This is a genomic window from Kitasatospora sp. NPDC088160, assembly GCF_044741445.1.
Taxonomy (GTDB): Bacteria; Actinomycetota; Actinomycetes; order Streptomycetales; family Streptomycetaceae; genus Kitasatospora.
The window spans coordinates 1-55289 of record NZ_JBIUSS010000041.1 but is presented as its reverse complement, the minus strand read 5'-3'; the positions used below and the strand labels follow the sequence as shown (position 1 = coordinate 55289).

The 55289-nt window shown below is 73.1% G+C and carries 55 protein-coding genes (1 of these 55 running past the window's edge); 37 read left to right on the top strand and 18 right to left on the bottom strand.

All coding sequences use genetic code 11. The features are described from left to right. Positions 1–298: the 5' portion of an NlpC/P60 family protein gene (locus ACIOGZ_RS39940; protein ID WP_400989533.1), read on the bottom strand. It extends 920 nt beyond the left edge of the window; only the first 298 of its 1218 coding nucleotides appear in the window; it begins with the start codon at positions 296–298; its stop codon lies beyond the left edge, outside the window. A gap of 248 nt (positions 299–546) precedes the next feature. Between ACIOGZ_RS39940 and ACIOGZ_RS39935 the strand changes: the two genes are divergently transcribed. From ACIOGZ_RS39935 to ACIOGZ_RS39910, 6 genes are all read left to right on the top strand, one after another. Beyond that, complete coding sequence (locus tag ACIOGZ_RS39935; RefSeq protein ID WP_350885142.1) at positions 547–897, top strand: hypothetical protein; 351 nt, start codon at positions 547–549, stop codon at positions 895–897. Between the two features lie 168 nt (positions 898–1065). Further along, positions 1066–1881: a hypothetical protein gene (locus ACIOGZ_RS39930; RefSeq protein ID WP_400989529.1), complete on the top strand. Its 816-nt coding sequence runs from the start codon at positions 1066–1068 to the stop codon at positions 1879–1881. Between the two features lie 61 nt (positions 1882–1942). Beyond that, positions 1943–3169, top strand: coding sequence for a hypothetical protein (locus ACIOGZ_RS39925; protein ID WP_400989528.1), 1227 nt, complete (start codon positions 1943–1945; stop codon positions 3167–3169). Positions 3170–3176: 7 nt separating this feature from the next. After that, a complete protein-coding gene (locus ACIOGZ_RS39920; protein WP_350885148.1) occupies positions 3177–4751 on the top strand; it encodes an SCO6880 family protein in 1575 nt (524 codons plus the stop codon). 54 nt (positions 4752–4805) lie between these two features. Continuing rightward, positions 4806–6155 carry an ATP-binding protein gene (locus tag ACIOGZ_RS39915; RefSeq protein WP_363586551.1) on the top strand — a complete coding sequence of 450 codons (1350 nt, stop codon included), beginning with the start codon at positions 4806–4808 and terminating at the stop codon, positions 6153–6155. A 225-nt stretch (positions 6156–6380) separates the two neighbouring features. Continuing rightward, on the top strand, positions 6381–8180 hold the full coding sequence (locus ACIOGZ_RS39910) for a bifunctional metallophosphatase/5'-nucleotidase (protein WP_363624999.1): 1800 nt from the start codon (positions 6381–6383) through the stop codon (positions 8178–8180). 74 nt (positions 8181–8254) lie between these two features. Here the strand turns inward: ACIOGZ_RS39910 and ACIOGZ_RS39905 are convergent, their stop codons facing one another. From ACIOGZ_RS39905 to ACIOGZ_RS39885, 5 genes are all read right to left on the bottom strand, one after another. Next, positions 8255–9742 carry a sensor histidine kinase gene (locus tag ACIOGZ_RS39905; RefSeq protein WP_400989527.1) on the bottom strand — a complete coding sequence of 496 codons (1488 nt, stop codon included), beginning with the start codon at positions 9740–9742 and terminating at the stop codon, positions 8255–8257. After that, on the bottom strand, positions 9739–10509 hold the full coding sequence (locus ACIOGZ_RS39900; RefSeq protein WP_363586554.1) for a response regulator transcription factor: 771 nt from the start codon (positions 10507–10509) through the stop codon (positions 9739–9741). Before ACIOGZ_RS39900 ends, ACIOGZ_RS39905 begins: the two co-directional genes overlap by 4 nt. 63 nt (positions 10510–10572) lie before the next feature. After that, entirely contained in the window at positions 10573–11709 is a 1137-nt protein-coding gene (locus tag ACIOGZ_RS39895; RefSeq protein WP_400989525.1) for a S1C family serine protease, read from the bottom strand. Between the two features lie 125 nt (positions 11710–11834). After that, a complete protein-coding gene (locus tag ACIOGZ_RS39890; RefSeq protein WP_363632082.1) occupies positions 11835–12896 on the bottom strand; it encodes a LacI family DNA-binding transcriptional regulator in 1062 nt (353 codons plus the stop codon). A gap of 126 nt (positions 12897–13022) precedes the next feature. Then, on the bottom strand, positions 13023–13754 hold the full coding sequence (locus ACIOGZ_RS39885; RefSeq protein WP_350885162.1) for a response regulator transcription factor: 732 nt from the start codon (positions 13752–13754) through the stop codon (positions 13023–13025). A 679-nt stretch (positions 13755–14433) separates the two neighbouring features. Here ACIOGZ_RS39885 and ACIOGZ_RS39880 point away from each other — a divergent pair. The 7 genes from ACIOGZ_RS39880 (at position 14434) to ACIOGZ_RS39850 (ending at position 19183) form a co-directional block, all read left to right on the top strand. After that, the gene (locus ACIOGZ_RS39880) at positions 14434–14727 is read left to right on the top strand and encodes a MoaD/ThiS family protein (protein WP_363586557.1); all 294 of its coding nucleotides are present in this window, start codon (positions 14434–14436) and stop codon (positions 14725–14727) included. Between the two features lie 5 nt (positions 14728–14732). Further along, positions 14733–16109, top strand: a complete 1377-nt coding sequence (locus ACIOGZ_RS39875) for a hypothetical protein (RefSeq protein WP_363632083.1) — start codon at positions 14733–14735, stop codon at positions 16107–16109. 180 nt (positions 16110–16289) lie between these two features. After that, a complete protein-coding gene (locus ACIOGZ_RS39870; RefSeq protein WP_400989524.1) occupies positions 16290–17015 on the top strand; it encodes a DUF2993 domain-containing protein in 726 nt (241 codons plus the stop codon). A 299-nt stretch (positions 17016–17314) separates the two neighbouring features. Then, positions 17315–17395 (top strand): Ms5788A family Cys-rich leader peptide, encoded by an 81-nt coding sequence (locus ACIOGZ_RS39865; protein WP_350517234.1) that lies wholly within the window; start codon positions 17315–17317, stop codon positions 17393–17395. 231 nt (positions 17396–17626) lie between these two features. Further along, positions 17627–18463: a sulfurtransferase gene (locus ACIOGZ_RS39860; protein WP_063351213.1), complete on the top strand. Its 837-nt coding sequence runs from the start codon at positions 17627–17629 to the stop codon at positions 18461–18463. A gap of 38 nt (positions 18464–18501) precedes the next feature. Next, entirely contained in the window at positions 18502–18792 is a 291-nt protein-coding gene (locus ACIOGZ_RS39855; RefSeq protein ID WP_030059605.1) for a DUF1416 domain-containing protein, read from the top strand. Positions 18793–18910: 118 nt separating this feature from the next. Then, on the top strand, positions 18911–19183 hold the full coding sequence (locus ACIOGZ_RS39850) for a DUF3099 domain-containing protein (protein WP_350885170.1): 273 nt from the start codon (positions 18911–18913) through the stop codon (positions 19181–19183). A gap of 3 nt (positions 19184–19186) precedes the next feature. On the opposite strand, the gene ACIOGZ_RS39845 is transcribed toward ACIOGZ_RS39850, so the two are convergent. Further along, positions 19187–19549, bottom strand: a complete 363-nt coding sequence (locus tag ACIOGZ_RS39845) for a DsrE family protein (protein WP_063348267.1) — start codon at positions 19547–19549, stop codon at positions 19187–19189. Between the two features lie 348 nt (positions 19550–19897). Here ACIOGZ_RS39845 and ACIOGZ_RS39840 point away from each other — a divergent pair, with 348 nt between their 5' ends. The 3 genes from ACIOGZ_RS39840 to ACIOGZ_RS39830 all read left to right on the top strand — a co-directional run bounded on the left by ACIOGZ_RS39840 (position 19898) and on the right by ACIOGZ_RS39830 (position 22044). Next, on the top strand, positions 19898–20500 hold the full coding sequence (locus ACIOGZ_RS39840; protein WP_350885173.1) for an FABP family protein: 603 nt from the start codon (positions 19898–19900) through the stop codon (positions 20498–20500). Positions 20501–20606: 106 nt separating this feature from the next. After that, positions 20607–21071, top strand: a complete 465-nt coding sequence (locus ACIOGZ_RS39835) for a transcriptional repressor (RefSeq protein ID WP_363586561.1) — start codon at positions 20607–20609, stop codon at positions 21069–21071. Between the two features lie 10 nt (positions 21072–21081). Further along, entirely contained in the window at positions 21082–22044 is a 963-nt protein-coding gene (locus ACIOGZ_RS39830) for a glycine cleavage T C-terminal barrel domain-containing protein (protein WP_363586562.1), read from the top strand. Between the two features lie 19 nt (positions 22045–22063). Here ACIOGZ_RS39830 and dtd read toward each other — a convergent pair whose 3' ends face one another. Further along, positions 22064–22504: a D-aminoacyl-tRNA deacylase gene (gene dtd, locus ACIOGZ_RS39825; protein ID WP_363586563.1), complete on the bottom strand. Its 441-nt coding sequence runs from the start codon at positions 22502–22504 to the stop codon at positions 22064–22066. 523 nt (positions 22505–23027) lie between these two features. Between dtd and ACIOGZ_RS39820 the strand changes: the two genes are divergently transcribed. The 3 genes from ACIOGZ_RS39820 (at position 23028) to ACIOGZ_RS39810 (ending at position 25077) form a co-directional block, all read left to right on the top strand. Beyond that, positions 23028–23648, top strand: a complete 621-nt coding sequence (locus ACIOGZ_RS39820) for an ABC transporter substrate-binding protein (protein ID WP_363632086.1) — start codon at positions 23028–23030, stop codon at positions 23646–23648. Positions 23649–23722: 74 nt separating this feature from the next. Then, the gene (locus ACIOGZ_RS39815) at positions 23723–24685 is read left to right on the top strand and encodes an asparaginase (RefSeq protein ID WP_363586565.1); all 963 of its coding nucleotides are present in this window, start codon (positions 23723–23725) and stop codon (positions 24683–24685) included. A 182-nt stretch (positions 24686–24867) separates the two neighbouring features. Next, positions 24868–25077 (top strand): dodecin, encoded by a 210-nt coding sequence (locus ACIOGZ_RS39810; RefSeq protein ID WP_063348261.1) that lies wholly within the window; start codon positions 24868–24870, stop codon positions 25075–25077. Between the two features lie 61 nt (positions 25078–25138). Here ACIOGZ_RS39810 and ACIOGZ_RS39805 read toward each other — a convergent pair whose 3' ends face one another. Genes ACIOGZ_RS39805 through ACIOGZ_RS39795 form a run of 3 tightly spaced genes read right to left on the bottom strand, consistent with a single transcriptional unit; the run spans position 25139 to position 28034 of the window. Continuing rightward, positions 25139–25954 carry a heme ABC transporter ATP-binding protein gene (locus ACIOGZ_RS39805; protein WP_363586566.1) on the bottom strand — a complete coding sequence of 272 codons (816 nt, stop codon included), beginning with the start codon at positions 25952–25954 and terminating at the stop codon, positions 25139–25141. Next, positions 25951–27012 carry an iron ABC transporter permease gene (locus ACIOGZ_RS39800; protein ID WP_363586567.1) on the bottom strand — a complete coding sequence of 354 codons (1062 nt, stop codon included), beginning with the start codon at positions 27010–27012 and terminating at the stop codon, positions 25951–25953. Before ACIOGZ_RS39800 ends, ACIOGZ_RS39805 begins: the two co-directional genes overlap by 4 nt. Further along, on the bottom strand, positions 27009–28034 hold the full coding sequence (locus ACIOGZ_RS39795) for a hemin ABC transporter substrate-binding protein (protein WP_400808916.1): 1026 nt from the start codon (positions 28032–28034) through the stop codon (positions 27009–27011). The genes ACIOGZ_RS39800 and ACIOGZ_RS39795 overlap by 4 nt, the downstream gene beginning before the upstream one ends. A gap of 185 nt (positions 28035–28219) precedes the next feature. Between ACIOGZ_RS39795 and ACIOGZ_RS39790 the strand changes: the two genes are divergently transcribed. Next, on the top strand, positions 28220–29770 hold the full coding sequence (locus tag ACIOGZ_RS39790) for an HtaA domain-containing protein (RefSeq protein WP_400989522.1): 1551 nt from the start codon (positions 28220–28222) through the stop codon (positions 29768–29770). A gap of 57 nt (positions 29771–29827) precedes the next feature. Next, on the top strand, positions 29828–31462 hold the full coding sequence (locus ACIOGZ_RS39785) for an HtaA domain-containing protein (RefSeq protein ID WP_400989520.1): 1635 nt from the start codon (positions 29828–29830) through the stop codon (positions 31460–31462). Between the two features lie 94 nt (positions 31463–31556). On the opposite strand, the gene ACIOGZ_RS39780 is transcribed toward ACIOGZ_RS39785, so the two are convergent. Then, a complete protein-coding gene (locus tag ACIOGZ_RS39780) occupies positions 31557–32225 on the bottom strand; it encodes a heme oxygenase (biliverdin-producing) (protein WP_400989519.1) in 669 nt (222 codons plus the stop codon). 215 nt (positions 32226–32440) lie between these two features. After that, complete coding sequence (locus tag ACIOGZ_RS39775) at positions 32441–32932, bottom strand: inorganic diphosphatase (RefSeq protein WP_063348256.1); 492 nt, start codon at positions 32930–32932, stop codon at positions 32441–32443. Between the two features lie 76 nt (positions 32933–33008). Here ACIOGZ_RS39775 and dacB point away from each other — a divergent pair, with 76 nt between their 5' ends. The 6 genes from dacB to folE all read left to right on the top strand — a co-directional run bounded on the left by dacB (position 33009) and on the right by folE (position 40954). Then, the gene (dacB, locus tag ACIOGZ_RS39770; RefSeq protein WP_363632091.1) at positions 33009–34640 is read left to right on the top strand and encodes a D-alanyl-D-alanine carboxypeptidase/D-alanyl-D-alanine-endopeptidase; all 1632 of its coding nucleotides are present in this window, start codon (positions 33009–33011) and stop codon (positions 34638–34640) included. A 102-nt stretch (positions 34641–34742) separates the two neighbouring features. Continuing rightward, on the top strand, positions 34743–35918 hold the full coding sequence (locus ACIOGZ_RS39765) for a zinc-dependent metalloprotease (protein WP_363586574.1): 1176 nt from the start codon (positions 34743–34745) through the stop codon (positions 35916–35918). Positions 35919–36208: 290 nt separating this feature from the next. Beyond that, on the top strand, positions 36209–37336 hold the full coding sequence (gene tilS / locus ACIOGZ_RS39760) for a tRNA lysidine(34) synthetase TilS (protein ID WP_363586575.1): 1128 nt from the start codon (positions 36209–36211) through the stop codon (positions 37334–37336). 70 nt (positions 37337–37406) lie between these two features. Next, positions 37407–37961 (top strand): hypoxanthine phosphoribosyltransferase, encoded by a 555-nt coding sequence (gene hpt, locus ACIOGZ_RS39755; RefSeq protein ID WP_063348252.1) that lies wholly within the window; start codon positions 37407–37409, stop codon positions 37959–37961. A 228-nt stretch (positions 37962–38189) separates the two neighbouring features. Then, positions 38190–40244, top strand: a complete 2055-nt coding sequence (gene ftsH / locus ACIOGZ_RS39750) for an ATP-dependent zinc metalloprotease FtsH (protein ID WP_363586576.1) — start codon at positions 38190–38192, stop codon at positions 40242–40244. A gap of 104 nt (positions 40245–40348) precedes the next feature. After that, positions 40349–40954, top strand: a complete 606-nt coding sequence (folE, locus tag ACIOGZ_RS39745) for a GTP cyclohydrolase I FolE (protein ID WP_063348250.1) — start codon at positions 40349–40351, stop codon at positions 40952–40954. Between the two features lie 63 nt (positions 40955–41017). Here the strand turns inward: folE and ACIOGZ_RS39740 are convergent, their stop codons facing one another. Further along, positions 41018–42172, bottom strand: coding sequence for an alpha/beta hydrolase-fold protein (locus ACIOGZ_RS39740; RefSeq protein ID WP_363632092.1), 1155 nt, complete (start codon positions 42170–42172; stop codon positions 41018–41020). A gap of 376 nt (positions 42173–42548) precedes the next feature. Between ACIOGZ_RS39740 and ACIOGZ_RS39735 the strand changes: the two genes are divergently transcribed. The 7 genes from ACIOGZ_RS39735 to ACIOGZ_RS39705 all read left to right on the top strand — a co-directional run bounded on the left by ACIOGZ_RS39735 (position 42549) and on the right by ACIOGZ_RS39705 (position 49083). Further along, the gene (locus tag ACIOGZ_RS39735) at positions 42549–44387 is read left to right on the top strand and encodes a phosphatidylglycerol lysyltransferase domain-containing protein (protein WP_363632094.1); all 1839 of its coding nucleotides are present in this window, start codon (positions 42549–42551) and stop codon (positions 44385–44387) included. Between the two features lie 68 nt (positions 44388–44455). Next, positions 44456–45343: a dihydropteroate synthase gene (folP, locus tag ACIOGZ_RS39730; RefSeq protein ID WP_350885208.1), complete on the top strand. Its 888-nt coding sequence runs from the start codon at positions 44456–44458 to the stop codon at positions 45341–45343. Then, positions 45340–45837 carry a nuclear transport factor 2 family protein gene (locus tag ACIOGZ_RS39725; RefSeq protein WP_063348246.1) on the top strand — a complete coding sequence of 166 codons (498 nt, stop codon included), beginning with the start codon at positions 45340–45342 and terminating at the stop codon, positions 45835–45837. Before folP ends, ACIOGZ_RS39725 begins: the two co-directional genes overlap by 4 nt. A 247-nt stretch (positions 45838–46084) precedes the next feature. Continuing rightward, positions 46085–46444, top strand: coding sequence for a dihydroneopterin aldolase (gene folB / locus ACIOGZ_RS39720; protein ID WP_063351209.1), 360 nt, complete (start codon positions 46085–46087; stop codon positions 46442–46444). Between the two features lie 40 nt (positions 46445–46484). Next, the gene (folK, locus tag ACIOGZ_RS39715) at positions 46485–47084 is read left to right on the top strand and encodes a 2-amino-4-hydroxy-6-hydroxymethyldihydropteridine diphosphokinase (protein ID WP_363586580.1); all 600 of its coding nucleotides are present in this window, start codon (positions 46485–46487) and stop codon (positions 47082–47084) included. 188 nt (positions 47085–47272) lie between these two features. Beyond that, the gene (locus ACIOGZ_RS39710) at positions 47273–47761 is read left to right on the top strand and encodes a DUF3180 domain-containing protein (RefSeq protein WP_363586581.1); all 489 of its coding nucleotides are present in this window, start codon (positions 47273–47275) and stop codon (positions 47759–47761) included. A gap of 122 nt (positions 47762–47883) precedes the next feature. Further along, a complete protein-coding gene (locus ACIOGZ_RS39705; protein WP_400989517.1) occupies positions 47884–49083 on the top strand; it encodes a hypothetical protein in 1200 nt (399 codons plus the stop codon). A gap of 168 nt (positions 49084–49251) precedes the next feature. Here the strand turns inward: ACIOGZ_RS39705 and ACIOGZ_RS39700 are convergent, their stop codons facing one another. Both ACIOGZ_RS39700 and ACIOGZ_RS39695 read right to left on the bottom strand, forming a co-directional pair. After that, positions 49252–49827: a TerD family protein gene (locus ACIOGZ_RS39700; protein ID WP_350885215.1), complete on the bottom strand. Its 576-nt coding sequence runs from the start codon at positions 49825–49827 to the stop codon at positions 49252–49254. A 124-nt stretch (positions 49828–49951) separates the two neighbouring features. Continuing rightward, complete coding sequence (locus tag ACIOGZ_RS39695; RefSeq protein ID WP_400335640.1) at positions 49952–50449, bottom strand: hypothetical protein; 498 nt, start codon at positions 50447–50449, stop codon at positions 49952–49954. A gap of 92 nt (positions 50450–50541) precedes the next feature. Between ACIOGZ_RS39695 and arfB the strand changes: the two genes are divergently transcribed. Continuing rightward, positions 50542–50976: an alternative ribosome rescue aminoacyl-tRNA hydrolase ArfB gene (arfB, locus tag ACIOGZ_RS39690; RefSeq protein ID WP_363586583.1), complete on the top strand. Its 435-nt coding sequence runs from the start codon at positions 50542–50544 to the stop codon at positions 50974–50976. A gap of 10 nt (positions 50977–50986) precedes the next feature. Here the strand turns inward: arfB and ACIOGZ_RS39685 are convergent, their stop codons facing one another. Beyond that, entirely contained in the window at positions 50987–51514 is a 528-nt protein-coding gene (locus ACIOGZ_RS39685) for a flavin reductase family protein (protein ID WP_350885220.1), read from the bottom strand. Between the two features lie 373 nt (positions 51515–51887). Here ACIOGZ_RS39685 and ACIOGZ_RS39680 point away from each other — a divergent pair, with 373 nt between their 5' ends. Beyond that, positions 51888–53678, top strand: a complete 1791-nt coding sequence (locus ACIOGZ_RS39680) for a diguanylate cyclase domain-containing protein (protein ID WP_363632098.1) — start codon at positions 51888–51890, stop codon at positions 53676–53678. A gap of 142 nt (positions 53679–53820) precedes the next feature. Then, positions 53821–54810 carry a hypothetical protein gene (locus tag ACIOGZ_RS39675; RefSeq protein ID WP_400989515.1) on the top strand — a complete coding sequence of 330 codons (990 nt, stop codon included), beginning with the start codon at positions 53821–53823 and terminating at the stop codon, positions 54808–54810. 98 nt (positions 54811–54908) lie between these two features. Here the strand turns inward: ACIOGZ_RS39675 and ACIOGZ_RS39670 are convergent. Continuing rightward, the coding region (locus ACIOGZ_RS39670) for an amidohydrolase family protein (protein WP_380380888.1) at positions 54909–55289 on the bottom strand (381 nt) is incomplete at its 5' end.

Genomic DNA, 55289 nt, shown 5'->3' with positions numbered 1-55289 from the left:
GCATGAACTGCGCCATTCCCTGTGCCCCGACGCCCGATTGGGCCTTCGGATCGAAACCGCTTTCCTGGTAGAGCTGTGCCGCGAGCATCGGCGGCGAGATCTCCGGGCAGAGCGCGCCCCACTGCTGGATCGGCGCCTGGAACGCCGCCGGGACCGTCCCCGGCGAGAGTGCGGCGCGATTCGCCGACTGCTGCGGCGTCCCACTCGCCGCGAACGTCCCCGCCGTCACCAAACCGAGCAACCCGAACGTCACAACTCCCGCAGCGGCGGCGGCCGTACCGGCCTTCCGGAGTACCATTAGCACCATCCCGACGAATCGTCAGTCGAAGTGTTCCGGAAGGCGTTGCTCACCGCAATCATCAGAGATACAAAGAGTGAGCGCTATCCTTCGTACGGTGGACATCCTCGCGTACGTGCCCGGTGCCTCACGACCAATCCGCGAGAAGTAGCCAAGTCGACATCAGATCTGGCCAAGAATAGGTACCGACCCTTCGCGCGGGCGGGGTCAGGGCCCTTGAATTTGCCTGATCGGGCGGTGAGATGGAAATGAACCTGAGCAGCGTGCACACGAACGCGATCGGCCACCTGGCCGAGGACCCTCCAAAGAAGCCGAATATCGACACCATCATCGGCGGGATCGCCCCGGACTGGGGCCCGTTCGCGACCCTCGGGTCGGAGGCCAGGGTGATGGTCGAGGTCATCATGGCCGTCGCCATCCTCATCTGCCTCGGCATCGCCGTCTGGGGGGCGGCCAAACAGCGGATCGGTGCGACCGCGATGCGCGACAGCTTCGGCGCCGAACAGGGCAAGGGGCTGATCGTCGCCGGTCTGACCGGCGTGTTCATCATTGGATCACTCGGCACTCTGTTCACCATTGTCTACGGCATGGCGATCTGACGATCGGACAGCAGTAGCCAGGCCCGCCCGCCCCGGGGCCAGGTCCCCGTCCGGACCGCCCCGAGCCCACCCGCCAGCAGTCCACCCCCCGTTCCCACCCTCCGTCCGCGCCCGCCCCCGGCGGAGGGCCCCCGGAGCCCCCCGGCTCCCCGCACCAGGAGGGCCGCCGTGCCGTTGTCCGACGACCAGCCGCACACCCGTACGCGGCTGCCGGTCGGCGAACAGCCCTCCTCCCAGCCGACCCCGCGTCAGGCCCGACCGCTCCGCACCCTGCTGACCGTCCTCGTCGTCGTCACCCTGCTCGTCGTGGCCATCGCCATCGCCAACCGCGACAAACCCGACCCCGGCACCACCGGCCGCTCCGCCGACCACGCCGCCCCCACCGCGCCCGCCGGCGCCGGCCCCGCCCCCAGCGGCGACCAGCCCGTCGGCACCACCACCAACGGCATCGGATCCGGCTACCCGCACACCGACCAGGGCGCCCAGTCCGCCGCCGCCAACTACGCGGTGGCGATCGGCTCCGCCGACATGTTCCGCGCCGACAGCCGCCACGCCATCGTCGCCACCATCGCCGACCCGGGCGCGGTCTCCGGCCTGCAGAGCCGCCTGGACCAGGGGTTCGGCGGTGACACCGCCGCCCGTTACGGCCTCGACGCCCAGGGCCGCGCGCCCAAGGGCCTCACGTTCGTCAGCCGCACCGTCCCGGTCGGGGCCAAGTCGACCGGCTACAGCGACGGCGACGCCAAGGTCGAGGTCTGGTGCACCGGCCTCACCGGCCTCGCAGGCGAACACTCGGTCCAGCCCGTGACGACGAACTGGTTCACCCTCACGCTCTCGCTCCACTGGACGGGCAGCGACTGGAAGCTCACCGACTTCACCAGCAAGCAGGGCCCCGCGCCGATGCCGGGGGACCAGCAGGCCGCCACCGCCGACGAGATCACCGGCGCCGTCCAGCAGTTCGGGGGGTTCCGCTATGCCCGTTGACCAGACCTCACACCGTTCCACCGCACGCCGAGCGGGCACGCTGGCGGGGGCGTTCGCCGCCTTGCAGGTCGCGGCGCTGCTGGCGGCCCAGCGGGTGTTCGCCGAGCCGTCACCGACGGCCACGCCGACGCCGACCACGACGCCGAGCGCCAACTGCCCTGACCTGCCGATCTCCGGCAACGGCATCCTCTGCGTGGACAAGCCGGGCGTCGGCTCGCTCCCGGGCAGTGGGACCGTCGGGAGTGTGACCGATCCGTTGGGGTCGTTGGCCAAGGGGTGTGCCCAGGCGGCGGCTTGGGTGGTGCGGAAGCTGTCGAGCGCGATCGACGGGACGACGCAGGTGGACTTCACCAATGCGTCGTTCCTGCAGCAGTACGCGGTGGTGTTCGCCGTGTCGACGGTGATCACGCTGGTGCTGTGGCTGCTGGCGGTGACGAAGCGGGCGGTGCGGGGGGCGCCGTTGGCGACGGCGTTCACGGAGGCGATCGGCTTCCTGTGGCTGACCGTCGTGGCGTCCGCGTTCACGCCGCTGATCCTCTACACCGTGGTGAGCGTGACGGACGGGCTGACCAAGGCGATCGCGGTGGGGACGAAGTCGGACACCGGGTCGTACCTGGGCGCGTTCGCCGACACCCTGGAGAAGGGTGACATGGGCGGCGGCCCGCTGATCCTGATCATCGTGTCGCTGGTGGCGGTGCTGGCGGCGGCGGTGCTCTGGATCGAGCTGTTGATCCGGGCGGCGATGCTGTACGTGGGCGCGCTGCTGGGTACGGCGGTGTACGCGGGGTTGGTGGACAAGCAGCTGTGGAAGCACGTGCGCCGGTGGGCGGGGGTGATGGTGGCGGTGGACCTGGCGAAGCCGATCATCGTGGTCATCCTGGGCCTGGCGGGTGCGGTGGCGACGGGTGCCGGGGCCAGCGACGACTTCGCGCGGGTGCTGTCGGGGCTGGCGATCCTGTTCCTGTCGATCTTCGCGAGTGCCGCGGTGTACCGCTTCGTGCCGGGCTTCGGCGACGAGATCATGAACATGCGCCATGCCCGGGCGAGCGCGGTGTCGGCCGGATCGGCGATGATCAACGGCACCGCGAACCTGATGAAGCAGGGCATCACCACCCACGGTGACCGCGGGCCGGTCGGTGCGGGTGGCGGCGGCGGGGGTGCGGGCGGCGGTTCCGTCGCGCCGGGCATCGCCGCGCACGCCGGGCGGACGCCGGCGCCACCACCGCAGGCCGGGCCGCCGCAGACCTCGGTTCCGATCCGCGACAGCAACTCAGCGAAGGGAGGGTGACGGGTAAGTGAGCAGTGAACCGCTCGGCCAGTACGGAGCCCAGTACGCCCAGCCGTACGTGCACCAGCGCCGCACCTACCTGATCGGCAAGGCCCGCCCGAACGCGCCGATCGGCCGCAACCGGGAGTCCGGCGAGATCGTCCTGATCATCTTCGGGGCGTTCCTCGGCATGCTCTGGGGCCTGCTGATGCCGATCCTGCCGCTGCGGATCGGCGGCCTGATCGGCCTGCCGATGGTGGCCATCGCGGCGGTGTACGTGCCGTACCGCAGGCGGACGTTCTACAAGTGGGCGGAGATCAACCGCACCTACCGCCGGACGGTGCGGAGCGGCCGGTCGGTGTGGCGCTCGGACGTGATGGACGCCGGGACCCGGATGGACGGCCGCGAGGTGGAGGTCGGCCCGCCGCCCGGGGTGGGGCGGCTGCGCTGGCTGACCGCGCCGTTCGGGCCGGACGAGGTTGGGGTGCTGATGCACCTGGAGCGGCGGACGGTGACGGCCGCGATCGAGATCGAGGGCCCGGGTGTAGGCCTGCGCGACTCGGAGGACCAGGAGGCGCTGGTCGACCGGTTCGGCACGCTGCTGAAGCACGTCGCCAACGGGGACGGCTTCGTGACCCGGTTGCAGATCCTGGCCCGGACGCTGCCGGCCGACCCGGACGCGCACGCCAAGGACGTCGAGCGGCGCGGGGACCACGACGCGCCGCGCTGGCTGCAGGACTCGTACGACCAGTTGCAGTCGATGGTGTCGACCTCCTCGGAGCAGCACCGGGCGTACCTGGTCGCGTGCATGCACTACACCCGCGACCTGGCGGCCGAGGCGCACGCGATGGGCCGTACGGCGACCGGTCGGCGGGCCCGGGACGACGAGGGGCTGGCGGCCGTGATGGCGCGCGAGCTCACCGACATCTGCGCCCGGCTGGCGGAGGCGGACATCCGGGTGCGCCAGCCGTTGGGGCAGGCCCGGCTCTCCTCGCTGCTGCACTCGATGTACGACCCGGACCACCCGATCGACCACATCCAGGCGATGTCCCGGCGCAACGCCTGGCCGGCCGAACTGGACGCGACCAACCCGCAGTACCTGGAGGCGAAGACCCGCGAGTCGGCGACCCGGGAGCCGTGGTGCCACGCCACCGCGTGGATCAAGGAGTGGCCGCTGACCCCGGTGGGGGTCAACTTCCTGGCGCCGCTGCTGGTGCACACCCCGGACGTGATCCGGACGGTCGCGGTGACGATGGACCTGGAGCCCACCGACGTCGCGATCGAGCGGATGCTGACCGAGAAGACCAACGACGAGGCGGAGGCCAGCCGCGCGGCCAAGATGAACCGGACGGTCGACCCGCGCGACCTGGCCCACACCGGCCGGGTGGACCAGCGCGGCGACGACCTGGCCTCCGGCGCGGCCGGCGTGAACCTGGTCGGCTACATCACGGTGTCCTCGCGCAACCCCGACGCGCTGGCCCGGGACAAGCGCACCATCCGGGCCTCGGCCGGCAAGAGCTACCTCAAGCTGGAGTGGTGCGACCGCGAGCACCACCGGGCCTTCGTCAACACCCTGCCGTTCGCGACCGGCATCCGCCGCTGACACCCGGTCCGCACCGCTCCACCACCGCCCGTCGACCAGACCAGGAGGCCGTACATGGCGCTCGGCAACCTCTCCGAGGCGTTCACCAGCCTGATGTTCGGCAAGGTGGAGACCACCCGGCTGCCGGTGCGCACCTCCACCGGCCAGGCGCAGGCGGTCTACCTGCCCACCGCCGCGCCGGGGCTGGGCGACTCGGGCGTGATCATCGGCCGTGAGGTGTACAGCGGCAAGGGGTACGTCTACGACCCCTTCCAGCTGTACGGGCAGCAGCTGCCGGCCCCGCACTGGCTGGTGCTCGGCGAGTCCGGCAACGGCAAGTCGGCGCTGGAGAAGACGTACGTGCTGCGGCAGTTGAGGTTCCGCGACCGGCAGGTCGTGGTGCTCGACGCGCAGGGCGAGGACGGCGTCGGTGAGTGGAACCTGATCGCCAACGCGCTGGGCATAAAGTCGATCCGGCTCGACCCGATGGCCGCCCGGGACGGCGGGGTGAAGCTCAACCCGCTGGATCCGGCGATCACCCAGACCGGCCAGCTGTCGCTGCTGCGCACCATCGTCGAGGTGGCGATGGGGCGGGGTCTGGAGGAGCGGGCCGGGTTCGCGCTGAAGGCCGCGCACGCCCATGTGGTGGCGACGGTGACGGACCGCCAGCCGGTGCTCGACGACATCATCGACACCCTGCGCAGCCCCGAGCTGTCCTCGGTGGAGTCGCTGGGCGTGGCGGTGGACGAGGTGCAGTCCTGGGGCCTGGACGTGGCGCTGGTGCTGGACCGGCTGGTCGACGGCGACCTGCGCGGCATGTTCGACGGGTCGACCACCGACGGCATCGACCTGGACGCGCCGCTGATCGTCTTCGACCTCTCGCACATCGACCGGAACTCGATCGCGATGCCGATCCTGATGGCGATCGTCGGCGTGTGGCTGGAGCACACCTGGATCCGGCCGGACCGGAAGAAGCGCATCTTCCTGGTCGAGGAGGCCTGGCACATCATCAACAGCCCGTTCGTGGCACAGCTGTTCCAGCGGCTGCTGAAGTTCGGCCGCCGGCTCGGGCTCTCCTTCGTCGCGGTGGTGCACCACCTGTCGGACGTGGTGGACGGCGCGGCGGCCAAGGAGGCGTCGGCGATCCTGAAGATGGCCTCCACCCGGACGATCTACATGCAGAAGGCGGAGGAGGCGCGGGCCACCGGCCGGGTGCTGGGCCTGCCGCGCTGGGCGGTGGAGATCATCCCCACCCTGTCGCCGGGCATCGCGGTCTGGGACGTCAACGGCAACGTCCAGGTGGTCAAGCACATCATCACCGAGGCCGAGCGGCCGCTGGTGTACACCGACCGTGCGATGACCGAGGACGCGGTGGCCGAACGGGACCGGGCCGAGCGGCAGTTGGCGGCCGAGCCGGGAGTCTGAGCGGCCGGCGGGGGTCCGGGCGGCTCTGCAGGGCGGCGCCGGGAGGCTCGGACGGGGGCAGCGGCCCTGGTCGGACGGCGACGGTTCGTCAGGAGGTAATCCTCTCGTTACGTTCGACATCCTGACAGCTACGCGCGTTGACTCTAGGCTTCACAGGCGCAACACATCGCTCAGACGCCCGGTCCAGTCCACAGCGGGCGCTCCTCCAAGGTGCAGGGGACCCTCATGCTCACCGTCAGATCCCGACGCGCGGCGCTCGCCGTCGTCGCCGCCGCAGGTCTGTTCGGCACGGTGGCCGTGCCGACGGCCGCGCAGGCCGCCGACGCCAACGCCAAGCGTCACAAGACCGTCAACCTCCAACTGCTGGCGATCAACGACTTCCACGGCAACCTGGAGCCCCCGGCCGGCTCGTCCGGCACCATCCGGGAGATCGACCCGGCCACCGGCAAGGAGGTCTCGACCCCGGCCGGTGGCATCGAGTACCTGGCCACCGAGCTGCGCAAGGCGCGGATCCCGGCCGACGACTCGATCACCGTCGCGGCCGGCGACATCATCGGCGCCAGCCCGCTCACCTCGGCGCTCTTCCACGACGAGCCGACCATCGAGGCGATGGACAAGCTCGGCCTGGACGTCACCTCGGTCGGCAACCACGAGTTCGACGAGGGCGCGCAGGAACTGCGGCGCATGCAGGACGGCGGCTGCCACCCGGTCGACGGCTGCTACGAGCCCGGCCGCACGTTCAAGGGCGCCAACTTCAACTACCTGTCGGCCAACGTCACCGACGAGAAGACCGGCAAGCCGCTGCTGGCCCCCTACTGGGTGACCAAGTCCCAGGGCGTGAAGGTCGGCTTCATCGGCGTCACCCTGGAGGGCACGCCGAACATCGTGACCGCCGAGGGCGTCAAGGGCCTGAAGTTCGCCAACGAGGTCACCACGATCAACAAGTACGCCGCCGAGCTCAAGGCCAAGGGCGTCAACTCGATCGTCGCGCTGATCCACGAGGGCGGCTACCCGGCCAGCAGCGTCTACAACTACGACTGCGGCCCGGCCGGCCAGGGCATCTCCGGTCCGATCGTCGATATCTCCAAGAAGCTCGACCCGTCGATCGGCGCCATCGTCACCGGCCACACCCACAACGCGTACGCCTGCACCATCCCCGACCCCAACGGCGTCCCGCGCTCGGTCACCAGCGCCGCCTCCTTCGGCCGGCTGTACACCGAGATCGACATGAAGCTGGACAAGACCACCGGCGAGATCGTGCGCCCGACGGTCAAGGCCGAGAACCACGTGGTGCGCCGCACCGTCGAGAAGGCGCCCGACATGACGGCGCTGGTCGACCACTACTCCAAGCTGGCCGCCCCGATCGCCAACCGGCCGATCGGCTACATCGCCTCGGACATCAACGGCCGCGGCAACAGCGACCTGGAGAAGCCGCTCGGCGACCTGATCGCCGACGCGCAGGTGGAGGGGCTCGCCCCGGCCGCCAAGGGCGGGGCGCAGATCGCCTTCATGAACCCCGGCGGCATCCGCGCCGACCTGGTCTACAAGGCCTCCGGCGCCGAGGGCGACGGCGTGGTGACCTACGGCGAGGCGTTCACCGTCCAGCCGTTCACCAACATGATGCAGGTCAAGACACTGACCGGCGCCCAGCTGGTGCAGCTGCTCCAGCAGCAGGTCAGCGGCTCCAACGAGGCCGCGCCGAAGATCCTCCAGGCGTCCTCGGGCCTGCGCTACACCCTGGACATGCGCAAGACCGGTGCGGACCGGGTGGTCGTCGACTCGATCCGGCTGAACGGCGCTCCGATCGACCCGGCCGCCAAGTACCGGGTCGCGGCCAACGAGTTCCTGGCCGGCGGCGGCGACGGCTTCCCGGCCTTCGCTGCCGGCACCGACAAGCTCGTCGGCGCCTCCGACCTGGACGTCTTCGCGGCCTACCTGGGCGCCCACAGCTCGGCGGCCTCGCCGCTGAAGGCCCCGGCGCAGGACCGGATCAAGGTCATCGGCCCGGGCGTCGACATCGACTGACCGTGAGCCGGTACGGGACGGGCGGGGCGCTGTCGGGGTGCCCCGCCCGTCCTGCGTTGTCCGCGGGTCCCGCCCTATTCGGGGGTGGGGCCGCCGGGCAGCCGGACGGTCGCCAGCGCGCCCGGTCCGCCGTCCCCGGCCGGGCCCAGCGACACCTCGCCGCCCGCCTCCCGGACGCTCTGCGCGACGATCGACAGGCCCAGGCCGGAGCCGGGCAGCTGCCGCGAGGACGGCGAACGCCAGAACCGGTCGAACACGTACTGCAGTTCCTCCGGCGGAATGCCGGGGCCGTGGTCGCGGACGGTCAACACGCCCTGCTGGAGCCGGACTTCGATGGTGCCGCCGGGCGGGCTGTACTTGACCGCGTTGTCCAGCAGGTTGATCACCGCGCGTTCGAGCCCGGGGGCGTCGCCGTGCACGAACCAGGGGTCGGTCGCGGTCTCGAAGACCAGCCCCGGGCCGCGCAGCTTCGCCCGCTCGACCGCCCGTCCGGCGATCTCGTGCAGGGCCACCACGGTGGGGTTGTGGACCGGCTTGGGGGAGTCCGGGCGGGACAGCTGGAGCAGGTCCCCGATCAGGACGGTGAGCTCCTGCATCTGCGCCTTCATGTTGCCCAGCAGCTTGGTCTTGGTCGCGGCGGGCAGCGGGCGGCCCGTGTCGTTGCTGCGGATCAGCAGGTCGACGTTGGTGCGCAGCGAGGTGAGCGGGGTGCGCAGCTCGTGCCCGGCGTCGGCGATCAGCCGGGTCTGCCGCTCGCGGGAGTTGGCGAGGGCGGTGCTCATCGAGTTGAAGGAGGTGGAGAGCCGGGCGATCTCGTCGTTCCCCTGGACGGGGATGGTGGTGCCGACCTCCTCGGTGCGGGCGATGTGCTCGACGGCGTCGGTGAGTTGGTCGACGGGCTTGAGCGCGGACCGGGCGACCACGCGGCCGGCGATGGCGGCGAGGATGATCCCGCCGAGGGCCACGCCGCCGAGGAGGAGGGCGAGCCGCTGGAGGGAGTCCTCGATGGGCTGGGAGGGGGTCGCGACCATGACGACGACGGGCACCTGGAAGCTGTGGTTGAGGGTCAGCCGGACGATCGCGGGGTCACCGTTGGTGTACCTGCCGTCCCGGATGATCGACTGGCCCGGCTTGAGCCGGAATCCGGCGGCGTCCTCCGACGTGGTCGCGATGGCCTTGGTCGCCCCGGGGGGCAGGCAGACGCCCCCGGCCCGGAGGAACTGGGTGTCCCGGGGGACGGCCCCGCTGATGTCCGGGATGCCGACGCCGCGCTGGTTCTCCAGCGCGGCTTCCGGGGTGGCGTAGCAGGTCAGGGGGTACTTCCCGATCGGTGCTGCGGGAGCACCCGCCAGGTCCGCCCGGACCTGGTCGTACAGCTGCTTCTCCACGATGAACCAGCAGGCCAGCGCCGACAGGGCGATGGCCACCGCGACCGCGGCCGCGCTCAGGAAGGTGAGGCGGCTGCGGAGGGAGCGGGAGCGGAGCCAGTGGGTGAGGCGCCGGCGGCGGGGGGCGCCGGGTGGAGCCAGTGGCGGGGGCGGGTAGGGCGTGGGGGAGGTCACGTGGTGGCGCCGGCGGCCGGGCGCAGGGCGTAGCCGACGCCGCGTACGGTCTGGATGAGGCGGGGCATGCCGCCCTGCTCGGTCTTGCGGCGCAGGTACATCACGTAGACGTCCAGGGAGTTGGAGGAGGGTTCGAAGTCGAAGCCCCAGACGGCCTTGAGGATCTGTTCGCGGGTGAGGACCTGGCGGGGGTGGGAGAGGAACATCTCCAGCAGCATGAACTCGGTGCGGGTGAGTTCGACGGGCTTGCCGGCGCGGGTGACCTCGCGGGTGGCGGTGTTCATCCGCAGGTCGCCGAAGGCCAGCACCTCGCTCTCGTCCTCGGCGGCGGCGCGGGCGGCGGCCTCGGTGGCGAGGGCGTTGCGGCGCAGCAGGGCGCGGACGCGGGCGAGCAGTTCGTCGAGTTCGAAGGGCTTGGCGAGGTAGTCGTCGGCGCCGACGTCCAGGCCGGTGACGCGGTCGCCGACGGCGTCGCGGGCGGTGAGCATCAGGACGGGGACGGTGTCGCCGCGGGAGCGCATCCGGCGGACGGCGGTGAGGCCGTCCATCCGGGGCATCATGATGTCCAGCAGGACGAGGTCGGGCCGGTCGCGTTCGACGGATTCCAGGGCCTCGTAGCCGTCGGTGGCGGTGGCGACCTCGTAGCCCTCGAAGGCGAGGCTGCTCTCCAGGGCGTCCCGGAGGGCGGGTTCGTCGTCGACCACGAGGAGCCGGGCGGAGGGGTGGCCGGCCTCGGCGGGGGTGCGGTCGTCGGCGGACGGGGTCATGGGCTGCTGCCCTTTCTCGTCGGGTGGAGGGCCTGCTGGGAGTACCGGGGGTAATTGTCCGTCTTACAGGTTCTGGCCGGCCTCCAGTTTCGGCAGAACCTGCTTGATGTCGTTGATCGGGATGGCGAAGCCGAGGCCGACGCTGCCGGCGCTGCTGCTGCCGCCGCCGGCGGTGGAGCTGGCGCCGCTGGGGGCGTACATCGCCGAGTTGATGCCGATGACCTGGCCGTTGGCGTTGATGAGCGGGCCGCCGGAGTTGCCGGGGTTGAGGGCGGCGTCGGTCTGGAAGGCCTTGTAGGTGGTGGTGCTGCCGCTGTTCTGCTGCGGGAGGTTGCCGCGCGTTCCGGGCAGGTTGGGCAGGCCGGGCAGGCTGGGGAAGCCGAAGCCGCCGTTGCTGCTGGTGGTGCCCTCGTCGAGCTGGACGGTGACGTCGCGGTTCTCGGCGCTGATGATGCCGGAGGTGACGGTGCCGGTGAGGCCGTCGGGGTTGCCGATGGCGACGACGGGGTCGCCGACGGCCACGCCGGAGGAGTCGCCGAGGGTGGCGGGGGTGAGGTTCTTGCCGCTGCCGGCGGTGATCACGGCGACGTCGAGGGACTTGTCGGTGCCGGTGACGGTGGCCGCGGCGGTGGAGCCGTCCTTGAAGGTGACGGTGATCTGGCCGCCGTCGGCGGCGGTGTCGATCACGTGGTAGTTGGTGAGGATCCGTCCGCTGGTGTCGAGGATGACGCCGGTGCCGGTGGCGGTGCCGTTGCCGTTCTTGACGGTGATCTGGACGACGCTCGGCGAGACGGCGGCGGCGATGGCCGGCACGTCGGCTCCGCCGTCGGAGCGGGCGGAGACGGGGCTGGCGACGGTGCTGGTGCGGGTGGCGGAGCCGTGCTGCTCGGCGGCGACGAACCCGCCGGTGACGCCGCCGATGACGGCGGCGACCGCGGCGACGGCGGTGACCAGGGCGAGCCGCCCGCGCAGCAGGCCGCGCCGGGTGCGGTTGCCGTGGCCGCCGTGGCCGCCGGGCCGGCCGGCGGTGGGCGGCTCGGGGGGCATGGGCGGGGGCGGGGAGTCGAAGCCGCCGGCCGAGTGGTCCTCGCGGTACCCGTAGGCGGTCGTGGCGGCGCTGCTGCCGAGGACGGTGCCCTCGACCACGCGGGGCTCGTACGGGCCGTACTGCTCGTCGTGGTGCTGCTGCTGTTCGCTCATGCAGACCAAAGTCCGCCTGGTGGATGAGGATGGCATGAGAACCGGCTCAGAAGGGTCCGAGAAGCCCGTTGGGTTCTCATAAAGCCTGGTCAGGCGGTGTGCGGCGGCGGGTGGAGCGGAGTGCGCTACTCCGCTTCCCCGGTCGGGACCGCCGCGGCGCCGCCGCAGCCGCAGGAGCGCCGGATCACCAGGCGGGACGGGAACTTGCGGACCCGCTCGGTGTCCGATCCGGGCACCATCAGCGAGTCGTCGAGCACCAGGTCCACGGCGGCCCGGGCCATCGCGTCGCGGTCGGAGGCGACGGTGGTCAGCGGCGGGTCGGCGAGCGCGGCCTCGGGGACGTCGTCGAAGCCGGCCACCGCGAGGTCCTCCGGGACCTTCAGGCCGACCTCGCGGGCGGCCCGCAGCACGCCGATCGCCTGGTCGTCGGTGGAGCAGAAGATCGCCCGCGGCCGGTCCGGCGAGCGCAGTACCCCGAGCGCGACCTCGTACGCGCCGTAGCGGTGGAAGGGCGCGTCGATCAGGTGGGGCTCGGTGGGCAGGCCGTGCGCGTCCATGGCGCGCTGCCAGCCCTCGACGTGGTCGATGACCGGGTCGCCGGGGGCGGGGGACTCGACCGGGCCGCCGAAGCAGGCCACGTACGGGTGCCCGTGCACCTCCAGCAGGTGGCGGACGACGGCCTCGGCGCCGCCCACGTCGTCGGTGACCACCGCGACGTCGTCGATCGCCTCGGGGCGGCGGTGCAGCAGCACGACCTTGGCGCCCTCCATCGCGGCGAACTCCTCGGCGGCGCGCTGCGAGGGGCCCTGGCTGACCAGGATCAGGCCGGAGACGCGCATGCCGAGGAAGGCCCGGACGTAGTGCACCTCGCGGTCGTCCACGTAGTCGGAGTTGCCGATCAGCACGAGCTTGCCGCGCTCGGAGGCGGCCCGTTCCACGGCGTGCGCCATCTCGGCGAAGAAGGGCTGGCGGGCGTCCGGGACGACCATGCCGATCAGGTTGGTCCGGCGGGAGGCCATCGCCTGGGCGACGCTGTTCGGCCGGTAGCCGAGCTGCTCGATCGCGGCGAGGACCTTCTCCCGGGTCGCGGGCGCGACCGGGCGCGGCCCGTTGTTGATGACGTAGCTGACGACCGCGGTCGAGGTACCAGCCAGCCGGGCTACATCGTCGCGCGTCACTTTGGCCACGGGGGGAGTCTACGCGTGTGGCGTGCGCGTCGGCAGTGGGACCTGGGGCTTTCCGGCAGGGCTTTCGGCAGGTGCCGGGGGAGCGAACCGGACAAGCCGGGCGGGGTCGGCCCGCCCGGCCGCCGGTCAGGCCTCCAGCGGCGCCGAGGGGCGCTGGGCGAGCTCCGGGCGCTCGCCCTTCTCCGGCTTCTCCGGGACGACGAAGCGGTAGCCGACGTTGCGCACGGTGCCGATCAGCTGCTCGTGCTCGACGCCGAGCTTGGCGCGCAGCCGTCGGACGTGCACGTCCACCGTCCGGGTACCGCCGAAGTAGTCGTAGCCCCAGACCTCCTGCAGCAGCTGGGCCCGGGTGAAGACCCGGCCGGGGTGCTGGGCGAGGTACTTGATCAGCTCGAACTCCTTGAAGGTGAGGTCGAGCGCCCGGCCCTTGAGCTTGGCGGAGTAGGTGGCCTCGTCGACCGAGAGGTCGCCGTTGCGGATCTCCATCGGGCTGTCGTCGGTGCTGATGTGGAGCCGGCCGAGTGCGAGCCGCAGCCGGGCCTCGACCTCGGCCGGGCCGGCGGTGTCCAGCAGGACGTCGTCGATGCCCCACTCGGCGGTGACGGCGGCGAGGCCGCCCTCGGTCACCACCAGGATCAGCGGGCAGCCGATGCCGGTGGAGCGCAGCAGCTGGCAGAGGCTACGGATCTGCGGCAGGTCGCGCCGGCCGTCGACCAGGATGACGTCCGCACTGGGGGTGTCCACCAGGGCGGATCCCTCGGCGGGGGCCACCCGGACGTTGTGCAGCAGCAGGCCGAGGGCCGGCAGCACCTCCGCGGAGGGTTGCAGAGCGTTGGTGAGGAGGAGGAGAGAACTCATACCCGGTAGTCCCCTTTCCGGGTCGTCGCGGTCGCGTTACGGCTGCCGCCACAGCCGGATGGCGCACGTGCTGAGGGCGGGGGGAGGAGGACGGACGCCCGAGGAGCGCCGGAGGACCGGCCGGTGCGCAGGACGCGACGGCGCACGCGCCGAGGGTCCCGCAACCCCTGGCGCACCGTTTCTGCCCTGTTCATCCCGCGAACCCTCCGGTTTGTTCCGGTCCCGGGCGGCGGCCCGGGTGCCGGGTGGACACCCCGGCCGGCCGGGGCACGTCGTCGTGCCGCGTGGGGCGGGGCGGTTCCCGCGACGCGCCGGGGGTGGGCCGACGAATCGCAAGAATGTCCGTACTGGCGTCCTGAAAGCACAAAAGGACCCGGGGGCGACTCTGCCCGGATCCCTCTTGGACGTCGAGAATAGCCGACGGCCCTCCGCGCCGGGAGGGCTCGAATCCGGCGGTTCGCCCAATCCGGGCGCGCGCCGGGTGAGCCTGGACACAGCTTCGAGCCGTCCTCCGGGCCCCCTCGGCCAGGGCGATTGCCCCTCGTGGCGGCGGACACGCCATCATGGGACGCACATCGGCGGCGCCGTGCGAGTCCATCTTTCGGGTGGTCGGGCGGCCCGGTGGCGAGCCGGACCGGGGCACCGGGGCCGGGCGAGGACGACGAGAAGGGGTGGCCCGATGGGTGCGACCACGGAGCCCGCGAGCGGCGCCCGGGTGCGCGGGACGATCCGCTACTGGGCGGCCGCGAAGTCCGAGGCCGGGCTGGCCGAGGAGCCGTACGAGGCGGTGACCCTGGCGGAGGCGCTGGCACAGGCCAGGCGGCGGCACGCGGACCGGCCGAAGCTCGTCCAGTTGCTCGGGCACTGCTCCTACCTGGTCGACGGCTCCCAGGTCGGCGGCCGGGACCACACGGCCGTGCCCCTCACCGAGGGCGGCACGGTCGAGGTGCTGCCCCCGTTCGCGGGAGGCTGAGCGGCGTGACGGACATGAACAACGCGAACCAGGGCGGCTACGGCGAGTGGCCGCAGCAGTCCCCGCCGCCCCAGCCGCCCTACCGGCATCCGCAGCAGCAGCCCCACCCCCCGTACCCGCAGCCGCCGTACCCGCAGGCCCAGGCGCCGCAGCCGGGGCAGCAGCCGCCGTACGGCTACCCGGGGTACGGTCAGCCGCCGATGGATGACGCGGCGACCACGCTGCTGCCGCCCGTCCCCGCGCTGGACGACGCCACGGCGACCACGCTGCTGCCGCCCGTGCCGCCGATGGACGACGCGGCCACCACGCTGCTGCCGCCCGTGCCCCCGATGGACGACGCGGCCGCGACGACGCTGCTGCCGCCGGTGGTCGTGTCCGGCGCGATGCCGACCGCTCCGCCGGCCTGGACGCCCGCCCCGCCGCCGCCGGCGGCACGGCATGCCGCGCCGCCGCAGGCCCGGCACGCCGCTCCGGCACCGGTCCCGCGGCAGGCGGCCCCGCCGACGGCGCCCCCGCAGCAGGGGCAGGGAGCGCCCGCCCTCGACTCGCCGACCATGACGCTCAAGCGCCCGGTCGCCCCCGGCGGCCCGGCGGGCGCCCCGGCCGCGCCGCCGTACGCGGCCGTCCCGGCGCGGCCCGCGCCGGTGGCACCGCCCGCCGGCCCGCGCGGCCGGACCGGTTCGCCGATCATCGATCCGGGCCTTCAGCCCGCGCTGATCACCGCCGGCGTGGCCGCGCTGCTGGCCGGCGGCGCCGCGCTCGGGCAGGTGGCGCTGGCACTGGTGGTGGCGCTGCTCCAGGTGCTGACGGCGGCCGGCTGGTTCCGGCTGAACGGGATGTGGCCGGCCCGCCAGGGCATCGCGCTCGCCGCGCTGGCCGGGCTGACCGCGGACGCGGCGGTGCTGCTGGCGGACTCCGAGGGCAGCGTGGCGGCGGTGGTCGGCACGCTGGGCGGGTTCTTCCTGCTGGTCCTGGTGCTGCAGACGTTCCGTCCCTCGGACCCGAAGGAGCGGTTCTACGCGCTGACGGTGCTCGGCTCGGCCACGGTGGTGACGGCGCTGTGCACCTCGCTGCTGGTGGCCGACTGGGTGCCGGCCGGGGTGGGCGCGGTCGCGCTGGCCACCGTGCTGGCGGCGGCGCCGTTGCCCGGCCCGAAGCTGCTGGGCCCGGTGCTGGGCCTGGCGGCGGCGGTGCTGCTGGGTCTGCTGGTGGGCGCGCCGCCGGCGCTGGGGGTGCTGGCGGGGCTGGGTGCGCTGGTCGGCCGACGGGTCGCGGCGTACGACTTCCCGTCCCGGTTCGTGCACATGACGGCGGGCGTGGCGCTGCCGCTGGCGGTGGCCTCGCCGCTGATCTGGATCGCCACGGACCTGCTGGCCGGCTGACACCCGGCCGACGACGGCGAGTCCCGCTCCGGAACCATGCTCCGGGGCGGGACGTCGTACGGTCGGGCGGGAACGGCCTTGGCCGGGGCCGCCATGGAACGCCGGGCAGGGAACGCCGGGCGAGGAACACCGGACGAGGACAGCGAACGACGACGGCGACCGGCGACGACGGGGAGTGCGATGCGCGGATGGCTGAAGGCGACGATCGGCCTGGTGGTGCTCTCCGGCCTGCTGGTCGGTGCCGACCGGATCGCGGTCGGGGTGGCCGAGGACCAGGCCGCCGACCGGATGGTGAGCAGCGGCCGGATGAGCCAGCGGCCGGACATCTCGATCGAGGGCTTCCCGTTCCTCACCCAGGCGCTGTCGATGAAGCTGGACGACGTCCGGATCTCCTCCGACGGCCTGACCGTCGGTGACGGCGGCCGCCAGGTGGCGCTGCGCTCCTTCAAGGCCCGGCTGTCCGGCGTCACGGTGAGCGACAGCCTGAGGAGTGCCACGGTGGACAGCGGCACCGGCAGCGGCCTGATCTCGTACGCGGACCTCGCGCAGCTGCTGCCGCCGGCCTCCCAGCTGATGTCGGGGGCGGGCAAGCTGCCGGTGGGCGGCAACACCCGGCTGGCCCTGTCGTACGGCGGGCCGGGCAAGATCAAGGCCGCGCTGGGGCCGGTCGCGGTCGGCGAGGGCTCGGTGCACAGCAGCGGGAGCACCGTCACCGCGGACGGCTTCCAGCTCAGCGCGCTGGCCGGGATGTTCGCCGGGGTCACCGACCAGCGGCTGAAGCCGGTGAGCTTCACCCTCGACTCGCTCCCGGCCGGGCTGAAACTGGCCGACAAGGACGGGGCGACGCCGCTGCCGGAGGGCCTGCAGCTGACCTTCGAGGGCAAGGGCGTCAACCTGCTGGGCTGACCGGCCGGTCACTTCCGCTCCCGTGCCGTTCCCTCCCTCCGTTCCCTCCCTCCGTTCCCTCCCTCCGTTCCTTCCATTTCTTCCGTCTCCTGCGTTCCGCTCCGCGAGACGCGCCGTCCGGCGCGTCTCGCGGAGCGGTGTCGTTTCCGCCCGTTGTGGGCCGCCCGGGGCCGCCGGCCTCGGGCGGGACGGCGGCCCCGCAGGCCATGAAAGGGTCAAATCTCGGTATTCGGGCTATTCAGTCTCGACATTCGGTACGCTGATGACAGCGGGCCTCCGGTGTCCCTAGCATCGTCGACATGAAGCGACAGACGGATCTCACGAAGCGGCGGGCGGTCGACCTGTGCCGCGTGGCCGCCTGTCTGTGTCGAATGCGCTAACTCGGCGTTTTGGCTGGGCAGTTGAAGCCCGCCGCCGATTTTCCCGGTGACCTTGCCCGGCCACCCCGGCCGGCCGTCGCCGCCGTACCCCGCAGCTCCCCGCCGGTCGGCCCGGACCGCCACTCCCGTCCCAGTATTCGGACAGGAATTCGGACCGCAGTCGCCCGGGCACCCAGCAGCACCTCCCGAGCAGAACCTTCCGCACACCGCCCTCGGATGGAGAACACCACCATGAGCCGCAGCGACGTCCTGGTCGACGCCGACTGGGTCCAGGCCCACCTGGACGACCCGAAGGTCGTCATCGTCGAGGTCGACGAGGACACCTCCGCGTACGACAAGAACCACATCCGCAACGCCGTCCGGATCGACTGGAAGCAGGACCTCCAGGACCCGGTCCGCCGCGACTTCATCGACCAGGCCGGCTTCGACGCGCTGCTCAGCGCCAAGGGCATCGCCAACGACGACACCGTCGTGCTCTACGGCGGCAACAACAACTGGTTCGCCTCGTACGCCTACTGGTACTTCAAGCTGTACGGCCACGGTGACGTCCGCCTGCTGGACGGCGGCCGCAAGAAGTGGGAGCTGGACTCCCGCGACCTGGTCGCCGAGGTGCCGGCCCGCGAGGCCACCGAGTACCGGGCGCAGGCCGCCGATTCCTCGATCCGCGCCTTCCGCGACGACGTGCTCGCGGCCATCGGCCAGCTCAACCTGGTCGACGTCCGTTCGCCCGACGAGTTCTCCGGCAAGCTGCTCGCCCCGGCGCACCTCCCGCAGGAGCAGTCGCAGCGCCCCGGCCACGTGCCGAGCGCCCGCAACATCCCGTGGGCCAAGAACGCCAACGACGACGGCACCTTCAAGAGCGACGACGAGCTCAAGGCGCTGTACGAGGCCGAGGGCATCGACCTGGCGAAGGACACCATCGCCTACTGCCGCATCGGCGAGCGCTCCGCGCTCACCTGGTTCGTCCTGCACGAGCTGCTCGGCCAGGAGAACGTCAAGAACTACGACGGTTCGTGGACCGAGTACGGCAGCCTCGTCGGCGTGCCGATCGAGCTCGGCAGCAACTGAGCCCGCGGCTCGACCGTCGTCAGAAGGGAAGACAAGACATGTGCGGTGCGAAGGCCGGCGGCCCGGACCTGGCAGGAGTTGACGTGGCGAACGAGACGATCATCCAGGGTTCGGTGACCCGCGACGGTGAGCCGGTCAACGGCTACGTCCGGCTGCTCGACGAGGGGGGCGAGTTCACGGCCGAGGTGCCCACCTCGGCGACCGGCCAGTTCCGGTTCTTCGCCCGCCCGGGCAAGTGGACCCTGCGCGCGCTGGTGCCGGGCCAGACCGTGGACCGTCAGGTGGTGGCCTCCCAGGGCACCGCCGTCGAGGTCGCGATCGCGGTCTGATCGGTACCCGATCCGCCCGTTCCACCTGAGCCACCCGAACCACCCGATCCGCCTGATCCACGGGCGGAGTGCACCGAGGGCCCTGCCGCGGCAGGGCCCTCGGTCGTACCGTGGAGACGTGCAGACAAGGCGGCGGCGGCATTACTACTTCGCCCTGATGGGCGTCTGCCTGGGCCTGTTCGTGCTGGCCTGGGGCGTGGTGAGGTTCTTCTCCGTGCCCGCCGCGATCGGCATGTGCGTGGTCGCGATGGTGATCCCGCCGGCCGCCGCCGTGTTCGCCAACAAGCGGGACCCGGACGACGACTGGTGGAACGACCCGCGCTGGGACGATCCGAAGTGGGACGAGCCCGGCCACGACCGGGACCGCCCCGACCACGAGGAGCACCCGTAGCCGTCAGTAGACGAGTGCCTGGACGTTGTCCGCCATGATCTCGCTGACGAAGACCTGCGCGCCCGCGATCCGGACGCCCTCGACGGTGTCCTGCTGCACGATCCCCCGGCGGGCCGCACACTGGGTGCACAGCGTCACCGAGCCGCTCGCGAGGATCGCCTCCAGCAGGTCCGGAAGCGGTGCCGCGTGCGGCAGTTCGAACTCCGCCGCCCGCCCCGGCAGGGCGAACCAGGAGGACTCCCCGGTCAGCCAGAGCGAGACCTCGATCCCGCTGGCGACGGCCACCGCCGCGACGGTGAACGCCTGCGAACACCGCTCCGGCGCATCGGCCCCGGCGGTGACCTTGATGACGAGTTTCTTCGACATGGCGCCACCTTAGAGGGCTCGCGGCCCCCGCTCGCCGTCATCCCGGGATCCCTTGGGGAAACCTTGGACGGCGGAGGAGAATCGGCGCGAACGATGACGTGGTGGGGCTCACCGCGACCGGTCGATGACCGGCGGATAGAGTGAGCGGCAGCAAAATCCACCACACTGTCGCCGCCTGGGAGCCACCCGTGTCCGGTCTGGAAATCTTCTTCGACGGTCTGCTGGCCCTCATGGCCGTGCTGATCACCTGGTTCGCCATCTTCTCGGTGATGAAGCTCTACCAGGGCCAGCGCTGATCCTGCCGTACGGTTGAGGCAGCCCACACCGACGACGACAGCGACCAGGAACATGATCGAGATCCCCTCTGACCTCCACAAGGACGTCGTCCCGCTCGCCTTCCTCCTCGGCACCTGGGAGGGCGCGGGCGTCTATGCCCCGTTGCCAGATGAAGAGGGCCCTGGCACCGAGAAGTGCAACTTCGGCCAGGAGATCGTGATCCGGCACGACGGCCGGCCCTTCCTGGAGTTCCGCTCCCGCACCTGGGTGCTGGACAACGAGGGCGAGAAGGTCCGCCCGCTGGAGAACGAGCACGCGTTCTGGCGCATCACCAGCAACCACGACGGCACCAGCGGCGTCCGCGGGATCGAGATCTCGTCCGTCCGCGACGACGGCACCGTGGAGATCTGGTACGGCGAGCTGGCCGACGGCAAGCCGCAGATCGACGTCTCCACGGACGCGGTCGCCCGGATCGAGGGCTCGCCGGAGTACTCGGGCGGCAAGCGGCTGTACGGCTTCGTCAACGAGGAGCTGCTCTGGGTCGGCGAGAAGGCCGCCCCGAACGTGCCGCTGCGCCCGTACATGTCGGCCCAGCTGAAGAAGGTGCTCAGCCCGGCCCAGCTGATCAAGGACATCAACGACCTGCCGGACGACGGCATCGCGTTCTTCAAGTGAGCCCGGCGCTCCGCTGAGCGGTACGGCTTTCGCGTGAGGTAGGGACCGGCCGCCGGCCGGTCCCTACACTTGCCTCAGGACCCCCGACCTTGGCAGGGACAGCACCGTGGCGGACACCGGCACCACCGACTGGCAGCTCTCCGGCGACTGGAAGGCCGACCTGCGCGAACGCGGCTACCGGCTGACCCCGCAGCGGCAGCTCGTACTCGAAGCCGTCGACCGCCTCGACCACGCCACCCCCGACGAGATCCTCTGCCACGTCCGGCAGACCGCCAGCGGCGTCAACATCTCCACCGTCTACCGGACCCTGGAGCTGCTGGAGGAACTCGGCCTGGTCTCGCACGCCCACCTCGGCCACGGCGCCCCGACCTACCACCTGGCCGGCCGCCACCACCACCTGCACCTGGTCTGCCGGGACTGCGACAAGGTCTCCGAGACCGGCACCGAGATCGCCGAGCCGCTGATCCGCAGCCTGCGCGAACAGCACGGCTTCGACACCGACCTCAAGCACTTCGCCATCTTCGGCCGCTGCGCCGACTGCACCGCCAAGCTCGCGGACGGCCGGTCGTAAGCTGGCCGGTATGAAGAGCCCGCTGCTGAGCCTGCCCGGAGCCGTCCCCGCCGAAGGCGCCGACGAGGGCGTCGCCGCCCACTACGGCGACATCTTCCGCGAGCAACGCAACCTCGCGCGGGGCACGGGCTTCGTGGACCTCTCGCACCGCGGCGTGCTCACCGTCACCGGCCAGGACCGCCTGGCCTGGCTGCACCTGCTGCTCACCCAGCACGTCAGCGCGCTGGCGCCGCAGGAGGCCACCGAGGCGCTGGTGCTCTCCCCGAACGGGCACGTCGAGCACGCGCTCTACCTGGTCGACGACGGCACCACCACCTGGGCGCACGTCGAGCCGGGCACCCAGGAGGCGCTGCTGGGCTACCTGGAGAGCATGAAGTTCTTCTACCGGGTGGAGGTCGCCGACGCGACCGCCGAGTACGCCGTGGTGCACCTGCCGGCGGGCTCCACCGCCTCCGTCGAGGGCGCCGCGGCGGTGCGCGAACTCCCGTACGGGCGCGACCTGTTCGTGCCGCGCGCCGAGCTGGCGAAGCTGACCGCCGGGTACGGCCCGGCGGCGGGGGTCTGGGCGTACGAGGCGCTGCGGATCGAGGGCCACCGGCCGCGGCTGGGCTTCGAGACCGACCACCGGACCATCCCGCACGAGGTGGACTGGCTGCGCACCGCCGTCCACCTGCAGAAGGGCTGCTACCGCGGACAGGAGACCGTCGCCCGGGTGCACAACCTGGGCCGGCCGCCGCGCCGCCTGGTCTTCCTGCACCTGGACGGCACCGAGGAGACGCTGCCCCCGCACGGGACGCAGGTGCGGCTGGCCGCGGAGCCGGACGGGCGCCCGCTCGGCTTCGTCACCTCCTCGGCCCGCCACCACGAGCTGGGGCCGATCGCGCTGGCGATCGTCAAGCGGAACGTCCCGGTGGACGCGGTGCTGCTGGCCGGGACGGTGCCGGGCACCCAGGACGTGATCGTCCCGCAGTAGCCCGTGCGCCCGGCTGCGGTCAGACCTCCACGAGGACGGTGAACGGGCCGTCGTTCACCAGCGCCACCTGCATGTCGGCGCCGAACCGGCCCGTCTCCACCTTGGCGCCGAGCGCGCGCAGTCGGGCGACCACCTCGTCCACCAGGGGCTCGGCGACCGGGCCGGGGGCGGCGGCGTTCCAGGTCGGGCGGCGGCCCTTGCGGGCGTCGCCGTAGAGGGTGAACTGGCTGATCACCAGCAGCGGGGCCCCGAGGTCGGAGCAGGACTGCTCGACGCCCTCGTCGTCGGCGGGCAGCAGCCGCAGCGTCCACAGCTTGCGGGCCAGCTGGGCGGCCTTGGCCGGGGTGTCCTCGTGGGTGACGCCGACCAGGACGCAGAGTCCGGGCCCCTCGATCGCGCCGACGGTCTCTCCGGCCACGGTCACCCTGGCCTCGGTCACTCGCTGCACCACTGCTCGCATGCCGCCATTGTGCCGGAGGCCCGGGGCGTGCCCGACGGGCACCCGGCGCCGTGCCCGACGGGCACCCGGCGCCGTGCCCGACGGGCACCCGGGGCGTGCGGGAGGGGCGCGTGTACAGGTGGTGCACGCTGGGTGGTGCGCGCCTGCGCGGGGTCGGGCGCCGCTCTTCCTGCGGAAAGGTCCGGTCATATCAGCCACCCCCGTTCGCCAGGGGGCCGTTCGGGTGCACGGGCGGTGCGCCCGCGCCGGGCGGGGTGGCACGCTGGTGGACCGTACGGAGGGCCCGGCGCGCCATATGGTCCGCCGCACCGGGCCGGGCTCGGCCGGGCGGTCGAGCCCGTAGGTCAGGCGTTCTGGCGGCATCGCCCCGGTGGGTGGTTCCGGCCGGGAACCGGAACCTTCGGGGGCGGCCGGGCGTGCCAACGGACGGGACGCGTGAGCCCGTCGGGGGACGGGCCGGACCGGCGGCAGGGACGCAGTGCCGCGAGCGGGCGGGATCGGACGACGGCAGGTGGGTTGGTTGATGGACGCGAGCAGCGCGGCGTGGGACCGGTCCGGGCACGTGGCGGAGGTCGCCGGGGGCGCCGGGGCCCTGGGCACGGCGATAGAGCCAGATCTGGAGCGGCTGGGCCTGGACCAGCTGCGGATCCTGCGCCGGGAGACCCTGGAGCAGGAGGCCGACCTCTCCTACCTGCGGCGGCTGCTGCACGGGCGGATGGACATCCTGCGCGCCGAACTCGACCGCCGGCCCGGCGGTCCGGTCCGGGCGGCCGGGCCGGCCGGGGCGGGCGGCGCCGACGGGCCCCCCGGCGACCTGCTGGACCGCCTCCCGGCCATCCTGACCGACGCGCCCTCCACCGTGCGGCGCTCGGCCCGGCACGTCACGCTCGGGCCGCCGCGCGGCCACGAGTCCCAGCTGGAGGCGGCCGAACTGATGGGGGACGTCCAGCTCGCCGACCTGGCCGCGCACCCGGCGGAGGAACTGCTGGCCGCGCTGGAGCGGCTGCGCGCGCACGAGCGCGAGGTGTCCGGGCGGCGGCAGCGGCTGCTGCGGACGGCCGACGGTTGCAGCGCGGAGATCACCCGCAGGTACCGTGATGGGGAAGCACGGGTCGAGGACCTGCTCGCAGGGGGGCCGCTCTGACCGGGTGAGGTACCACGGGCGGGCGGGGCCCGGCTCGCCCCCCGGTCCACCCTCACCCCCGGAAGGCTCCCGCCATGTCCCAGTCCGCCACCCCGCCCGTCGTCCTCGCCGAGGTCATACGCTCGGGCTTCACCGAGGGCCGCCACCACGGCTCCCTGGTGCTGCTCGCCGCCGACGGCTCGGTGGAGTTCGCGCTCGGCGACCCCGACGCGCCGGTCTTCCCCCGGTCGACCGCCAAGCCGTTCCAGGCGGTGGCCACGCTGCGGGCCGGGCTGGCGATCGAGGGCGAGCTGCTGGCGCTGGCCGCCTCCAGCCACTCCGCGGAATCGTTTCACCTCGACGGTGTCCGGACCATCCTGAGCTCCGCGGGGCTCGACGAGTCCGCCCTGCGCACCCCGGCCGACCTCCCGCTCGACGAGACCGAGGCGGAACTGCTGCTCGGCTCCGGCGGCCGCCGCGCCCCCGTCCTGATGGACTGCTCCGGCAAGCACGCCGGCTGGCTGGCCGCCTGCGTCGCCAACGGCTGGGACACCGCGAGCTACCTCGACCCCGGGCACCCGATCCAGCGGCTGGCCCGCGAGGCCCTGGAGGAGGGCACCGGCGAGACCGCCACGCACGCCGGGGTGGACGGCTGCGGCGCGCCGCTGCTGGCCGTCACGCTGACCGGCCTGGCACGCGGCTACCGCGGCCTGGTGCTGGCCGCCGAGGGCACGGCGCCCCGCCGGGTGGCCGACGCGATGCGCGCCCACCCCGAGTACGTGGCCGGCACCCGCCGGGCCGACACCTGGCTGATGCGGGCCGTCCCCGGCGCGCTGTCCAAGATGGGCGCCGAGGCCGTCCAGGTGGTGGCGCTGCCGGACGGGCGGGCGCTCGCCTTCAAGATCGACGACGGCGGCGAGCGGGCCCGCGGCCCGGTGCTGGCGGCCGCGCTGCGCCGGCTCGGGGTGACCGGCGCGGACGAGACCGTCGAGCGGATCGGGGCGGCCCCGCTGCTGGGCGGCGGTGCCCCGGTCGGGCAGGTGCGGGCGGCCTTCTAGCGGCCTCCGCGGCCTCCCTCGGCCGCCCCGGGGTGCGCCGGCGGCCTCCCCGGGGCCTGCCAGGGGCCTGCCGGCGGCCTTCCAGGGGATGCGGGGAGGCCGGAGGCGGCCGTCGGCGTGCGGGCGGAGCGGTGGCGGTGCACGGTGGACCGGGGGCCGTCGCACAGCTGAGGGAGTCCGCCATGACTGACCACGTGTACCGGGTGACCGAGATCGTCGGATCCTCGACCGAGAGCGTCGACGCCGCGATCCGCAACGGGGTGGAGCGGGCCTCCCGGACGCTGCGCAACCTCGACTGGTTCGAGGTGACGCAGGTCCGGGGCCACCTGGAGGACGGCGGGGTGAAGCACTACCAGGTCGGGCTGAAGCTCGGCTTCCGGCTGGAGGACTGAGCCCGCTTCCGCGGCCCGCCCAGGCCCGTCCGCAGCCCCGCCGCGCCGGCCCCGCGCCCGGTCAGCGTTCGGGCAGCACCAGCGGCACCCCGGTGCGCGGGTGCGCCAGCACCTCGACCGGGTGGCCGTACACCTCGCTGAGCAGCGGGGCGCGCAGCACCTCGGCGACCGGCCCGTCCGCGACCGTCGCCCCGGCGTTCAGCAGTACCACCCGGTCCGCGTAGGCCGCCGCCAGGGACAGGTCGTGCAGCACCACGACCACGCCGTCCCCGGCGGCGGCGCGCTCCCTGGCGACCCGCAGCACCAGCTCCTGGTGGCGCAGGTCCAGGGCGGCGGTCGGCTCGTCCAGGAGCAGCAGCGACGCGCGCTGGGCCAGCACCCGGGCCAGTGCCACCCGGGCCCGCTCGCCGCCGGACAGCGCGGTGAACGGGCGCCCGGCGAAGGCGGCGGACTCGGTGGCGGCCATCGCCTCGGCGACCACGGCCTCGTCCTCGGCGGCGGACGCCGTGCCGGTCCAGGGGGCGCGGCCCATCCGGACCACCTCGTCGGCGGGGAACGGGAAGGACAGCGCGGCGGACTGCGGCAGCAGCGCGCGGTGCAGGGCGAGCTCGGCGGCGCCGTAGCCGGCCAGCGGGCGGCCGCGCAGCCGGACCTCGCCGCCGTCCGGCCGGACGTCGCCGGCCAGGACGGACAGCAGGGTGGACTTGCCGGCGCCGTTCGGCCCGAGCAGCGCGACCACCTCTCCGGCGGCGACCCGCACCGACGCGCCGTCCAGCAGGGCGCGCCCGCCGATGGTCAGCCGGACGGTCTCGGCGGTCAGCAACTCGGTTCCGGGCAGGGGCCGTTCGGGCACCTGCCGGGGGGTTCGCAATCTCATGCCCAGCCTCCCTGCCGGCTCCTGGTCCGGCGCAGCAGCCAGAAGAAGAACGGACTGCCGATCAGTGCGGTGAGCACCCCGAGCGGCAGCTCGGCCGGCTCGGCGACGGTGCGGGCGGCGAGGTCGGCGGCCACCAGGACCAGCGCGCCGCCGAGCGCCGAGGCGGGCAGCAGGAAGCGATGGCCGGGCCCGGCCAGCATCCGCAGCAGGTGCGGGACGACCAGCCCGACGAAGCCGATGATGCCGCTGACCGCGACGGCCGCGGCGGTGAGCAGCGCGACGACGGTGATCAGCACCAGCCGCATCCGCTCGACGTCCACCCCGAGGTGGCGGGCCGGGCGTTCGCCGAGGGCCAGCAGGTCCAGCTTGCGGGCGTACAGCGGGGCGACGGCCAGGCCGACGGCGGCGAACGGCAGGACGGCGAGCACCTTGCCCCAGGTGGCCTGGGAGAGCGAGCCGAGTTGCCAGAAGGTGACCTGGCTGATCGCGGCGGAGTCGGCGGTGAACAGGAAGATCCCGATCAGCGCGCCGCAGAAGGCGTTCACGGCGACCCCGGTGAGGATCAGCGTGACCACCTCGGTGCGGCCGCCGGAGCGGGCCATCAGGTACACCGCGAAGACGGTCAGCAGGCCGCTGGCGAAGGCGAAGGCGGTGATCGTCCAGCTGCCGAGGGCGTCCAGGCCGAGCACGATGCAGGCCACCGCGCCGACCGCGCCGCCCGAGGAGACGCCGATCACGGCGGGCTCGGCCAGCGGGTTGCCGAACACGCCCTGCATCAGCGCCCCGGCGCAGCCGAGCGAGCCGCCGACGAGCAGGGCGAGCACCACCCGGGGGAGCCGGACGTTCCACAGCACCGACTCGGGCACCCGGTCCAGGGCGTGCCCGCCGAGGCCGAGCCGGTGGGCGGCGGAGGCCAGGATGTCGCCGAGCGGGATGCGGTAGGCGCCGATGCCGGCGGCGAGCAGGGCGCAGAGCACCAGGGCGGCGGCGAGCCCGGCGGTGATCAGGGTGGTCCTGCTGACGGCGGGCGCGGTCTTCGCCCGTACGGCGGTGGTCACTTGGCGTCCGCCGGGTAGAGCTGGGCGGCGATCTCGCGGAGCACCTGGGGGGTGCGCGGGCCGTAGCTGAGCAGTTGGCCGTCCTCGATCGAGACGATCCGGCGGTCGAGGCCGGCCGGGGTCTGGGCGACGCCGGGCAGCTTGAGCAGGCCGTCGACGCCGCCGACCGAGTCCAGGCCCTTGCTCATCACGAGGATGGCGTCGGGCGCGGCCTTGACCAGGGCCTCGCTGGTGAGCGGGGTGAAGTCGCCGGTGAGGCCGGCGGCGGTGCCGGCGTCCTGGCCGCCGACCGCCTCGATCAGCGAGCCGGCGCCGGAGGCGGGCCCGCCGAGCAGGTAGACGGAGGCGCTGCCGCGCAGGTAGAGGAAGGCGACCTTGGGGTGGCGGGCGGCGGCCGGGGCGGCGGCCCTGGCCTCGTCGATCCGCTGTTCGGTGCGTTCCTTCAATTGCCGTCCGGCGTCCGGTACTCCGAGGGCGGCGGCGACGGTGTCGATGCGCGGGCCGACGTCGGCGAGCCGCTTGGCGTCGTCCAGGACGAGCAGCGGGACGCCGGCCGCGCGGATCTGCGCGATGGCCTCGGCCGGGCCGGTGGAACGGTCGGCGAGGACGACGGTGGGGTGCAGCGACAGCACGCCCTCGGCGGACACGTCGTGGGCCTGGGTGATCACCGGCAGGGCGGCGGCCTGCTGGAAGGTGGTGGAGACGTCCCGGGCGACCACCTTGGGGCCGAGGCCGAGGCTGAACACCAGCTCGGAGAGGCTGCCGTTGAGCGGGATGATCCGCTCGGCGCTGGTGACGGTGACCTGGCGGCCGTCGACGGAGGCGGTGGTGGCCGGGAGCTGCGGGACGGGTTCGACGGGCAGCGGTTCGACCGCGTCGGGGGCCCGGGAGGAGCTCGCCGCGGCCGCTCCGCCGGCGGTGCCGGACGGGCCGCAGGCGGTGAGGGCGAGCAGCAGGCCGAGGGCGAGCAGCAGGAGGGCGGGCCCGCGGGCCGCCCCGGTTCGGATCGTACTGCTGCTCAACGCGCTTCCCTTCACTGGGAGTTGTCGCCGCTCTGGTCCTGGTGGAGGGGTTGCGGCGGGACTCTTGACTCATATATTAGGTTAGCCTTACCTGAGTTCCGCAAGGGGGTCGGCGCCACGCCCGACCCCTCCCTTGCCGCGTCCTTCACCGCCACTGACCGCACCCCGCCGAGGAGTGATCCGCCGTGCCCCTGTCCAGCCGGCTCCGCCGTCTGGCCGCCACCCTGGTGGCCGCCCTCGCCGCCCTGCTGGCGGTGGGCCTGTCGCCTGGCCCGGCGCACGCGGCGGAGGGCAAGGTCGCCGGCGGACGGCTGGACTGGGGCATCAAGCAGTCCTTCCTGACATACATCACCGGGCCCATCGCCAAGGGGAGTTGGACGCTCAACGGCGGCGCGGCCACGGTCGGCGGCAGCACCTTCCGGTTCCACTCCGCGACCGGCGGCTACGACCCGGCGACCGGTGCGCTGACCGCCGCCTTCTCCGGCGGGGTCCGGTTCACCGGGCACCAGGAGAACGGCGCCAACGCGCTCGACCTGAGCCTCGGCCGGCTCACCGTCCGGGCCGTCCAGGGCGGCGCGGCCGGGCTGTACGCCGACGTCAGCAGCAAGTCCAAGGACACCGGGCAGGTCAGCAGCGCGAGCCAGGCCAAACTGGCCGAGCTCTCACTGGCCGGCGTCGACCTGCGCGGCGCGGCCGGCACCCTGACGCTCAGCAACGTGCCGGGCACCCTCACCGACGCCGGGGCCAAGGCCTTCGGCAACTTCTACCCCGCCGGGACGGCCCTGGACCCGCTCACCCTCTCGGTCAACCTGCCCGCCGCGCAGCCGACTTCGTCGACCCCGTCGCCGACCGCCGCGGCCACCCCCTCGGCGGCCGCCGTGCCGACGCCGTCGGCGACCGCCGAGACCCCGACCGCCCCGCCCGTCGCCCAGGCCCCCGCCCGGACCGAGTTCGCGAACGGCGCCCTCGACTGGGGCGTGCGCCGCACCTTCCGCGACTACGTCACCGGCGCGATCGCCCAGGGCCGCTGGGAACTCGGCGCCGGCGCGGCGGACGGCGGCGCCTACTTCCGCTGGACCCCGGCCAAGGGCGGCTACGACCCCGCCAACGGCGACCTCACCGCTGCCTTCACCGGCACCGTGCGCTTCACCGGCCTGCGCAGCGGCGACACCTACGGCCTGGACCTCACCCTCGCCAACCCGGGCGTCACCGTGGCCGGAGGCCAGGGCCGACTGGTCGCGGACGTCTCCGGCCGGACCCCGGACGGCGCCACCCAGCAGCTCACCGGCGTCGAGCTGGCCGCCTTCGACCCGGCCGGCCTCAAGCCCGAGGGCGGCCTGCTGAAGGTTGTCGAGGTGCCGCTGAAGCTCACCGAGGGCGGCGCCAAGGCCTTCGGCGGCCTCTACCCGGCCGGCACCGAGATGGACCCGCTGAGCTTCGCCGTCGCGCTCGACCCGGCCGCCGCGCTGCCCCCGCTGCCCGACCTCGGCAGCGCCCCGGCCACCGCGCCGAGCGCCACCGCGACCCCCGCCACCGGCCCCTCCGCCGCGCCCGTCGCCGCCGCCTCCTCCCCGGGCGGCTTCCCGGTGGCGGCCGTGGCCGGCGGCGCCGTGCTGGTGGCCGCGCTCGCCGTGACCGGCGGCCTGCTCGTCCGGCGCCGCCGCGCGGCCGCCGCGTCGGGCGCGGGCGCCGACGGCGGCCCCGGTGCCGCGCCGGGCCCCGGCGACGCGGCCTGACACCCCGGAGCGTCCCCCCGCTCCCTCCCCCCGCCCCATCCGAACGGAGTACCCACCATGTCCCGCAACCGCACCCGGCTGGCCGCCCTCGCGGCCGCCACCGCCGGCCTCGGCCTGACCGCCCTCGGCGCCCCCGCACTGGCCTTCGGCGCGGGTGGTCCCGGCAGCGTCACGTACGACACCGGCTCGCTGGACTGGGGCGTGAAGGCCAGCTTCCGCAGCTACGTCAGCGGCCCGGCCTCCCAGGGCGGCGCCATCGAACTGACCGGCGGCGCCACCACCAACGCCGACGGCACCTTCCACTTCGGCCTGGCGAACGCCACGTACGACCTCGCCACCCACGCGCTGAGCTCCTCCTTCACCGGCGGGGTCCGCTTCACCGCCCACCACGGCGCGCTGGACGTCGCCCTCAGCGACCTCAAGGTCACCACCGCCGGGACGACCGGCACGCTCACCGCCGACACCGCCTCCAAGGAGTCGATGGGCGCCACCGAGGTCACCCGACGGGACGACGTGCCGCTGGTGACGTTCACCGTCGGGCGGGACACCACCACCGGGGTGCCGACGGCGGCGAAGCTGACCGAGCAGGGCGCCAAGGCCTTCGCGGGCTTCTACGCGGCCGGGGCGGACATGGACCCGCTGTCGCTGCTGCTGAAGCAGAGCCCGGCGACGCCGTCGCCGACCGCCACCGCTTCGCCGACGGCCCCGACCCCGACGTCGACGCCGTCCGCCACGGGCACGCCGACCGCCTCGCCGTCCGCCACCGGCACGCCGACGGCCACGCCCTCCGCCACGCCGTCGGCCACCTCGACGCCGTCCGCGACGCAGTCGCCGAGTGCCACCGCCTCGCCGTCCACGAGCGCCACCCCGTCCGCGACCGGGACCCCGGCGCCCACCGGCGCCCCCGGTCGGCTGCCCGTGCTGAACGGGACCCTCGACTGGACGGTCAAGGAGAGCTTCCGCGCGTACCTGGCCACCCCGATGGCGAGCGGCAAGGTCGAGTTCGGCGGCGGCGCGGCCGACTACCGCTTCGGCGGCGCCACCGGCGGCTACAACACCGCCGACCACTTGCTGACCGCCGCCTTCGACGGCTCGGTCCGCTTCCTCGGCCACCCCGGCAAGGACGGCTGGGCGCTCGACACCACGCTCTCCAAGCTGGGCCTGACGATCGACCAGGGCGGCGCCTTCCTGACCGCCGACGTGAACGGCAAGTCCCCCGAGGGCAAGGCGACGTCGCTGAGCGGCGCGCGGATCGCCAAGCTGGACGTGCCCGCCTCCGCCCTGAAGCCGGTCAACGGCGTGGTGACGCTCTCCGGCGTCCCGGCCACGCTCACCGCCGAGGGTGTCCCGGTGTTCTCCAACTACCCGGCGGGCACGGCCCTGGACCCGGTCAGCGCCACCCTGGCGTTCGACAAGGACGCCAAGCTGCCGGCCACCCCGCCGACCGCCGGGTCCGGTGCCGGTGGCGCCAACCAGCCTGCCGGAGGCCAGGGTTCGGGCACCGGCACGGTCGGCGGCGCCTCGTTGACCACCGGCGGCGGCCTGGCCGGTGCGGGCGGTGCGGGCGGCGTGCTGGCCGCCACCGGTTCGGAGACCCCGGTGGTCCCGCTGCTGGCCACCGCGGCCGGTCTGCTGCTGGTCGGCGGCAGCGCCACCGTGCTGGTGCGCAACCGGCGCGGCGCGCGCTCCTGACGCACCCCCGGGACGCGCGGCGGCCCCGGCGAGCAACCGCTCGCCGGGGCCGATCCGTTGGCGCACCCGGGCGGGTGCGCCTCAGGAGAAACGTTCAGGCGCTCAGGGGGTAGCGCGCGTCCAGGTCCCGGAAGACCGCGCCGTTGAGCACGAAGGCCCGCTTGCACTCCTCGACCACCCGGCGCCGCTCCACCTCGTCCATCGCCAGCCCGGCGGCGTCCAGCCGGGTCCGGTACTCGCGCTTGAAGGCGGCCGGATTGTCGACCTCCTCGAAGACGTAGAACCGCACGCCGTCGCCCTTGCGCTCGAAGCCCCAGGTCTTCTCGGCGATGCCGCGGATGATCTGACCGCCGGACAGGTCGCCCAGGTAGCGGGTGTAGTGGTGCGCGATGTACCCGGCCGGCCACGTCTCGGCCAGCTCCTCCACCCGCGCGACGTACGCGGCGGTGGCGGGCAGCGGCGCCAGGCCGTCCCGCCAGTCCGGCCCGCGCAGGTGCGCCAGGTCGCGCTCGATGGCAGCGGTGCGCAGCAGCGCCCGGTCGATGAAGGGCCCGGCGAGCGGGTGCTCGGCCAGGTGTCCGGCGCGGTTCTCCAGGGCCCGGTAGACGTACCAGAGCTGGCCGGTGAGGTCGGCGTAGGCCTCGACCCCGAGCCGTCCGCCCAGCAGGTGGCTCATGAACGAGGACTGCTCCGCAGCCTCGTGCTCCTCGCTGCTGGCGGTGCGGAGCGCGGTGGAGAACGGGACGGGCTCGGGCGTGGGCATGCGGCCTCCAGGATCGGATTCGGCCCCGACTGTTTTGGTTAGCCTAACCTAACAAGCCGTCTTGCCGACAGGCTGTCGGCAAGACGGCCGCGCCCGGCCCCGGACACGGCGAAGGCCGGGGCCCGCGGACGAATCCGCGAACCCCGGCCTCCGGCTGCCCCGACCTACCTCGAACTGCTCAGAACTATCTGATCGAACGAGATCGGAACGACGGCTCAGTGACCGCCCTGCTCCGCCAGACGCTTGATCGAAGCGGTGACCTCGGCCTCGGCCTCGGCGCGGCCGACCCAGTTGGCGCCCTCGACGGACTTGCCGGGCTCCAGGTCCTTGTAGACCTCGAAGAAGTGCTGGATCTCCAGGCGGTCGAACTCCGACACGTGGTGGATGTCCCGCAGGTGCTCCCAGCGCGGGTCGGTGGCCGGAACGCACAGCAGCTTGTCGTCGCCGCCGGCCTCGTCGGTCATCTGGAACATGCCGATGGCACGGCACTTGATGAGGCAACCCGGGAAGGTCGGCTCGTCCAGGATCACCAGCGCGTCCAGCGGGTCGCCGTCCTCGCCGAGCGTGCCCTCCACGTAGCCGTAGTCGGCCGGGTAGCGGGTCGAGGTGAAGAGCATCCGGTCGAGCCGCAGCCGGCCGCTCTCGTGGTCGACCTCGTACTTGTTACGAGAGCCCTTCGGGATTTCGATAAGGACGTCGAATTCCAACGGTTCCTCCAAGGTAGGGACTGACAGAATCCAAGTGTCTCCTACGGGAGTGAGTGCTCAGGAAAGGGGCCGGTCGGTGGGAACAGGGGTCGGGGCGGCGCGCCGCCGCAGGGGGACGGCCGCGGGACTGTTCGGAGCGGCCCTGCTGGTCGCCGGAACGGTCCTGACCTCGGGCGGAGCGTACGCGCAGCCCTCCCCGGGCCCCGGCGGCCACAGCACCGAGCACGGCGAGGGCGACGGCCGCGACGGCGGGAAGGGCGGCCGGGGGAGGGGCGACGGCAAGCCCAGGCCGGGCGACACCCCGGCCACCCGCCCGGGCGAACAGCTCACCGCCCCCGGCACCACCGGCGGCTCCACGCCCACCGGCACCGGCTCCACGGGCCCCACCGGCTCGGCCCCCGCCCCGGGCGGCGGCGCCCGCCCGGCCCCCGCCCCCGGCGCCGTCCTGGCCACCGTCGAGGCCGGCGGCCCCGCCGCCGCACCCACCGCCCAGGGCCTCCAGCAGGCGCTCGCCGCCGCCGTCGCCGACAAGAGCCTCGGCACCGTCACCTTCGCCGTCGCGGACGCCGCCGACGGCCAACTCCTGTACGGCTCCGGCGAGAACACCCCGGCCACCCCCGCCTCCACCACCAAGCTGGCCACCGCGATCGCGGCCCTGTCGCTGATCCCCGGCGACACCCGGCTGACCACCCGGGTGGTCCGGGGCGCGGACCCCGGCACGATCACCCTGGTCGGCGGCGGCGACCCGACGCTCACCGCACTGCCCGCCGACCAGGTCCAGATCGGCGGCCGGGCGGCCGACGCCGACACCGCCCCCGCCTCGCTCGACGCCCTGGCCCGGCAGACCGCCGCCGCCCTCAAGGCCGCCGGCACCACCACCGTCAAGCTCGACTACGACCTGTCGATGTACGCGGGCAACCCGCAGCACAAGAACCACGACGGGCAGAACATCGCCCTGGTCGTCCCGTTGATGGTCGACGAGGCCAAGGTGGACCCCAAGAGCCGTGACGATGCGCCGGCACGGGTCGCCGACCCGGCCGGGAAGGCCGCCGAGATCTTCGCCGCTCTGCTCAAGGCCCAGGGCGTCACCGTCGACGGCACGGCCAGGCCCGCCGCCGCCCCGGCCGCTTCCGCCGCCCCCGTCCTCGGCCGGGTGGACTCGCCGACCGTCGCCCGGCTGGTCGAGCGCATGCTCACCACCTCCGACAACCAGATCGGAGAGGCGATGGCCCGTCAGGCGGCCCTCGCCGCGGGCCAACCGGCCAGCTTCGAGGGCGCCGCCACCGCCGTCACCCGGGAACTCGCCAAGCTCGGCGTGCCGATGGCGGGCGTGTCCCTGAACGACGGCAGCGGACTGCACCCGGGCAACGCCGTCCCGCCGGCCGTCCTCGTCCGACTCCTCGCCCTGGCCGCCTCCGACCAGCACCCGACCCTGCGCCCGGTCCTCACCGGCCTGCCCATCGCCGGCTTCACCGGCACTCTCGGCAAGCGCTACGGCACCGGCTCGGGCGCCGCCGACGCGGCCGGCCTGATCCGTGCCAAGACCGGGACCCTCAGCGGCGTCAACACCCTCGCCGGCACCGTCGTCGACGCCGACGGCCGCCTCCTCGCCTTCGCCGTCATGACCCGCACCACCGCCCCCGCCGACACCGCGCGCGCCGCCATGGACCGCATCGCCGCCCGCCTCGCCGCCTGCGGCTGCCACTGACCCGCCCCCGCCCGCCCGCGGCCCCCGCCCCGCCGGGGGCGGGGTGAGGGTGTTCGTGGCGGGTGGCTGCCGCTGGTGGGTGGGAGCACGTACGGTGAGGGCATGACGAGCGCGAGTGGCGGTGCTGGCATGGTCGACTGGAATCTCGCGGTCGCAACCGCGACCAGGTTGGTGCGGCCGGGGCCGGAGGTGAGTCGGGCGGAGGCGGCGGCCGTGGTCGCCGAACTGCGCCGGCACGCGCTGGAGGCCGAGGAGCACGTCCGGGCGTTCACGGGGATGCGGTCGAGCAGTCTGACGGCGGCCACCGCGACGCCGGTGCTGGTGGTGGACCGCCCGGGCTGGGTGCGGGCGAACGTGGCCGGCTTCCGCACGGTGGTCCAGCCGCTGGTGGAGAAGCTCCAGGCGCGCCGGGCGAGCAGCCCGACGGCCGGGGTGTTCGGCGCGGTGGGGGAGAAGGCCACCGGGATCGAGGTGGGCGCGCTGCTGGCGTTCCTGTCCGGGAAGGTGCTCGGCCAGTACGAGACCTTCGCCCCGGCGGAGCCTTCGCTGGAGGCCCCGGACAGCCCGGCGGCGCTGTTCGACAAGCCCCGGCTGGGGCCGGAGGGCCCGGGGCCGGGCCGGCTGCTGCTGGTGGCGCCGAACATCGTGCACGTCGAGCGGGAGCTGGACGTCGACCCGTCCGACTTCCGGCTCTGGGTCTGCCTGCACGAGGAGACGCACCGGACGCAGTTCACCGCGGTGCCGTGGCTGCGCGACCACATCCAGTCCGAGGTGCAGTCCTTCCTGGCGGAGACCGACGTGGACCCCGGCGCCCTGCTGGAGCGGCTGCGGGACGCGGCGGGTTCGCTCGGCGGCGGGCTGCCGGGTGCCGGGGGCCGGGACGGCATGCCGTCGGCGGGGCTGATGGAGGTCGTCCAGTCGCCGGCGCAGCGCGAGATCCTGGGCCGGCTGACGGCGGTGATGTCGCTGCTGGAGGGCCACGCGGACGTGGTGATGGACGGGGTCGGCCCGGCGGTGGTGCCGACCGTGGCGGAGATCCGGGAGAAGTTCCAGCAGCGCCGGGACCGCGGGGCGAACCGGCTCGACCTGCTGTTGCGCCGGCTGCTCGGGATGGACGCGAAGCTGCGCCAGTACCAGGACGGTGCGGTGTTCGTGCGCGGGGTGGTGGAGCAGGTCGGCATGGAGGGCTTCAACCGGGTCTGGACCTCCCCGAACACGCTGCCGACCAAGGAGGAGATCCACGATCCGGCCGCCTGGGTCGCCCGCGTCGCCCGCTGAGGCGGGCACGGACGGGGCTCGGACGGGGCTCGGACCCCAAGCGCCGGGCGGTGGTCGGTGGTGGTCAAACCCGCTCGTACGAGTGGTCCAATCGGGCAGACGGAGGGTGAAGATACGTTTCTCCATTCACCCGAACGTGGGACGGTGGTCGTACCGGTGGCGCGGGTGGCGTAGCGGGGTGCTCCTTTCTGCCACCATCTGTGAGCGCCCGGTAACAGGGCGCTCATGAAGCTGCGCGGCCCCGCCGCGCGAGCCGCCGTCCTGTCCCCTCCGTCGAGGAGTCGTCCGCCGTGGGTCCACACCCCGCAGTCGCAGCGATACGCCTGGCCGTCCGCCGCACGCTCACCGACCTCGCCGCCGAGGCCGGTACCACCTTCACCGCGCCCGTGCGTGAGCCCCGCCAGCGTCCGGCCGGGGCGCCCCTGGTGGGCGCCGCCGTCGGCACCACCCTGATCGGCAACGCCGCCCGGCACCCGTCCGGACTGCCCCGGACCCCGGCCGCCCCCGGCTCGCCGCTGGTGCTGGTCGCCGTCAGCGGCGGCGCCGACTCGATGGCGCTGGCCATCGCCGCCGCCTTCGAAGCCCCCAAGATCGGCCTGCGGGTCGGCGCCGTCACCGTGGACCACGGCCTGCAGCCCGGCTCCGCCGACCGGGCCGCCCAGGTGGCCGAACGGCTGCGCTCGCTCGGCCTGGACCCGGTCGAGGCGATCCCGGTGCGCGTCGGCCGGTCCGGCGGCCCGGAGGCCGCCGCCCGGGACGCCCGCTACGCGGCCCTGGACGCGGCCGCCGAGCGGCTCGGCGCGCTCGCGGTGCTGCTCGGCCACACCCGGGACGACCAGGCCGAGACGGTGCTGCTGGGCCTGGCGCGCGGTTCGGGCTCCCGCTCGTTGGCCGGGATGCCGGCGCAGAAGGGCCGCTACCGCCGCCCGCTGCTGGAGCTGGACCGGGCGGCCACCCGGCAGGCCTGCTCCGCCCAGGCGATCCCGGTCTGGGACGACCCGCACAACTGTGATCCCGCCTACACCCGCTCCCGGGTCCGGCACGAGGTGCTGCCGGTGCTGGAGAAGCACCTGGGCGGCGGGGTGGTCGAGGCGCTGGCCCGCACCGCCCGGCTGTTCCGCGACGACGCGGACGCCCTCGACCAGTGGGCCTCCCTGGCCGAACGCGACCTCCGGACGGGTGAGGGCGCCCTGGACGCGGTGAAACTCGCCGAGCTCCCGCCCGCGGTCCGCCGCCGGGTGCTGCGCCGGGCCGCGCTGCGGGCGGGCTGCCCGGCCGGGGACCTGTTCGCGCGGCACCTGGAGACGATCGACCTGCTGGTCACCGGATGGCGCGGCCAGGGGCCGCTGCACCTACCCGGGGGCGTCGAGGCCACCCGCAGGTGTGGCACGCTGGTCTTTCGGCGGCAGGGCGACTGACGGGCGGGCATGTCCCGGGGTAGTCGGCCGCCGGCCACACAGACCCCGAACGTTTGAGGACGTATCCCCGGTGGACCAGAACGACATGGGCGCTGACCTCGCGAAGGTGCTCATCAGCAAGGACGAGATCGACGCCAAGCTCCTGGAGCTGGCCGAGCGCATCGACCGGGACTACGCAGGCAAGGATCTGCTGATCGTCGGCGTCCTCAAGGGGGCTGTGATGGTCATGGCCGACCTCGCCCGGGCCCTGCACTCGCAGGTCACCATGGACTGGATGGCGGTGTCCTCCTACGGCATGGGCACCAAGTCCTCCGGCGTGGTCCGCATCCTGAAGGACCTGGACACCGACATCGCCGGCCGGGACGTCCTGATCGTCGAGGACATCATCGACTCCGGTCTGACCCTGTCCTGGCTGCTGGGCAACCTGAGCTCGCGCGGCCCGGCCTCGCTGGAGGTCTGTGCCCTGCTGCGCAAGCCGGACGCGGCCAAGGTCGAGATCGACGTGAAGTACGTCGGTTTCGACATTCCGAACGAGTTCGTGGTCGGCTACGGCCTGGACTACGCGGAGAAGCTGCGTAACCTGCCCTTCATCGGGACGCTCGCCCCGCACGTCTACGGGGGCTGAGGGCTCCGTTCGGGCTACGGGTGGGAACAGGAGCCGGTTCCCGCCCGTTGGACCGGGGGGACCAAGAACGACGGCCGTGTCGCTGCGCTCCCGCCATGGGCGGGTGCGACTGCGGTACGGTCCATTAAAACCGCTCTTCACATGAGCACCGACCAGGATGCGCCGGCGGCACCCAGCCCGCGGCGCCGCTGAGTGGCAGGAGGGACGGGGCGGCAACGCCCCGCATGGATGGACGTCAAGCGATACTTCCGTGCGCCGATCATGTGGATCGTGCTGGCCGTCCTCGCCGTCATCGTTTTGATGCAGGTCGTTTCGGATTCGAACGGCTACAAGACGGTGGACACCGGTCAGGTCGTCGCGGCGATCGACGCGAAGCAGGTCAAGTCGGCGCAGATCACCACTGGTGACTCGAACACGATCAAGATCCAGCTGAAGGACGGCGCCACGCTGTCCAACGCCGGTACCGGCAAGACGCCGTCCGGCAGCAAGTTCCAGGCCTCGTACATCGGCGACCAGGGTGTTGCGATCGCCGACAAGCTCCAGGCCCAGATCAACGACAACGACCAGAGCACGCTCGCCGAGGGCTACACCATCAGCCCCGAGAAGCAGAGCACCTTCGTCAGCCTGCTGCTGTCGATGCTCCCGATCGTCATCATCGTCCTGGTCTTCCTGTTCCTGATGAATCAGATGCAGGGCGGCGGCTCCCGGGTCATGCAGTTCGGCAAGTCCAAGGCCAAGCTGCTCACCAAGGACACCCCGAAGACGACCTTCGCGGACGTCGCGGGCGCCGACGAGGCGGTCGAGGAGCTCCACGAGATCAAGGAGTTCCTCCAGGAGCCGGCCAAGTTCCAGGCCGTCGGCGCCAAGATCCCCAAGGGTGTGCTGCTCTACGGCCCGCCCGGTACCGGCAAGACCCTGCTGGCGCGTGCCGTCGCGGGCGAGGCCGGGGTGCCGTTCTACTCGATCTCCGGCTCGGACTTCGTCGAGATGTTCGTGGGTGTCGGCGCCAGCCGCGTCCGCGACCTCTTCGAGCAGGCCAAGGCGAACGCCCCGGCGATCGTCTTCGTCGACGAGATCGACGCCGTCGGCCGGCACCGCGGTGCGGGTCTGGGCGGCGGTCACGACGAGCGCGAGCAGACCCTCAACCAGCTGCTGGTCGAGATGGACGGCTTCGACGTCAAGGGTGGCGTGATCCTGATCGCGGCCACCAACCGCCCCGACATCCTGGACCCGGCGCTGCTGCGCCCGGGCCGCTTCGACCGCCAGATCGCGGTCGAGCGCCCCGACCTCCAGGGCCGGCTGGACATCCTCAAGGTGCACCAGAAGGGCAAGCCGATCGCGCCCGACGTCGACCTCTCGGCCGTCGCCAAGCGCACCCCCGGCTTCACCGGCGCGGACCTGTCGAACGTCCTCAACGAGGCCGCTCTGCTGACGGCCCGTTCGGACAAGAAGCTGATCGACAACGGCATCCTGGACGAGGCGATCGACCGCGTCGTGGCCGGTCCGCAGAAGCGCACTCGGATCATGTCCGAGAGGGAGAAGAAGATCACCGCGTACCACGAGGGCGGCCACGCCCTGGTGGCGGCGGCGTGCCCCAACAGCGACCCGGTGCACAAGATCACGATCCTCTCGCGCGGCCGGGCCCTCGGCTACACCATGGTGCTGCCGGACGAGGACAAGTACTCCACCACCCGCAACGAGATGCTCGACCAGCTGGCCTACATGCTGGGCGGGCGCGCGGCGGAGGAGCTGGTCTTCCACGACCCGACCACCGGCGCGTCGAACGACATCGAGAAGGCCACCGCCACCGCCCGGGCCATGGTGACCCAGTACGGCATGACCGAGCGGCTCGGTGCCATCAAGTTCGGCTCGGACAACGCGGAGCCGTTCCTGGGCCGTGAGATGGGCCACCAGCGCGACTACTCGGAAGAGGTCGCCGGGCTGGTGGACGAAGAGGTCAAGAAGCTCATCGAGAACGCGCACAACGAGGCCTGGGAGATCCTGGTCGAGAACCGCGACGTGCTCGACAACCTGGTTCTGGAGCTCCTGGAGAAGGAGACCCTGAACAAGGAGCAGATCGCGGAGATCTTCGCCACGATCGTGAAGCGCCCGGCCCGGCCGGCCTGGACGGGCTCGTCCCGTCGCACGCCGTCCACCCGGCCTCCGGTGCAGTCCCCGAAGGAGCTGGCGCTCACCAACGGCGCCGCCGCGATCGACACCGCCCCGGTGGACATCGTGAAGCTCCCGCCGCTGCCGACGTCGGAGCCGCCCGCCGAGGGCTGATCCCGCGCACCGTACGGAATGGATGCCGCGTCACCGGGGTTTGTACCCTGGAGACGCGGCATCCGTGCTGTTCAGCAAAGTCGTCCCAAGTAAGCGAGGCCCGCATGATCGACCCGGTGACGCTCGACGGTCCACCCACCGTCGGGACCTTCGACCAGAAGCGGGCCGAGAACGCCATCCGCGAGCTGTTGCTCGCCGTGGGTGAGGACCCGGACCGCGAGGGGCTGCTGGAGACCCCGGCCCGGGTCGCGCGCGCCTACAAGGAGATATTCGCGGGCCTCTGGCAGGAGCCCGAGGACGTCCTCACCACCACCTTCGACCTCGGGCACGACGAGATGGTGCTCGTGAAGGACATCGAGCTGACGTCCGTCTGCGAGCACCACCTGGTGCCGTTCCGCGGTGTGGCGCACGTCGGGTACATCCCGTCCGCCAGCGGCAAGATCACCGGCCTGTCCAAGCTGGCCCGGTTGGTCGACGTCTACGCCCGCCGCCCCCAGGTGCAGGAGCGGCTGACCAGCCAGGTGGCCGACGCGCTGATGCGGATCCTGGAGCCGCGCGGGGCGATCGTCGTGGTCGAGTGCGAGCACATGTGCATGTCGATGCGCGGCATCCGCAAGCCCGGCGCCAAGACCATCACCTCGTGCGTCCGCGGCCAGCTGCGCGACCCGGCCACCCGGGCCGAGGCGATGAGCCTCATCATCGGCCGATAGCGGAACGGCCGGCCGGTCCCCTCGGACCGGCCGGCCGTCACCCGGCTGCGTCACCTGCCCGCGTCAGCCGAGCCGCTCGCCGATCCACTCCAGCGAGGACGGCAGCTCACGGGTCCAGCTGTCGAAGTTGTGGCCGCCGTCGTCCAGGTAGAGCGAGTCGACCTTGAACTGCGGGTTGGCCGCGGCGACCTGCTGGGCGTGGTCGACGAACTGGAGGGTCTGCGCGAAGTCGCCCTCCTTGCGGGAGGAGACCACCAGCAGCGAGAGGGCGGGGGCCGGGAGGTTCGTCAGCCGCCAGTCGAGGTCGCTCTGCTGGGCCAGGGCGGCGTCGCCGGCGAACAGGTCACCGCCGGTGAACTGGTCCGCCTTGACCTTGTACTCGCCGTGCAGGCCCACCCCGATGCCGTAGACGTTCGGGAAGCGCATCGCCAGCCGCAGCGCGCAGCTGCCCCCGGTCGAGTAGCCGAAGACGGACCAGGAGGCGGCCGAGCGGCCAGTCCGGTAGCTGGTCCGGAGCGCGTCCGGCAGGTCCTTGGTGAACCAGGTCTCGGCGCGCGGGCCGCCGGGGACGTCCACGCACTCGGTGTCGCGCGGCGGGGCGACGGTCGGGCGGGCCATGACCACGACGGTCGGCGGCATCTTGCCGGACTTCCGCAGCTCGGCCGCGGTGCGCAGGAGCGGCAGCTCCTTGATCAGGTTGAGCGAGGTGCCGGGGAAGCCGGAGATGGCGACCAGGACGGGGAAGCGGACCAGGGCGAACTTCGGGTCGAAGTACTCGGGCGGCAGGTAGACGAACAGCTGGTCGGACAGTCCGGTCTCCTTGCCGGTGACCCGGACCGATTCGACCTTGCCGACCTCCTCGGGCGGGCCCTTGGGCAGGTCGGCGACGGTCTCCAGACCGCCCTCGTCGGTCGGCTGGAGCTGCGTGTCCGAGGCCGGGGCGTCGCCCTTGTGGTTCTCGTTGCTGGTCAGCGCGAGTTTGGCGCTGCCGGGGCTGAGCAGGTCGTCCCACGAGGTGTAGAACCCGAAGGAGTTGTTCACCGCCAGCGCCAGCACGGCCACGACCGCGACTTGAGTGACGGTCAGCAGGCCGATCCGGCCCAGGACGGGCAGCGGGCGCTGGCGCGCCAGTCGCGGCCAGAGCCACAGGGTGGTGACGAGAGCCGCAGCGCCGAGTGCGAGCAGCGAGTTCACCAGCGCTTCGCTGGTCAGTTCCATGCCGTCGGCCTTCCGGTGGGACACTGTCGGTGCACGCCTCATCGTCTGGCGGTCCGTCAGCTCCGGCCACCGCGGCTAGGCTGTCCGGATGCCCGGGCGAGCTGGGAGGGCGGGGGGAGCCGCAGGCAACCGGCGCCCTAGAATGCGGCGTCCACCGTACGTACGGCGTACCGGAGGACCCTGCCGCGCCACGCGGCGGCAGGCCCTCGGCTCCGTCCCCGGCTCCACCGCAGCGCGCCCACGGCACCGGTTTACCGACCGTTTCCGGGTCCTTGGTATGCGCATTGCCTGATGAAGGAAAAGGCATTGAAGGTCCATCACACGTGCTCCCCCGGAGTGACCGGACGGCGTCCCGCAGCCTCTACGCTGAGCTTCCATGAGCGTTCCCGTGTCCGTTGAGCCGAGCCCCGAGCAGCCGCGTCGTCGACGCGGCCTGCAGACGCTTCGCACCCAGGCGGCGGCTGTTCCGAGGGCCTGGCTGCCCGGCGCGGTCGGGTACGCCTGTCTGCTGATCGGCCTGGTCGACATCGCCAGCGCGGTGTTCCCCAAGCTCCGGCACTCCAAGATGCACACCTTCACCGGGCAGCTGCCCGGCGGCACCACCTCGCTGGCCGCGGTCGGGACGATGATGGTCGGCCTGCTGCTGGTGCTGCTCGCGCACGCGCTGCGCCGGCGCAAGCGGCGGGCCTGGCGGGCGGTGTGCGTGCTGCTGCCGGTCGGCGCCGCGCTGCACATCGTGCGCTGGCACCAGGTCGGCCCGGCGGTGGTCTCGCTGGCGGTCTTCGTGGTGATGCTGGTGCACCAGCGCGAGTTCTACGCCAAGGCCGACCCGCGCACCCGCTGGCGGGCGCTGGTCAACCTGATCGTGATGGGCGCCGTCAGCGTGCTGCTCGGCCTGCTGATCGTGAGCACCCGGACCAAGTACGAGATCGGCTACCCGGCCCTGCCCGAGCGCCTCCAGCACGTCGTGTACGGGCTGTTCGGCTTCGAGGGGCCGATCCGGTACAACAACGTCCGGATGTCCGACCTGGTCGCCTACCTGCTCGGCGGGCTGGGCCTGCTGACCGCCTTCACCACCGCCTACCTGGCGCTGCGCCCCGGCAAGCCCAAGCCGGAGCTGACCCCGGAGGACGAGGAGAAGGTCCGCGAGCTGCTCACCCGGCACGGCGAGCGCGACTCGCTCGGCTACTTCGCGCTGCGCCGCGACAAGAGCGTGCTGTTCTCGCCCACCGGCAAGGCCGCGATCTCCTACCGGGTGGTCTCCGGCGTGATGCTGGCCTCCGGCGACCCGGTCGGCGACGTCGAGGCCTGGCCGGGCGCGATCAAGGTGTTCATGGCCGAGGCCCGCGAGCACGCCTGGGTGCCGGCCGTGATGGGCTGCAGCGAGGTCGGCGGCGAGGTCTGGACCCGCGAGGCGGACCTCGATGCGCTGGAGCTGGGCGACGAGGCGATCGTCGACACCGCCACCTTCTCGCTCGCCGGCCGGGCCATGCGCAACGTCCGCCAGATGGTCAAGCGGATCGAGCGCAACGGCTACTCCTGCCAGGTGCGCCGGGTCAGCGACCTCACCCTGGAGGAGAAGCACCGGATCGCCGACGCCGCCGCCCGCTGGCGCGGCACCGACACCGAGCGCGGCTTCTCGATGGCCCTCGGGCGCTTCGGCGACCCGCTGGACGACGACTGCGTGGTGGTCACCGCCCACAAGGCCCCGGAGGAGGGGGAGGGCGGCGACGACCTGAAAGCCGTGCTGCACTTCGTGCCCTGGGGGCCGGACGGCATCTCGCTGGAGCTGATGCGCCGCGACCGCGCGGCCGACCCGGGCCTGAACGAGCTGCTGATCGTCGCCGCCCTCCAGGCCGTGCCCGCGATGGGCGTGCGCCGGGTGTCGCTCAACTTCGCGATGTTCCGCTCGGCGCTGGCCCGCGGCGAGCGGATCGGCGCCGGCCCGGTGCTGCGGGCCTGGCGCGGACTGCTGGTGTTCCTCTCGCGCTGGTTCCAGATCGAGTCGCTGTACAAGTTCAACGCCAAGTTCCAGCCCGAGTGGGAACCGCGCTTCCTGGTCTTCCCGAACACCCGGGACCTGCCGCGGATCGGCTTCGCCGCGATGCAGGCCGAGGCCTTCATCACCCTCGGCATGCCGCGCTTCGGCCGCCGGCGCCAGCGGGAGGGCCTGATGCCCACCCCGGGCGCCCGCGACGTCACCGAGGCCGCCTGAGGCACCGCCGCGACCAACGGGGCCCCCGCCGAGAATCCTCGACGGGGGCCCCGTTCGATAATGGGCGCATGAGCAACTCGCCGTCCTTCTCGCTGCCGGCCGGACTGCCGCGGCTCGACCGCTGCGCCGTGATGGGTGTGGTCAACGTCACACCCGACTCCTTCTCGGACGGCGGCCTCTGGCACGACCCCGCCAAGGCGATCGCGCACGGGCTCGCCCTGCGCGCCCGCGGCGCGGACCTGGTGGACGTCGGGGGCGAGTCCACCCGGCCCGGCTCGCAGCGGGTGCCCGAGGAGGAGGAGCTGCGCCGGGTGCTGCCGGTGGTGCGCGAGCTCGTCGCCGCCGGGGTCGTGGTGTCGGTCGACACCATGCGGGCCTCCGTCGCCGAGCAGGCCGTGGCGGCCGGTGCCGCGCTCGTCAACGACGTCTCCGGCGGGCTCGCCGACCCGGCGATGGCCCGGGTGGTCGCCGACACCGGCGCGCCGTTCGTGGTGATGCACTGGCGCGGCCAGTCCGCGGACATGGAGCGGCTGGCGGTCTACCGGGACGTGGTGACGGACGTCGTCGCCGAGCTGGCCGTCCGGGTGGACGCGCTGCTGGCGGCCGGGGTCAAGGAGGACCAGCTGATCCTCGACCCGGGCCTCGGCTTCGCCAAGACCCCCGAGCACAACTGGGCGCTGCTCGGCCGGCTGGACGCGCTCACCGCGCTCGGCCGTCCCGTCCTCGTCGCCGCATCGCGCAAGCGGTTCCTGGGTACGCTGCTGGCCGACCCGCAAACCGGGGCGCTGCGCCCGGCCCGGGAGCGCGACGACGCGACCGCCGCGGTGTCGGTGCTGTCGGCCCAGGCCGGCGCCTGGGCGGTGCGGGTGCACGACGTGTCCGGCACGGCGGACGCCGTCCGGGTGGTCGCGGCCTGGCAGCACGCGGCCCGGCAAGGGGTGAGGGAGGGTCTGTGACAGGTGACGGCAGGCTGAGCGGCGGAACGGCCGGCCAGGCCCGCGAGGCGGACCTGGAGGCGGTGCTCGCGGCGAACCAGGCGCTCTACCAGGCCCTGGAGGAGGGGGACCTGGAGGCGGTCGAGGACGCCTGGCTGGGGGCCGCGGACGCGGACGACAAGGGCGGCGTGGTGTGCGTGCACCCCGGCTGGCCGGTGCTGCGCGGGCGGGCGCAGGTGACCCGCTCGTACATGCTGATCATGATGAACACGGAGTACATCCAGTTCTTCCTGACCGATGTCGAGGCCGAGGTCCACGGAGATGTGGCCCTTGTCACGTGCACCGAGAACATCCTCTCCGGCGGCGAGGCGGAGGAGGAGGGGGAACTCGGTCCGCTGGTCGGTGGAAAGGTCGTGTCGACGAATCTGTTCCGCCGTACCCCGGGCGGGTGGAAGCTCTGGTCGCACCACGGTTCACCCGTTCTGACCAGCGGCGACGACGAGGACGAGGACTGATTCGGGCGGCCTTCGGAAAACGCGGCCGGGAGGTCGCCCGGGAATTCCCGAGTGGTCACCGAACGTTCACGTCAATCGCCATTCCGGTGCGCGTGGCGACGGTTCGTGCCGGGTAGGACGGTCAGACGTTGTCAGCGCCCGCGGGTAGATTCGAAACGGAGTGGCGGGTGTGCTGCCCGCCTTCGCCCCGCTCGTCCATGCCATTCTCCGGGTGGGGCCCGTCCGACTGGGAGCAGTGATTCGTTTGCTGGACCGCGTCACCCTGCGGGGGCTGCGTGCCCGGGGCAACCACGGCGTCTTCGAGCGCGAGCGCATCGAGGGCCAGACCTTCGTGGTCGACCTCGTGCTGTACCTGGACACCCGCCCCGCCGCGTCCGGCGACGACCTCACCCGCACGGCGCACTACGGCCTCGTGGCCGAGGAGGTCACCGCGATCATCGCGGGGGAGCCGGTCGACCTGATCGAGACCCTGGCCCAGCGCATCGCCGACCAGTGCCTGAAGCACGAAGCGGTCGAGGAGGTCGAGGTGACCGTGCACAAGCCCGACGCCCCGATCACCGTGCCGTTCGACGACGTGACCGTGACCATTCACCGGGGCCGCGCATGACCGCCGCCGTGCGCCCCGTTCCAGTTGCAGAGGGATCTCGATGAGCACCAGCGACCCGACCGCCTCGCCGACCACGTTCGACCTGGAGAGCCGGGTGGACTCCGCCGACACCACACTGCACAGCCAGCGCTGCGCGGTGATCGCACTCGGCAGCAACCTGGGCAACCGCCTGGACACCCTCCAGGGCGCCGTCGACGCGCTCGCCGACACCCCCGGGCTCAAGATCAAGGCCGTCTCCGCGGTCTACGAGACCGAGGCCGTCGGCGGCCCGGACGAGCAGCCCAACTACTACAACGCGGTCGTCGTGCTGCGCACCTCGCTGCCGCCGCGCGACCTGCTGGAGCGCGGCAACGCGATCGAGGACGCCTTCGGGCGGGTCCGGACGGTGCACTGGGGTCCGCGGACCCTGGACGTCGACATCCTGGCCTACGAGGGCGTGCTCAGCGACGACCCGCAGCTGCTGCTGCCGCACCCGCGCTCGCACGAGCGGGCCTTCGTGCTCGCCCCCTGGCTGGACGCCCAGCCGGAGGCCGAGGTGCCCGGGCACGGGCAGGTCGGCGAACTGCTGGACGCGCTCGGCGGCCCGGGCGCGCAGGGCGTCCGGCGGCGGGACGACATCCGGCTGACGCTGCCGGAGTGACCGGCCCCGGCCCGGCGGCCCGGTGAGGGCGGCCGGGGAACTCGACCGGGGGGCCCGGCCGTACGAGTAGGTGTCCGCCGTTCGCGCGGGTGTCCGCCCGGTCGGGCCCGGTACGGTGGCCTGGCGCCGCCGTGCCGGGCCACCGGGCGGCGGCCGGCTCTGGTAACCCCGGGAAGGACCTCCTCCGAGTGAAGCTGCTTCGCCTACGCCTGCTGGTCGGCATCACCGCTGCTACCACGGCGCTGTCCTGGGCCGGTGCCAAGCTCTGGGCCTCCCTGGACACGCTGCCGGCCGTGCCGGTCGCGGCGCCGGTGGTGCTGGCGGCGGTGGCGGTGGTCCTGTTGGCGACCGCCCTCTCGCTGCGGTCCCGGCTGAAGGCGGTGCGCGAGCGGCAGCCCGGCGCGAAGGGCGTCGACCCGCTGCTGGCGGCCCGGGCGGTGGTGCTGGGGCAGGCCAGCGCGCTGGTCTCGGCGGTGGTCACCGGCGTCTACGCGGGCGCGGGGATCTTCCTGCTGGGCGAGCTGGACGTGTCGGCGCGCAAGGACCAGGCCGTCACGGCCGGGCTCGCGGTGCTGGCGGGGGCCGCGGTGATCGCGGCGGCGCTCTGGTTGCAGCACGTGTGCAAGCTGCCGGAGAACCACGACGATCCGGGCGGCCCGGCGCCCTCGCCCCGCTGAACAGGTCTTTTTTCGTGATCTTGAGTGAAACGCCGGGCACGTGCGGTAAAACTTGCGCACTGTCAAGGGCGGAAGAGGACCCTGGGCTGACACGGCCCCAATTCGCACGCTAGTTTCTTGGCATGTCTCGCGGACGCCACCGTCATTCCTCCGTCCTCGGCCGGATCTTCCCCCCCACCGCCGCCGGCGTGCTGCTCGTCGCCGCGCTGGCCGCTCTGCTCTTCAGTCAGGACGCCGTCCTGGTGCGTTCGGTGGGTGTCGCGGCGGTGGTCGCGACGCTCGGCTTCGCGCTGCTGCTGCGGCAGCGGGACAAGGCGGCCCGGGCGGCCGCCGAGATGGCCGCGGCGCAGCGGCTGCGGGCCGAGGAGCGCTTCGAGGAGCAGCTGGCGGAGGCCGAGTACGCGGCGGAGGTCGCCGAGGAGCGGGCCACCCGGTTCGGGCGGCGGCTGACGGCGGAGAAGTCGCGGCTGGCGAAGGCCGAGACCGAGATCGCCCGGCTGCTGCGGGAGCGGGCCGTGGCGGTGGCCGAACAGGCGCTCAAGGAGGCCGAGGCGGCCCAGCGGGCGCTCGCCGCGAGCCGCCCCAAGTATCCGGCCAGCCCGGCCGCGTTCGTCCGTGCCGCGTCCGTGCTGCGGCTGCTGGAGCGGCGGGCGGCGGAGCAGGAGGCGCGGCGGGAGCGGACGGCGGGCTCGGAGGTCGCGCTGCGGGCGCGTACGGCGCCGGCCGCTGCGGCCCCGGCGCCCGCGCCCGCTGTGGTGGCGCCCTCGGTGCCGGCGCCGGTGGCCCCCGCGGTGCCCACTCCGGAGCAGGCTCCGGTGGCACAGGAACAGGCACAGGCACAGGCACAGGACCAGGCACAGGCGCCGGTGCGGCCCGCGCCGGTGCGCCCGGCGCTGACCGCCACGGTCGGGCAGCTCGGCGGGACGCCGTCCGCTCCGGTCGCGGCGCCCGCGCCGGTGGAGCGGCAGCGGCCGCGGTCGGCGCAGTCCGGGGCGGTGCGCGGGCCGGGCTTCAGCTTCTTCGGCCGGGGTGCGGGCGCGGCCGTGCGGGCGGCGGCCCCGGCGCCGGCGGTGGGCAGCGTCGCCGAACTGGGCGAGCGCACGGACCTGGCCGACGTGGTGGGCGACGAGGCGGTGGCCGCGCAGGCGAAGGCCGAGGCGCAGGAGGCCCAGGAGGCTCGTGAGGTGCAGGAGGCCGTGGCCGGCTCGCAGGCGTCGCAGCCGGCGGCCGAGCCGGCGCCGGGTGCGCCCGCGGTGGTGGACCTGACCCCGGAGGACGAGACCGAGCTGATCCAGCTGCCGGAGCTGCGTGCCTCGCGCTAAGGGCCCTCTTTCGGATCACGCCGGGCGCGCGACGTGATCCGAAAGAGAGCCCCTAGGGCCTGAGCCCGGGCCGGGTGCGCGAAAGCGGCGCGGGACGTCGGTGTGACCGATGTCCCGCGCCGCTCTCGTTCCGGCGGTGTGCCGGGCCGGGAGGGGCCCGGCGGGGCGTCAGAGCTGGACGCCGAAGTCCTGGGCGATGCCCGCCAGGCCGGAGGCGTAGCCCTGGCCGACGGCGCGGAACTTCCACTCGCCGCCGTTGCGGTAGAGCTCGCCGAAGATCATGGCGGTCTCGGTGGCGGCGTCCTCGGAGAGGTCGTAGCGGGCGATCTCGGCGCCGCCGGCGGCGTTCACCACGCGGATGTACGCGTTGCGGACCTGGCCGAAGCTCTGGCCGCGGGCGACCCCGTCGTAGATGGTGACGGGGAAGGTGATCTTGACGGCCTCGGCCGGCAGGCCGGCCAGGTTGACGTTGATCGACTCGTCGTCGCCGGCGCCCTCACCGGTGCGGTTGTCGCCGGTGTGCACGACGGTGTTGTCCGGGCTGCTGGTGTTGTTGAAGAAGACGAAGTGCCCGTTGGAGAGCACCTTGCCGTCCGCGTTCAGGACGATCGCGCTGGCGTCGAGGTCGAACTCGGTGCCGGTCGTGGTCCGGACGTCCCAGCCCAGGCCGACACTGACCGCGGACAGGCCCGGGGCCTCCTTGGTCAGCGAGACGTTGCCACCCTTGGAAAGGCTCACTGGCATGGCGATTGCAGTCCCTTCGTTCGCTTTTTCCGGGACAACGCAATACCCCGGTGGGTTGGTTCCGCGAAGTCCGTGAATTCTTCGTGGACGCCAATCCACTGGCAAAGGCCTGACAATGCCCTGGTCAGATCCGGGGGAACCTGCCCTGCAGCGACCAGATGTTCGGATTGTCGGCCAGCTCGGGGTGCATATCGAAGAGGTCGGCGAGGGTGTCCTGGAGGAAGTCCCGGGCCTCGCGCCGCAGCTCGCCGTGGCGGACCACGGCGGGCGGCTCGTCCGGCAGCCAGGTCGCGGTGATCTCGACCCAGTTGAAGCGGCGGGCGAACCGCAGCAGCTCGGTGTTCTGGGTGAAGTCGAGGTCCGCGGTCTGCACCCGGGCGGCCCGGCCGCCGTCCGGGTCGCGGTCCAGCTCCTCGGCGATGTCGCACAGCGCCCAGGCGAAGTCGAGCACCGGCACCCACCCCCAGCCGGTGGACAGCTCGGCGCCCTCGGCGTCCAGGTAGACGTCGCCGCAGAACAGGTCGTACCGCAGGGACCGCACCGGGGCGGAGCGGTAGTCCGTCTGCGGGGGGTCGGGGAAGCGGTTGGAGAGGGAGTAGCCGAGCTCGATCACGTACGCCATTGTCCGGGCTGCGGGCGGTGGAGCGGAACCGGGCCGCTGGCCGTCGCGGATAACCGGGTGACCGGGCGGTGCGGGCGCGGGATGATGGACGCATGCCCGAGCCCATCCGCGTACGGGGGTCGGTGGTCGTCCCCGACACCGAGCTCGTCTGGCGCTTCTCGCGTTCCTCCGGCCCCGGTGGCCAGCACGTCAACACCTCCGACAGCAAGGCCGAGCTGCGCTACGACCTGGCGGCGTCCAAGGCGCTGCCCGAGGTGTGGCGCGAGCGCGCGCTGGAGCGGCTGGCCGGGCGGCTGGTGGACGGCCGGGTGCTGGTGATCCAGGCCTCGGAGTTCCGTTCGCAGTGGCGCAACCGGGAGGCGGCCGCGGCCCGGCTGTCGGCGGTGCTGACCGAGGCGTGCGCGCCGCCGCCGAAGTCCCGCCGGGCGACCAGGCCGAGCCGGGGGATGGTCGAGCGCCGGTTGTCCAACAAGCGGCGCCGCTCCGAGCTGAAGCAGGGGCGGCAGTCGCCGCGGGGCGGCGAGTAGCCGGGGCGGCTCAGCCGAGGGCGCGGTAGCCGCCGCGGAAGTAGAGCAGCGGCCGGCCGGCCGGGCTGGGTACCGCGGCCTCCAGGACGCGGCCGAGCAGCAGGGTGTGGTCGCCCGCCGGTATCCGCTGTTCGGTGCGGCACTCGACGGTGGCGAGCGCGCCGTCGATCAGCGGGGCGCCGGAGCGGGGGCCGCGGTGGTGCGGGGTGTCCGCGAACAGCAGCCGGTCGCTGAGCCGGCCCTTCATGGCGAAGCGGGAGCCGAGCGCCTTCTGCCCCTCGGTGAGCAGCGAGACCGCCCAGGTGTCGGTGCGGGAGAGCACCTCGTCCATCCGGGAGTCCTCGCGGACCGAGATCAGGACCAGCGGCGGCTCCAGCGACACGGACAGGAAGGACGTGGCGGTCATGCCGACGTCCTCGCCGTCCTCCGGATCGTGGACGGTCACCAGGCTCACGCCGGAGGCGAGCTGGGAGAGTGCCGCCCGGAACTCGTCGGGCGTGGCGTGGGAGGCAGCTTCGGGCTGCGGGGACGAGTACACGTACCGCACGGTAGTCGGCGTCCGCCGGAATCGGCATCGGGCCGAGGTCGTAGGACCAGCGGCGCACGGGGCGGGGTTGCGGCCGGGTTCGGGACTCACCCTCAGGAGTGAAGCAAGGGGCCTGCCGGGCGGCAGCGGGCTTCAGCGCGAGGCCGATGCGGTCGACCAAGGGAAATATTCCGATAGCGCTTTATGTCCCGCTATGGGGCGGATGAGCTGATTAAGGGCGCATTAGTGTCGTGTGATTTAAGTCACAAGTGATGGCCTATTGCTGACCGAGCGTGCCGAACGCTGTGCTCCCTGTGATTCAGTTCTTCTGGCAATCGGACGATAACCAATCAAGAACTATCCGAAGCAGCCGGGGAGCCCCCGCATGGAAGCCGAGTCGGAGCCGTACGTCCGTCTCGCGACCCTCCGCACCTTGCACCGGGTCGTGGCGGACCTCAACGCTGCCCGCAGCCTGGCGGGCACGCTGCAGGCCGTCGTCGAGGGTGCGGTGCACGGGCTCGGCTTCGACGCCGCCGCGGTCAGCCTGGTCCGCCCGGACGGGGACCTCGTGGTGGCGGCCGTCTGGGAGCTGGAGGAGAGCACCATGGGCGGCCCCTCCGTCCTGCTCGGTCAGGTCGGCTCCCGGGAGTCCTGGGACCGACTGCTCGGCGTCAGCGACCACTGGGGCACCCTGCGCTTCCTGCCGTACGACCGCGGCTGGGCCGTCGCCAGCGACATCCCGCGCTGGATCGGGGACGGCCCGCTGCCCGTCTACGCCAACGACTGGCACCCCGCCGACGGGCTGCTCGCCCCGATGTACAGCGCCGGCGGCGACCTGCTCGGCGTCCTCTCGGTGGACCGCCCGCGCAGCGGCAAGCGGCCCGGGGCGTGGACCCGCGAGGCGCTGGAGATGTTCTCGCTGCAGGCCTCCATCGCGATCGGCAACGCCCGGCTGCGGGCCGAGATGCAGCGCGCGCTGGCCCGCCTGGAGAAGGAGCAGCAGGCCCTGCGGGCCAGCGAGGAGAGCTTCCGCCAGGCCTTCGAGTACGCGCCCAGCGGGATGGCCATCACCGAACTGCACGGCGCCGGGCGCGGCCAGCTGACCAGGGTCAACGACGCGCTCTGTCGCCTGCTCGGCCGACCCCGCGCGGTGCTGCGCCAGCAGAGCTTCGCCGACCTCGTGCACCCGGAGGACCGGGCGCTGCTGGAGCGCACCAGCGCCGAGAGCGGCCGGGCGGAACTGCGGCTGTCCCGGCGGGACGGCGGCTACCAGTGGGTGTGCCTGCGCAACTCGATCGTGGCGGACGCGGCCGAGGGCCCGAGCTTCCTGCTCACCCACGTCGAGGACATCGAGGACCGCAAGCGGCACGAGTTCCAGCTCGCCCACCGGGCCAGCCACGACGCGCTCACCGGCCTGCCGAACGGCGCCGAACTGAAGGCCCGGCTGGGCCGCCGGCTCTGTGCCGAGCCGCAGACCGTCGGGGCCCCCGCCGGGCCGGGCGAGCCGGCCTACCCGGCGCCGTACGGCTACCCGGCCGACTCCTACAGCGCGCACGCCGCGTACGACCGGCTGGAGGGCGCGGACCCGTACGGCGGGCCGGTGCACGGCTACGGGATGCCCGAGGGCGGCCCGCCGTACGGCCTCGCCCCGGGCTACGGGGAGCACGTGCACGCGGTGGTCCCGGCCGACCAGGGCCCGGGCGGCGAGGCGTGGTCCGCACCGTTCCGCTCCGGCGTCGCGGCGTCGCTGGACAAGGGGCTCGCGGTGCTCTTCTGCGACCTGGACGGCTTCAAGTCGATCAACGACCGGTTCGGCCACAACGCGGGCGACGCGGTGCTGGTCGAGGTCGCCCGGCGGCTGAGCCAGGCCGTCCGGGACGGCGACACGGTGGCCCGGCTCGGCGGCGACGAGTTCGTCGTGCTGGCCGACGGGATCGGCCGCGAGGAGGCCAAGGACCTGGCCCACCGGCTGCGGGGCGCCATCATCCCGCCGATGCGGATCGACGGCCGGGCGATGCGGGTGGGGGTGAGCCTCGGGGTCGGCTGGGCGGGCTGCGGGATGAGCATCGAGGAGGTGCTGCACACCGCGGACGAGCGGATGTACGACGAGAAGCGGGCCCGGGGCGGCGCGGTGCGCGGCGCGCGGGGCGAGCGTTCGCACCGACGGGCGGGCTGAACCCGCCGGTCCTGGTTACCCACGGGTTGTCAAGGGCTCTTTTCCGGCTGTCACAAAGGACAGGTAGGGTTCCCGGGTACGACAGCGTCCATGATCTGCGCCGGCGGCCCCGCATCCCGGCGGCGCGAACCGGATGGGGGAGTTGACCACCGTGACGACCGCCGGCAACAACGGAGCGCCCGAGGGCGGTGCCCCGCAGGACGACGACCCGTTCGGCTACCTCTACCGCCCGGCGGAGGGTGCCTCCGGGCAGCCGGCCGAGCCACAGCAGGGCGTGCCCCGGACGCCGTACAGCCGTCCGATGGAGGTCGGCCGGGCCCAGTACGGGCAGCAGCCCTACCAGCCGCGGCCGCAGCAGCCCCAGTACGGCCAGCAGGCGGGGCCGCAGCAGGGCTACCCCGGCGGCCAGCAGCCGTACCCGCCGCAGCAACAGCAGCCCGAGTACGGCACCGCGCCCACCCAGCAGACCCGTTACGCCGAGCACTCCCGGCCGCAGCCGGGGGAGGACCGGTCGAGCAGCGGCCGGAGCAAGGGCGCGGTGATCGGCGCGGTCGCGGTGGTCGCGGCCATAGCGATCGGCGCGGGGATCGCGCTCTCCACGGGCGACCCGGACGGCGACAAGACCGCCAAGGGCGGCGCCCAGACCACCGCCGCGGCTCCTCCCAGCACCCCGGCGACCGGCAGTTCGTCCCCGACCGCCTCGGCCTCGGCGAGCACCACCGCCCCGGCCGGCCCGTTGACCGTGGACGCGGGCCAGCTCCAGGCCCAGAACGCGCCGTCCGGCAACGGCGTCAAGGGCACCAAGTCCGCCGACGGCAGCTACCTGACGCTCCAGCCGGGCGGCTCGGTGACCTGGAGCGGCGAGGTCGCCGCGGCCGGCACCTACAAGCTGAACGTGCACTACAACAACACCGGCGGGGACCTGAAGGGCGCCGCCTCGGTGAACGGCAAGGACTGGCCGAGCGGGCTGCTCTTCAAGAACTACGCGTCAGGCAAGGACCCGGCGTCCTCCTGGTTCAACACCTGGATACTCCCGCAGCTCCAGGCCGGGGCGAACACCATCACCTTCACCGTGCCCTCCGGTTCGATCCTGATCGACCAGATCACCCTCGAACCGAATGCGACCGGTTGATCGGCAGAGCGGCTGACCGGCTGACCGGCTGAGCCGGAACGCGAGACGGCCGCCCGTCCCCGTGGGGGAAGGGCGGCCGTCGGCGTTCCGGCGGGCCGTCAGGCGGGCTTCACCACGTCGAAGCGCTCGCCGCCGAGGACCCAGCGGCCGCGGCGCATGACGGCGACCAGGTCGTAGCCCTCGGAGTCGAGCACGACCAGGTCGGCCTGCTTGCCCGTCTCCAGCGAGCCGATCGAGTCGGCGAGGCCCAGCAGGCGGGCCGGGGTGGCGGACAGCGACTCGACGGTCTGGTTCAGCGTCAGGCCGTTGACGGTGAGCGAGCGCTTGAACGCGACGTCCAGGGTGAGCGTGGAGCCGGCGATGGCGCCGCCCTCGACCAGCCGGGCGACGCCGTCCTTGACCTCGACCTGGAGCGGGCCGAGCGGGTAGAGGCCGTCGCCCATGCCGGCCGCGCCCATCGCGTCGGTGATCAGGGCGAC

Bases quoted from the DNA above. Each gene is read 5' to 3' on its own strand.
- ACIOGZ_RS39935 (WP_350885142.1), top strand. From the start codon at position 547: ATGAACCTGAGCAGCGTGCACACGAACGCGATCGGCCACCTGGCCGAG.
- ACIOGZ_RS39915 (WP_363586551.1), top strand. From the start codon at position 4,806: ATGGCGCTCGGCAACCTCTCCGAGGCGTTCACCAGCCTGATGTTCGGC.
- ACIOGZ_RS39910 (WP_363624999.1), top strand. From the start codon at position 6,381: ATGCTCACCGTCAGATCCCGACGCGCGGCGCTCGCCGTCGTCGCCGCC.
- ACIOGZ_RS39900 (WP_363586554.1), bottom strand. From the start codon at position 10,509: ATGACCCCGTCCGCCGACGACCGCACCCCCGCCGAGGCCGGCCACCCC.
- ACIOGZ_RS39895 (WP_400989525.1), bottom strand. From the start codon at position 11,709: ATGAGCGAACAGCAGCAGCACCACGACGAGCAGTACGGCCCGTACGAG.
- ACIOGZ_RS39885 (WP_350885162.1), bottom strand. From the start codon at position 13,754: ATGAGTTCTCTCCTCCTCCTCACCAACGCTCTGCAACCCTCCGCGGAG.
- ACIOGZ_RS39880 (WP_363586557.1), top strand. From the start codon at position 14,434: ATGGGTGCGACCACGGAGCCCGCGAGCGGCGCCCGGGTGCGCGGGACG.
- ACIOGZ_RS39870 (WP_400989524.1), top strand. From the start codon at position 16,290: ATGCGCGGATGGCTGAAGGCGACGATCGGCCTGGTGGTGCTCTCCGGC.
- ACIOGZ_RS39865 (WP_350517234.1), top strand. From the start codon at position 17,315: ATGAAGCGACAGACGGATCTCACGAAGCGGCGGGCGGTCGACCTGTGC.
- ACIOGZ_RS39860 (WP_063351213.1), top strand. From the start codon at position 17,627: ATGAGCCGCAGCGACGTCCTGGTCGACGCCGACTGGGTCCAGGCCCAC.
- ACIOGZ_RS39855 (WP_030059605.1), top strand. From the start codon at position 18,502: ATGTGCGGTGCGAAGGCCGGCGGCCCGGACCTGGCAGGAGTTGACGTG.
- ACIOGZ_RS39845 (WP_063348267.1), bottom strand. From the start codon at position 19,549: ATGTCGAAGAAACTCGTCATCAAGGTCACCGCCGGGGCCGATGCGCCG.
- ACIOGZ_RS39840 (WP_350885173.1), top strand. From the start codon at position 19,898: ATGATCGAGATCCCCTCTGACCTCCACAAGGACGTCGTCCCGCTCGCC.
- ACIOGZ_RS39830 (WP_363586562.1), top strand. From the start codon at position 21,082: ATGAAGAGCCCGCTGCTGAGCCTGCCCGGAGCCGTCCCCGCCGAAGGC.
- dtd (WP_363586563.1), bottom strand. From the start codon at position 22,504: ATGCGAGCAGTGGTGCAGCGAGTGACCGAGGCCAGGGTGACCGTGGCC.
- ACIOGZ_RS39820 (WP_363632086.1), top strand. From the start codon at position 23,028: ATGGACGCGAGCAGCGCGGCGTGGGACCGGTCCGGGCACGTGGCGGAG.
- ACIOGZ_RS39815 (WP_363586565.1), top strand. From the start codon at position 23,723: ATGTCCCAGTCCGCCACCCCGCCCGTCGTCCTCGCCGAGGTCATACGC.
- ACIOGZ_RS39810 (WP_063348261.1), top strand. From the start codon at position 24,868: ATGACTGACCACGTGTACCGGGTGACCGAGATCGTCGGATCCTCGACC.
- ACIOGZ_RS39805 (WP_363586566.1), bottom strand. From the start codon at position 25,954: ATGAGATTGCGAACCCCCCGGCAGGTGCCCGAACGGCCCCTGCCCGGA.
- ACIOGZ_RS39785 (WP_400989520.1), top strand. From the start codon at position 29,828: ATGTCCCGCAACCGCACCCGGCTGGCCGCCCTCGCGGCCGCCACCGCC.
- ACIOGZ_RS39780 (WP_400989519.1), bottom strand. From the start codon at position 32,225: ATGCCCACGCCCGAGCCCGTCCCGTTCTCCACCGCGCTCCGCACCGCC.
- ACIOGZ_RS39765 (WP_363586574.1), top strand. From the start codon at position 34,743: ATGACGAGCGCGAGTGGCGGTGCTGGCATGGTCGACTGGAATCTCGCG.
- ftsH (WP_363586576.1), top strand. From the start codon at position 38,190: ATGGACGTCAAGCGATACTTCCGTGCGCCGATCATGTGGATCGTGCTG.
- folE (WP_063348250.1), top strand. From the start codon at position 40,349: ATGATCGACCCGGTGACGCTCGACGGTCCACCCACCGTCGGGACCTTC.
- ACIOGZ_RS39740 (WP_363632092.1), bottom strand. From the start codon at position 42,172: ATGGAACTGACCAGCGAAGCGCTGGTGAACTCGCTGCTCGCACTCGGC.
- ACIOGZ_RS39735 (WP_363632094.1), top strand. From the start codon at position 42,549: ATGAGCGTTCCCGTGTCCGTTGAGCCGAGCCCCGAGCAGCCGCGTCGT.
- folP (WP_350885208.1), top strand. From the start codon at position 44,456: ATGAGCAACTCGCCGTCCTTCTCGCTGCCGGCCGGACTGCCGCGGCTC.
- folK (WP_363586580.1), top strand. From the start codon at position 46,485: ATGAGCACCAGCGACCCGACCGCCTCGCCGACCACGTTCGACCTGGAG.
- ACIOGZ_RS39705 (WP_400989517.1), top strand. From the start codon at position 47,884: ATGTCTCGCGGACGCCACCGTCATTCCTCCGTCCTCGGCCGGATCTTC.
- ACIOGZ_RS39700 (WP_350885215.1), bottom strand. From the start codon at position 49,827: ATGCCAGTGAGCCTTTCCAAGGGTGGCAACGTCTCGCTGACCAAGGAG.
- ACIOGZ_RS39695 (WP_400335640.1), bottom strand. From the start codon at position 50,449: ATGGCGTACGTGATCGAGCTCGGCTACTCCCTCTCCAACCGCTTCCCC.
- arfB (WP_363586583.1), top strand. From the start codon at position 50,542: ATGCCCGAGCCCATCCGCGTACGGGGGTCGGTGGTCGTCCCCGACACC.
- ACIOGZ_RS39680 (WP_363632098.1), top strand. From the start codon at position 51,888: ATGGAAGCCGAGTCGGAGCCGTACGTCCGTCTCGCGACCCTCCGCACC.